The organism is Rhodococcus sp. 114MFTsu3.1 (assembly GCF_000383555.1).
GTDB lineage: Bacteria > Actinomycetota > Actinomycetes > Mycobacteriales > Mycobacteriaceae > Rhodococcoides > Rhodococcoides fascians_E.
This window is the reverse complement of sequence record NZ_KB911548.1, coordinates 170,617-226,788: the sequence shown is the minus strand read 5'-3', so window position 1 is coordinate 226,788 and position 56,172 is coordinate 170,617. Positions and strand designations below refer to the sequence as shown.

59 protein-coding genes (2 of these 59 cut by a window edge) are annotated in these 56,172 nt (G+C 65.2%); 30 read left to right on the top strand and 29 right to left on the bottom strand.

Translation table 11 applies throughout. The features are described from left to right. Positions 1 to 935, top strand: the 3' portion of a protein-coding gene (locus H292_RS0111365; protein WP_020111512.1) for a sensor histidine kinase. The gene continues 106 nt to the left of window position 1, outside the view; only the last 935 of its 1,041 coding nucleotides appear in the window; its start codon lies beyond the left edge, outside the window; its stop codon occupies positions 933 to 935. After that, positions 932 to 1,573 (top strand): response regulator transcription factor, encoded by a 642-nt coding sequence (locus tag H292_RS0111360; RefSeq protein WP_019664358.1) that lies wholly within the window; start codon positions 932 to 934, stop codon positions 1,571 to 1,573. Before H292_RS0111365 ends, H292_RS0111360 begins: the two co-directional genes overlap by 4 nt. A gap of 4 nt (positions 1,574 to 1,577) precedes the next feature. On the opposite strand, the gene H292_RS0111355 is transcribed toward H292_RS0111360, so the two are convergent. Then, positions 1,578 to 2,777: a GNAT family N-acetyltransferase gene (locus H292_RS0111355; protein WP_020111511.1), complete on the bottom strand. Its 1,200-nt coding sequence runs from the start codon at positions 2,775 to 2,777 to the stop codon at positions 1,578 to 1,580. Positions 2,778 to 2,834: 57 nt separating this feature from the next. Between H292_RS0111355 and H292_RS0111350 the strand changes: the two genes are divergently transcribed. Beyond that, positions 2,835 to 3,644, top strand: coding sequence for a TrmH family RNA methyltransferase (locus H292_RS0111350; protein ID WP_020111510.1), 810 nt, complete (start codon positions 2,835 to 2,837; stop codon positions 3,642 to 3,644). After that, on the top strand, positions 3,641 to 3,931 hold the full coding sequence (locus tag H292_RS0111345) for a DUF2537 domain-containing protein (RefSeq protein WP_020111509.1): 291 nt from the start codon (positions 3,641 to 3,643) through the stop codon (positions 3,929 to 3,931). The genes H292_RS0111350 and H292_RS0111345 overlap by 4 nt, the downstream gene beginning before the upstream one ends. Here the strand turns inward: H292_RS0111345 and H292_RS0111340 are convergent. The 5 genes from H292_RS0111340 to H292_RS0111320 form a co-directional block, all read right to left on the bottom strand. Beyond that, the gene (locus H292_RS0111340) at positions 3,888 to 4,622 is read right to left on the bottom strand and encodes a DUF6928 family protein (RefSeq protein ID WP_019664362.1); all 735 of its coding nucleotides are present in this window, start codon (positions 4,620 to 4,622) and stop codon (positions 3,888 to 3,890) included. The two genes, H292_RS0111345 and H292_RS0111340, sit on opposite strands and share 44 nt — an antisense overlap. A 34-nt stretch (positions 4,623 to 4,656) precedes the next feature. Then, entirely contained in the window at positions 4,657 to 5,499 is an 843-nt protein-coding gene (gene sepH, locus H292_RS0111335; RefSeq protein WP_027498763.1) for a septation protein SepH, read from the bottom strand. Between the two features lie 100 nt (positions 5,500 to 5,599). Next, positions 5,600 to 6,268 carry a rhomboid-like protein gene (locus tag H292_RS0111330; RefSeq protein WP_020111507.1) on the bottom strand — a complete coding sequence of 223 codons (669 nt, stop codon included), beginning with the start codon at positions 6,266 to 6,268 and terminating at the stop codon, positions 5,600 to 5,602. A 93-nt stretch (positions 6,269 to 6,361) separates the two neighbouring features. Beyond that, complete coding sequence (serC, locus tag H292_RS0111325; protein ID WP_019664365.1) at positions 6,362 to 7,483, bottom strand: phosphoserine transaminase; 1,122 nt, start codon at positions 7,481 to 7,483, stop codon at positions 6,362 to 6,364. 276 nt (positions 7,484 to 7,759) lie between these two features. Then, a complete protein-coding gene (locus H292_RS0111320) occupies positions 7,760 to 8,878 on the bottom strand; it encodes a citrate synthase 2 (RefSeq protein WP_019664367.1) in 1,119 nt (372 codons plus the stop codon). Positions 8,879 to 9,017: 139 nt separating this feature from the next. Between H292_RS0111320 and pdxH the strand changes: the two genes are divergently transcribed. From pdxH to H292_RS0111295, 5 genes are all read left to right on the top strand, one after another. Continuing rightward, positions 9,018 to 9,635 carry a pyridoxamine 5'-phosphate oxidase gene (gene pdxH, locus H292_RS0111315; protein WP_020111506.1) on the top strand — a complete coding sequence of 206 codons (618 nt, stop codon included), beginning with the start codon at positions 9,018 to 9,020 and terminating at the stop codon, positions 9,633 to 9,635. Next, positions 9,632 to 10,921: an MFS transporter gene (locus H292_RS0111310; RefSeq protein WP_020111505.1), complete on the top strand. Its 1,290-nt coding sequence runs from the start codon at positions 9,632 to 9,634 to the stop codon at positions 10,919 to 10,921. The genes pdxH and H292_RS0111310 overlap by 4 nt, the downstream gene beginning before the upstream one ends. Positions 10,922 to 10,940: 19 nt before the next feature. Further along, positions 10,941 to 11,867 (top strand): aldose 1-epimerase family protein, encoded by a 927-nt coding sequence (locus H292_RS0111305; protein ID WP_020111504.1) that lies wholly within the window; start codon positions 10,941 to 10,943, stop codon positions 11,865 to 11,867. Further along, positions 11,864 to 12,802, top strand: a complete 939-nt coding sequence (locus H292_RS0111300; RefSeq protein ID WP_020111503.1) for a carbohydrate kinase family protein — start codon at positions 11,864 to 11,866, stop codon at positions 12,800 to 12,802. The genes H292_RS0111305 and H292_RS0111300 overlap by 4 nt, the downstream gene beginning before the upstream one ends. Before the next feature lie 71 nt (positions 12,803 to 12,873). After that, positions 12,874 to 14,172, top strand: coding sequence for a citrate synthase (locus H292_RS0111295; RefSeq protein ID WP_026347662.1), 1,299 nt, complete (start codon positions 12,874 to 12,876; stop codon positions 14,170 to 14,172). 73 nt (positions 14,173 to 14,245) lie between these two features. Here the strand turns inward: H292_RS0111295 and H292_RS0111290 are convergent, their stop codons facing one another. Next, complete coding sequence (locus H292_RS0111290; protein ID WP_019664373.1) at positions 14,246 to 14,653, bottom strand: RidA family protein; 408 nt, start codon at positions 14,651 to 14,653, stop codon at positions 14,246 to 14,248. Positions 14,654 to 14,709: 56 nt separating this feature from the next. Between H292_RS0111290 and H292_RS0111285 the strand changes: the two genes are divergently transcribed. After that, on the top strand, positions 14,710 to 15,318 hold the full coding sequence (locus H292_RS0111285; protein ID WP_020111502.1) for a TetR/AcrR family transcriptional regulator: 609 nt from the start codon (positions 14,710 to 14,712) through the stop codon (positions 15,316 to 15,318). 4 nt (positions 15,319 to 15,322) lie between these two features. Here H292_RS0111285 and H292_RS0111280 read toward each other — a convergent pair whose 3' ends face one another. Continuing rightward, positions 15,323 to 16,117: a carbon-nitrogen hydrolase family protein gene (locus tag H292_RS0111280; protein WP_026347663.1), complete on the bottom strand. Its 795-nt coding sequence runs from the start codon at positions 16,115 to 16,117 to the stop codon at positions 15,323 to 15,325. A gap of 67 nt (positions 16,118 to 16,184) precedes the next feature. On the opposite strand from H292_RS0111280, the gene H292_RS0111275 reads away from it, so the two are divergent. Further along, positions 16,185 to 16,826, top strand: a complete 642-nt coding sequence (locus tag H292_RS0111275; protein WP_019664376.1) for a GntR family transcriptional regulator — start codon at positions 16,185 to 16,187, stop codon at positions 16,824 to 16,826. On the opposite strand, the gene H292_RS0111270 is transcribed toward H292_RS0111275, so the two are convergent. After that, the gene (locus H292_RS0111270; RefSeq protein WP_019664377.1) at positions 16,798 to 18,132 is read right to left on the bottom strand and encodes an MFS transporter; all 1,335 of its coding nucleotides are present in this window, start codon (positions 18,130 to 18,132) and stop codon (positions 16,798 to 16,800) included. The genes H292_RS0111275 and H292_RS0111270 overlap by 29 nt on opposite strands. Positions 18,133 to 18,261: 129 nt before the next feature. Here H292_RS0111270 and H292_RS0111265 point away from each other — a divergent pair, with 129 nt between their 5' ends. From H292_RS0111265 to H292_RS0111250, 4 genes are all read left to right on the top strand, one after another. After that, positions 18,262 to 18,936 carry a DUF2848 domain-containing protein gene (locus tag H292_RS0111265; protein WP_019664378.1) on the top strand — a complete coding sequence of 225 codons (675 nt, stop codon included), beginning with the start codon at positions 18,262 to 18,264 and terminating at the stop codon, positions 18,934 to 18,936. Positions 18,937 to 18,960: 24 nt separating this feature from the next. Next, a complete protein-coding gene (locus tag H292_RS0111260) occupies positions 18,961 to 19,320 on the top strand; it encodes an FKBP-type peptidyl-prolyl cis-trans isomerase (protein WP_026347664.1) in 360 nt (119 codons plus the stop codon). A gap of 62 nt (positions 19,321 to 19,382) precedes the next feature. After that, positions 19,383 to 20,066 carry a response regulator transcription factor gene (locus H292_RS0111255; protein WP_020111501.1) on the top strand — a complete coding sequence of 228 codons (684 nt, stop codon included), beginning with the start codon at positions 19,383 to 19,385 and terminating at the stop codon, positions 20,064 to 20,066. Between the two features lie 33 nt (positions 20,067 to 20,099). Beyond that, positions 20,100 to 21,464, top strand: a complete 1,365-nt coding sequence (locus H292_RS0111250; RefSeq protein ID WP_231383824.1) for a HAMP domain-containing sensor histidine kinase — start codon at positions 20,100 to 20,102, stop codon at positions 21,462 to 21,464. Position 21,465: 1 nt separating this feature from the next. Here H292_RS0111250 and H292_RS0111245 read toward each other — a convergent pair whose 3' ends face one another. Further along, a complete protein-coding gene (locus H292_RS0111245) occupies positions 21,466 to 22,410 on the bottom strand; it encodes a TAXI family TRAP transporter solute-binding subunit (RefSeq protein ID WP_020111499.1) in 945 nt (314 codons plus the stop codon). 93 nt (positions 22,411 to 22,503) lie between these two features. Here H292_RS0111245 and dctA point away from each other — a divergent pair, with 93 nt between their 5' ends. Next, a complete protein-coding gene (dctA, locus tag H292_RS0111240) occupies positions 22,504 to 23,883 on the top strand; it encodes a C4-dicarboxylate transporter DctA (RefSeq protein ID WP_019664383.1) in 1,380 nt (459 codons plus the stop codon). Here the strand turns inward: dctA and H292_RS0111235 are convergent. The 3 genes from H292_RS0111235 to H292_RS0111225 are packed head-to-tail and all read right to left on the bottom strand — an operon-like array spanning position 23,880 to position 26,107. Further along, positions 23,880 to 25,160: a sensor histidine kinase gene (locus H292_RS0111235; RefSeq protein WP_019664384.1), complete on the bottom strand. Its 1,281-nt coding sequence runs from the start codon at positions 25,158 to 25,160 to the stop codon at positions 23,880 to 23,882. The two genes, dctA and H292_RS0111235, sit on opposite strands and share 4 nt — an antisense overlap. Positions 25,161 to 25,180: 20 nt before the next feature. Next, positions 25,181 to 25,882 (bottom strand): response regulator transcription factor, encoded by a 702-nt coding sequence (locus tag H292_RS0111230; protein WP_019664385.1) that lies wholly within the window; start codon positions 25,880 to 25,882, stop codon positions 25,181 to 25,183. A 12-nt stretch (positions 25,883 to 25,894) separates the two neighbouring features. Beyond that, positions 25,895 to 26,107 carry a hypothetical protein gene (locus H292_RS0111225; protein WP_019664386.1) on the bottom strand — a complete coding sequence of 71 codons (213 nt, stop codon included), beginning with the start codon at positions 26,105 to 26,107 and terminating at the stop codon, positions 25,895 to 25,897. 101 nt (positions 26,108 to 26,208) lie between these two features. Between H292_RS0111225 and H292_RS0111220 the strand changes: the two genes are divergently transcribed. Continuing rightward, positions 26,209 to 27,540: a cryptochrome/photolyase family protein gene (locus tag H292_RS0111220; protein ID WP_020111498.1), complete on the top strand. Its 1,332-nt coding sequence runs from the start codon at positions 26,209 to 26,211 to the stop codon at positions 27,538 to 27,540. Positions 27,541 to 27,543: 3 nt separating this feature from the next. Here H292_RS0111220 and H292_RS0111215 read toward each other — a convergent pair whose 3' ends face one another. After that, the gene (locus H292_RS0111215) at positions 27,544 to 28,446 is read right to left on the bottom strand and encodes a DMT family transporter (RefSeq protein ID WP_020111497.1); all 903 of its coding nucleotides are present in this window, start codon (positions 28,444 to 28,446) and stop codon (positions 27,544 to 27,546) included. Between the two features lie 71 nt (positions 28,447 to 28,517). Then, a complete protein-coding gene (locus tag H292_RS0111210; protein ID WP_020111496.1) occupies positions 28,518 to 30,365 on the bottom strand; it encodes a propionyl-CoA synthetase in 1,848 nt (615 codons plus the stop codon). A 122-nt stretch (positions 30,366 to 30,487) separates the two neighbouring features. Between H292_RS0111210 and H292_RS0111205 the strand changes: the two genes are divergently transcribed. Both H292_RS0111205 and H292_RS28125 read left to right on the top strand, forming a co-directional pair. Then, positions 30,488 to 31,348, top strand: a complete 861-nt coding sequence (locus H292_RS0111205; protein ID WP_020111495.1) for a DUF559 domain-containing protein — start codon at positions 30,488 to 30,490, stop codon at positions 31,346 to 31,348. Between the two features lie 185 nt (positions 31,349 to 31,533). After that, positions 31,534 to 31,923 (top strand): hypothetical protein, encoded by a 390-nt coding sequence (locus tag H292_RS28125; protein WP_141216208.1) that lies wholly within the window; start codon positions 31,534 to 31,536, stop codon positions 31,921 to 31,923. Here H292_RS28125 and H292_RS0111195 read toward each other — a convergent pair. The 6 genes from H292_RS0111195 to H292_RS0111170 are packed head-to-tail and all read right to left on the bottom strand — an operon-like array spanning position 31,873 to position 38,013. Then, positions 31,873 to 33,375 carry a carboxyl transferase domain-containing protein gene (locus tag H292_RS0111195; RefSeq protein ID WP_020111493.1) on the bottom strand — a complete coding sequence of 501 codons (1,503 nt, stop codon included), beginning with the start codon at positions 33,373 to 33,375 and terminating at the stop codon, positions 31,873 to 31,875. The two genes, H292_RS28125 and H292_RS0111195, sit on opposite strands and share 51 nt — an antisense overlap. A gap of 47 nt (positions 33,376 to 33,422) precedes the next feature. Beyond that, a complete protein-coding gene (locus H292_RS0111190) occupies positions 33,423 to 34,619 on the bottom strand; it encodes an ABC transporter permease (protein ID WP_020111492.1) in 1,197 nt (398 codons plus the stop codon). Then, a complete protein-coding gene (locus H292_RS0111185) occupies positions 34,616 to 35,506 on the bottom strand; it encodes an ABC transporter ATP-binding protein (RefSeq protein ID WP_020111491.1) in 891 nt (296 codons plus the stop codon). Before H292_RS0111185 ends, H292_RS0111190 begins: the two co-directional genes overlap by 4 nt. 21 nt (positions 35,507 to 35,527) lie before the next feature. Next, positions 35,528 to 36,061: a hypothetical protein gene (locus H292_RS0111180; protein WP_020111490.1), complete on the bottom strand. Its 534-nt coding sequence runs from the start codon at positions 36,059 to 36,061 to the stop codon at positions 35,528 to 35,530. Further along, positions 36,058 to 36,330 carry a helix-turn-helix transcriptional regulator gene (locus H292_RS0111175; RefSeq protein WP_019664396.1) on the bottom strand — a complete coding sequence of 91 codons (273 nt, stop codon included), beginning with the start codon at positions 36,328 to 36,330 and terminating at the stop codon, positions 36,058 to 36,060. The genes H292_RS0111180 and H292_RS0111175 overlap by 4 nt, the downstream gene beginning before the upstream one ends. 48 nt (positions 36,331 to 36,378) lie before the next feature. Continuing rightward, positions 36,379 to 38,013 carry an ABC-F family ATP-binding cassette domain-containing protein gene (locus tag H292_RS0111170; RefSeq protein ID WP_020111489.1) on the bottom strand — a complete coding sequence of 545 codons (1,635 nt, stop codon included), beginning with the start codon at positions 38,011 to 38,013 and terminating at the stop codon, positions 36,379 to 36,381. Positions 38,014 to 38,069: 56 nt separating this feature from the next. Here H292_RS0111170 and H292_RS0111165 point away from each other — a divergent pair, with 56 nt between their 5' ends. Together H292_RS0111165 and H292_RS0111160 are read left to right on the top strand one after the other, a co-directional pair. Next, on the top strand, positions 38,070 to 38,918 hold the full coding sequence (locus H292_RS0111165; protein WP_019664398.1) for an aldo/keto reductase: 849 nt from the start codon (positions 38,070 to 38,072) through the stop codon (positions 38,916 to 38,918). A gap of 78 nt (positions 38,919 to 38,996) precedes the next feature. Continuing rightward, positions 38,997 to 39,836, top strand: a complete 840-nt coding sequence (locus H292_RS0111160; protein WP_019664399.1) for a uroporphyrinogen-III synthase — start codon at positions 38,997 to 38,999, stop codon at positions 39,834 to 39,836. Here H292_RS0111160 and H292_RS0111155 read toward each other — a convergent pair. After that, positions 39,833 to 40,681, bottom strand: coding sequence for an SDR family NAD(P)-dependent oxidoreductase (locus H292_RS0111155; protein WP_196806166.1), 849 nt, complete (start codon positions 40,679 to 40,681; stop codon positions 39,833 to 39,835). The genes H292_RS0111160 and H292_RS0111155 overlap by 4 nt on opposite strands. Before the next feature lie 23 nt (positions 40,682 to 40,704). Between H292_RS0111155 and H292_RS0111150 the strand changes: the two genes are divergently transcribed. After that, the gene (locus H292_RS0111150) at positions 40,705 to 41,316 is read left to right on the top strand and encodes a TetR/AcrR family transcriptional regulator (protein WP_020111487.1); all 612 of its coding nucleotides are present in this window, start codon (positions 40,705 to 40,707) and stop codon (positions 41,314 to 41,316) included. An 18-nt stretch (positions 41,317 to 41,334) separates the two neighbouring features. Here H292_RS0111150 and H292_RS0111145 read toward each other — a convergent pair whose 3' ends face one another. From H292_RS0111145 to H292_RS0111125, 5 genes are all read right to left on the bottom strand, one after another. Further along, positions 41,335 to 42,252 (bottom strand): vWA domain-containing protein, encoded by a 918-nt coding sequence (locus H292_RS0111145; RefSeq protein ID WP_020111486.1) that lies wholly within the window; start codon positions 42,250 to 42,252, stop codon positions 41,335 to 41,337. A 63-nt stretch (positions 42,253 to 42,315) separates the two neighbouring features. Next, entirely contained in the window at positions 42,316 to 43,251 is a 936-nt protein-coding gene (locus H292_RS0111140; RefSeq protein WP_020111485.1) for an AAA family ATPase, read from the bottom strand. After that, positions 43,248 to 44,084, bottom strand: coding sequence for a mycofactocin-coupled SDR family oxidoreductase (locus tag H292_RS0111135; protein WP_020111484.1), 837 nt, complete (start codon positions 44,082 to 44,084; stop codon positions 43,248 to 43,250). Before H292_RS0111135 ends, H292_RS0111140 begins: the two co-directional genes overlap by 4 nt. Then, positions 44,081 to 44,911 carry a mycofactocin-coupled SDR family oxidoreductase gene (locus tag H292_RS0111130; protein ID WP_020111483.1) on the bottom strand — a complete coding sequence of 277 codons (831 nt, stop codon included), beginning with the start codon at positions 44,909 to 44,911 and terminating at the stop codon, positions 44,081 to 44,083. The genes H292_RS0111135 and H292_RS0111130 overlap by 4 nt, the downstream gene beginning before the upstream one ends. 277 nt (positions 44,912 to 45,188) lie before the next feature. Continuing rightward, positions 45,189 to 46,268: an NAD(P)-binding domain-containing protein gene (locus H292_RS0111125; protein ID WP_020111482.1), complete on the bottom strand. Its 1,080-nt coding sequence runs from the start codon at positions 46,266 to 46,268 to the stop codon at positions 45,189 to 45,191. Between the two features lie 56 nt (positions 46,269 to 46,324). Between H292_RS0111125 and H292_RS0111120 the strand changes: the two genes are divergently transcribed. The 4 genes from H292_RS0111120 (at position 46,325) to H292_RS0111105 (ending at position 49,922) form a co-directional block, all read left to right on the top strand. Next, positions 46,325 to 47,056: an enoyl-CoA hydratase gene (locus H292_RS0111120; RefSeq protein WP_020111481.1), complete on the top strand. Its 732-nt coding sequence runs from the start codon at positions 46,325 to 46,327 to the stop codon at positions 47,054 to 47,056. Between the two features lie 7 nt (positions 47,057 to 47,063). Next, positions 47,064 to 48,395 (top strand): ammonium transporter, encoded by a 1,332-nt coding sequence (locus H292_RS0111115; protein ID WP_020111480.1) that lies wholly within the window; start codon positions 47,064 to 47,066, stop codon positions 48,393 to 48,395. Positions 48,396 to 48,580: 185 nt separating this feature from the next. Next, complete coding sequence (locus H292_RS0111110; protein WP_020111479.1) at positions 48,581 to 49,249, top strand: hypothetical protein; 669 nt, start codon at positions 48,581 to 48,583, stop codon at positions 49,247 to 49,249. Between the two features lie 46 nt (positions 49,250 to 49,295). Next, on the top strand, positions 49,296 to 49,922 hold the full coding sequence (locus H292_RS0111105) for an FHA domain-containing protein (protein WP_019664410.1): 627 nt from the start codon (positions 49,296 to 49,298) through the stop codon (positions 49,920 to 49,922). Here H292_RS0111105 and H292_RS0111100 read toward each other — a convergent pair. Continuing rightward, the gene (locus tag H292_RS0111100) at positions 49,905 to 50,852 is read right to left on the bottom strand and encodes an alpha/beta fold hydrolase (RefSeq protein WP_020111478.1); all 948 of its coding nucleotides are present in this window, start codon (positions 50,850 to 50,852) and stop codon (positions 49,905 to 49,907) included. The genes H292_RS0111105 and H292_RS0111100 overlap by 18 nt on opposite strands. Positions 50,853 to 51,086: 234 nt before the next feature. On the opposite strand from H292_RS0111100, the gene shbA reads away from it, so the two are divergent. The 4 genes from shbA to H292_RS0111080 all read left to right on the top strand — a co-directional run bounded on the left by shbA (position 51,087) and on the right by H292_RS0111080 (position 55,669). Next, positions 51,087 to 51,659, top strand: a complete 573-nt coding sequence (shbA, locus tag H292_RS0111095) for an RNA polymerase sigma factor ShbA (RefSeq protein WP_020111477.1) — start codon at positions 51,087 to 51,089, stop codon at positions 51,657 to 51,659. 28 nt (positions 51,660 to 51,687) lie between these two features. After that, positions 51,688 to 52,644, top strand: a complete 957-nt coding sequence (locus H292_RS0111090; protein ID WP_230594186.1) for a hypothetical protein — start codon at positions 51,688 to 51,690, stop codon at positions 52,642 to 52,644. Beyond that, complete coding sequence (locus H292_RS0111085; protein WP_020111475.1) at positions 52,641 to 53,942, top strand: methyltransferase family protein; 1,302 nt, start codon at positions 52,641 to 52,643, stop codon at positions 53,940 to 53,942. The genes H292_RS0111090 and H292_RS0111085 overlap by 4 nt, the downstream gene beginning before the upstream one ends. 77 nt (positions 53,943 to 54,019) lie before the next feature. Beyond that, entirely contained in the window at positions 54,020 to 55,669 is a 1,650-nt protein-coding gene (locus H292_RS0111080; protein WP_019664415.1) for a purine-cytosine permease family protein, read from the top strand. Between the two features lie 4 nt (positions 55,670 to 55,673). Here H292_RS0111080 and H292_RS0111075 read toward each other — a convergent pair whose 3' ends face one another. Then, positions 55,674 to 56,172 carry the 3' portion of a crotonase/enoyl-CoA hydratase family protein gene (locus H292_RS0111075; protein WP_020111474.1) on the bottom strand. It continues 302 nt past the right edge of the window, so only the last 499 of its 801 coding nucleotides appear in the window; the start codon falls outside the window, past its right edge — the gene reads right to left on this strand; the stop codon is at positions 55,674 to 55,676.

Genomic DNA, 56,172 nt, shown 5'->3' with positions numbered 1-56,172 from the left:
TCAACAGCGTCGTCATGTCGGTGCGGACGGCGCCGGAGAAATGGGTGCCGGCACGGGTGGGCAACGGCTTGATCGGTGTCGGAATCGTCGCCTCCGCGGCCCTGCTTCCGTTCGCGACCGATTCCATCGCCTCGGTGTTCCCGTTCTTCGTCGCGGGCAGTATCGGGTACCGCTTCCGTCCGTCGGTGTCGTTACCGCTCGCGGCATCGGTGAGCGTCGCGTGTGCGGTGTCGCTCGCGATCGCCGACGCCTGCGGCATCGACACCTGGCCGCCCATTGCCGGATTGGTCGTCGGCATGCCGGCGCTTCTCGGTTATTCGCGACGTAACCGGGTGGCGGCACTGGAGGCACAGATTCGTGAACGAGCGCTCGCCGAACGGGCCCGGATCGCGCGCGACATCCACGATGTTCTCGCGCATTCGTTGTCCGGGGTGACCATGCAGCTCGAGGTCGCCGACGCGTTGCTCGACGGCAATCGGATCGAGTCCGCCCGCGAATCGATCAGACGGGCGCAGTCGCTGTCGCGAGAAGGCCTCGTGGAGGCACGTCGCGCGGTACAGGCACTGCGCGACGACGCCCTGCCGCTGGTGCCGACGCTGCGTGATCTCGTCGGCGATCAGGCGAGGTTCGAGGTGCACGGATCACCGCGAGAACCGTCGGTCGAGGGCTCGCAGTTCCTGATTCGTTCCGTTCAGGAAGCGATGACCAACGCGCATCGGCACGCACCTCACGCACCCGTCGACGTCGCACTGACGTTCCACCCTAAGAGCATCGAACTGACCGTCGACAATCAGGCGTCCGAGTCGCCGAGCGCGGTCGTCGGCAGCGGGATGGGTCTGGTCGGAATGCGTGAACGAGCTGCCCTCGTCGGGGGTACGGCGACGGCAGGGCCGACCGATCAGGGGTGGCGCGTACACGTCACACTCGACGCATGAGCGTGCGCGTGGTGATCGCCGACGACCAGACGTCGGTGCGAGAAGCCCTGGCGACGATGCTCGATCTCGTCGAGGACATTTCCGTCGTCGCGACAGCGTCCGACGGCGAGGGGGCGATCGCGGAGGTGGACCGCGTCGATCCCGACGTCGTCCTGATGGACCTTCGCATGCCGGGGATCGGTGGGGTGGAGGCGACCGCGCAGCTGCATCGACGACACCCGGACCTGCCCGTCGTGGTGCTGACGACCTTCGCGGACGACGACTCCATCCTCGGCGCGCTCGGCGCAGGGGCCGTCGGATATCTGACCAAGGATGCCGGACGACACGAAATCGCTGCGGCGCTCCGCGCGGCGGTGGCAGGTCAGTCGGTACTCGACCGTGCGGTGCAGGCGCGCCTGCTGGCCGTCGCCCGACCTGCGGCGCCGACGGCTCCTCCGGTGGAGCTGACCCCGCGCGAAACCGAAGTGCTCCGTCACATCGCGGAAGGGCTCACCAACCGCGAGATCGCTTCGGCGTTGTTCGTCAGCGAAGCGACCGTCAAGACACACATCAATAACCTGTTCGCCAAGGCCGGGCTGCGGGACCGGGCGCAGGCCGTGCACTACGCCTTCACCAACGGCGTGGTCGGCCGGCCGTAGATTTCTAGAAGGCCCAGCCCATGACCGAGGCGCGGTCGGTGGAGAAGGCGAGGTCCACGGTGTGCAGCGCTTCCGGGTCACGTGCCCACAGCCTCGACGCCGCCGCGAACCTGGTGGCGCTGTGAGTGCCGAAATACATCGCCGAGAGCACGTCGAGCTTCATCGTCGCGTCCGGTGCTGCTTCGGTACGCGTCACCGACGCACGTCCCTCGGAGATGGTCACGTCGAAGGTGCCGCCCGCGTTCAGGAACGGATCTTCGATCTCGAGGACGAACTGCGCGTCGACTCCGTAGGTGCGGGCCTCCAACGCTGCCTCGACGTCCATGATCCGGCACCACAGTGCGTCGTGGTGGGCGGTGATCTTCGGTAGACGATTGCTGGTGAGCAGGAACGGCAACGCTTCGTCGGGAGCCTGGTTCACTTCGATGGTGTCGACGAGGTCGACCCCGGCGAGTACCTGCCACAGCTCCGCGTACGCCCGGTCCGTGACGGCGATGAATTCCTGGACGACGATCTTGGACTCGGTGGGGCTGCGCCGGTAGGCGACGTAACCGTCGGCGTGCGCGATGAAGAACAGTTCGGTGAGTCCGTGCCTCCGGTTCTCGCGGTCCGCGAAGAAGCGCTCCCAGCGAATGGGCGGTTTGGGCTGGGCCCCGGCCGTCCTACGCTGCCACCGGTGATAGATGTCCGGGAGAAGGGTCGATGCCTCGGCCGACTCGATCAGGCGAACCCCGGTGACGGGAGGGACGTCCTTGTGGAACTGCGCGAACCGGCGATCGAGCACCACAGAATGTTCCTCGGTGGCAGGTCCGTAACCGAACCGGCCGTAGATGGTGGCTTCGCTCGCGGTGAGAAGCGACAGCGGCGCACCAGCCTTCTCGAGTTTCTCGTGTTGCCGGGTGAACATGCGTCGCAGGATTCCGCGCCTGCGGTGCGTCGGCGCGACCGACACCCACGACACACCCGACGCCTCCACCTGCGTGCCGCCGGGGACCGTCACCGACATCGGGAAGTGCATCGCGACTCCGACGGGCGCATCCCCGTCCCACGCCATGACGACGTGTTCGGAGCTGGTCAGTATCTGTGTCTCCGCCAGGTCCTCGGAATTCTGGTGCTCTCCGAACGCGTGCGCGTCGAGCAGCGCGACGGCATCCCAGTCGTCGTCGGTGGCGGTACGGATCGTGATCGTGTCGTCGGTAGTCATCGCTCCTCAGCTTGGCATAGACGGGGACGCTTTTCATACGGGTGGGAAGATGGACACGTGGTACACGTAATCGACATCGAAAACTCCGCGGACCCGCGGCTCGACGACTTTCGCGATCTCAACTCGTCCGACCGTCGACCCGATCTGCCCGACGGCAAAGGCCTGGTGATCGCGGAAGGTGTGCTCGTGGCCGAGCGTCTGCTCACCTCGAGGTTCGCGCCCATCAGCCTTCTCGGTGTCGACCGCCGCCTGAAAGAGCTGGGCGACCGACTCAACGGCGTCGACGTGCCGTTCTATCGGGCGACCGCGGACGTGATGGCCGAGGCCGTCGGTTTCCACCTGAACCGTGGCGTTCTCGCCGCCGCGCACCGCCCGCCGGAACTGGAGCTCGCGGACGTACTCGACGGCGCCAGAACTGTCGTCGTGTTGGAGGGCGTCAACGATCACGAGAACCTGGGGTCGATGTTTCGCAACGCGGCCGGACTCGGTGCCGACGCCGTGCTGTTCGGTGCCGCGTGTGCGGACCCGCTCTACCGTCGCGCGGTGCGAGTGTCGATGGGGCACGTTCTTCGAGTGCCGTTCGCCCGCGTACCGGAGTGGCCTCGAGGTCTGAAGATACTCCGGGACAGAGGTTTTCAGACCATCTCGCTGACGCCCAACCCGTCGGCGATTCCTCTGGCGGAGGCGATGACCGGGGAGAAGGTGGCCCTGCTGCTGGGCGCCGAAGGGCCAGGACTGACCGAACACGCGATGCGCGCCACCGACGTCAGGGCCCGGATCCCGATGGCGCCCGGTACCGATTCGCTCAACGTCGCCACGGCTGCCGCGATGGCGTTCTACGAACGTGTTCGGCTGCAGCCGTCGTGACCGACAGGGCCGTGGCACGCGACCGTGACGTGTTGTTCACCGGCATCCCGGTGGCAGTGTTCGTGGCCGTACTCGTCGGCGCTGCCCTGACGGCGTTCGGACGAGAACTCGCCCACATCAACGTGTTCCTCGCGATCGGGATCAACCTGATCGTCGTCGGCGGTGCGGCTCCGACCGTACTGCGGTGGCGGTCGACGCGGGTGTGGCGATGGCCGGTGTACGGCGTGTGCGTCGGCGGGGTGCTCAGCTTTGTGGCTCTGGGGATTTCCGTCGCAGCCAACGCATGAACTTGCGATCGGTCGGCGCGGACACCGGTGCGGGAGCTTCGGCGGCCGGTTCCTCGCCGGGTGTGTAGAGCGCAAAACCGGACGCGGGAACGGACATCGGATCGAACTCGTCGCCGCGCGGCGCTCCCGTGTAGCGGAACCCGAGCCATTCTGCGTTCGCTGCTTCCGCGAATTCCTGCGGATGGAACGGAAGCGATTGTGGGTCCGGTAGCACCCCGGGCGGATAGATCAACGGGCGTTCGCCTGCCCAGAACGGTCGCTCCCACACCAGCGGCAGGCCGAGGTCCTCGTAGATGTAGATCGGGGTCGCACTGAACGAGCGGCGAAGGGTTCCGCGTTCCCAGTAGGCGAACGCACCCCATGCGTTCTCCGGGTCGGTTGCAACGAAGTACGTGTGCTCCGAGGCGAGAGGCCGTACCCAGGACTCCGGGATCAACGACGGTTTGGCGATCGAGAGGTTCAGCGAACACACGACGGTGGTGCCCGGGTAACAACCGACGACGATCGCGTCGGGTCCGACTCCGGCGGACTGCGGCAAGGGGGTCGGTGCTGTCGGCAGCGCGGTGAGGTCGGGGATCAACCGGCCGACGAGGGCCGCGGCCGCAGCGTGATCGGACGCCGACGTCTCGCGTAACAAGGACGCCGGGTCAGGTGCGTCGGTGTACCAGATGGTCGATACTTTGACCCCCACTCCCGGCACCCTTCTCGACTGTCAGCGGTTCATGTCAGCTGTGCCCGCTGCTGCGGACACCCAGCAAAACATCTTCCCACGACGGCATGGCAGGTTTGCCCCTCTTGTCCTTTTTGGGTGCCGGAAGTGCATCATGTTTGGGCTCGTTCACAACGACCTCCGCCGGTTCGTCGTCGGCGGCTTCGTCGAGTTCACTGTCCGCGGTGGTGCCGTAGTACTCGTCGAACGTCTGCTGCGACTCTTCCTGCGGGGCAACTTCGAGGGCTCGGACCGGCGCGAGACCGCGGAGCTGACGCCCGAAGTCCGGATCGACCAGCTCGGCCGCTGCGTCGTCCAGAGCGGTGATGGTGCCGCCGTGTCCGTCGGGCAGAAACTGCCAGTGCGCTTTGTTGGTGGTGCGGCCGGCCTGCCATTTCAGCTGCGCGACCCACTTGTTGTCCTCGTCCCGCCACGCATCCCACGTGGCCTCGTCGAGGTGGTGGCCGCGTGCGCGGAAGGCCAGTGCGACGACCTCCGCGAGGGTCTGGACCGCGGGGCCGTCGTGACGAAGTGGGTGACCGGATTGCGCCATCGTCGCGGCCTGCGAGCGTTCGAGCAGAACGGGATGGGCGAAGACCTCGACACGGCTCAGTGCCATTCCGGAGTCGCTTGCCACCTGTTCGACGGTGGCACCCGCTCGAATTCGGGCCTGAATCTCCTTGGGGCGAAGCAAACTGTCCATTTCGATCTCAATCTGTCCTAGTCGAGCGATGTCGCCGCGAGAGGCCGCGCGGAGTTTGTCGTCGGCCGGAAGCCGGAATTTGTCGCCGGTTTTGGGATCTGCGCAGATCACGTACTGCCCATCGGGTTCGAGACCGACCACGCGTAGATCCCGCACCTTGACCTCCTCATCGCGCCGACTCGCGATATCGTCCTCGTCGACAGTAATCCACTCGTGACGTCGAGCGTGTCTGCGACACGCACCCGCCGCGTTCTTGTCAAAGACTAGTCATTGCGCTAGTCGGGTGCACGGATTCCGTTGCCGCGTCGGCAATGTACCTGTCGCGGAGAGCTTTTGCGTCGTGATGCAGGAAGTATCCGCCCAACGTCAGTCCGATGCAGAGAGCCGTGGCGTGGCCGAATGCGGTGAACGACGGATCGGCGATCGCCGAGGCTCCGACCAGAGCCAGCCAGCCGCCCGCCCACAGCACGCGCCACGGTCCGCGTAGGTAGCGGATCAGCGATCCCGCAACGGCCGCGGCGGCATAGCTGACGCCGACGTCGACGGCTACGGCGAGTGAATCCTCCAGCCAGTCGGCGTGGATTCCGACGAACAGTCCGGCGGCGACGAGCACCGTCGCGCCGACGTGACCGGCGGCGAAAGCCAGCAGGAAGCGCGTCGACCCCGAGATCCACTCGGCGACCGCGAAGAGAAGGGCAACGGCGCCGAGCCACACCCAGTTCGGTTCACCGTCGGTCAGGAATGCGCTTGCGACGAGCGTGCCGACGTGACCGTCGCCGAGATTGTGCAGGTTGGTGCTGGCGCGAAGGAGTACGTGCCATTGTGCGTGGGGGCCGAGGTGTCCGACGAGTATCGCGGCAGTCGCGGCGAGGACCGAGTAGGCGATCGTGACTTTCAGTCGCAGAAGGACCGCCGGCCAACGCACAGGGCGCTCCCTTCGAGATAGTTGCAGATGCCAACTAGTTTAGCCCTCGAAGGGAACGCCCGTGCTGTGAGCTTGCTGCCAACCAGGTGCTGGTCAGCCGAGAGCCGACACGACCCAGTCGATGCTCTTCGTCAATGCGGTGACGTCGTCCGGCTCGATCGCCGGGAACATACCGACGCGCAACTGGTTGCGTCCGAGCTTGCGGTACGGCTCGGTGTCCACGACACCGTTGGCGCGCAGGACCTTCGCGACCTGGGCGGCGTCGACCTTCTCGTCGAAGTCGATGGTGCCGACGACCTGGCTGCGGTGCGCGGGATCCGTCACGAACGGGGTGGCGAACTCGCTCTTCTCGGCCCAGTCGTACAGACGCGAGCTCGAGTCCGCGGTGCGCTTGGTCGCCCAGTCCAGGCCGCCCTTGGCGTTCAACCACTCGATCTGGTTGGCGAACAGCAACAGCGTGGCCACCGCCGGGGTGTTGTACGTCTGGTCCTTGCTGCTGTTGTCGATCGCGATCGGCAGCGACAGGAAGTCGGGAACCCAGCGGCCCGACGCCTGGATCTCGCTGACGCGCTCGAGCGCTGCGGGGCTGAACAGGCCGACCCACAGGCCACCGTCGGCGGCGAAGTTCTTCTGCGGGGCGAAGTAGTAGACGTCGGAGTCGGCGACGTTCACCGGGAGGCCTCCCGCGCCACTCGTCGCGTCGATGGCGATGAGCGCGTTCTCGGAGCCGGCCGGGCGGCTGACCGGAATGGCCACACCCGTCGACGTCTCGTTGTGCGCCCAGCCGATCAGGTCGACGGACGGATCAGACGTCGGCTCCGGAGCGCTACCGGGCTCTGCCTTCACGACGATCGGGTCGCCGATGAACGGGTTGTTCTTTGCGACCGAGGCGAACTTGGAGCTGAACTCACCGTTGGTCAGGTGCAGCGACTTCTCGCGGATCAGACCGAAAGCCGCGGCGTCCCAGAATGCGGTGGTTCCACCGTTACCGAGCACCACCTCGTACCCCTCGGGAAGGCTGAAGAGATCCTTCAGGCCACCACGCACCCGTGCAACGACGTCCTTGACGGGCTTCTGACGGTGGCTCGTACCGAACACGGACGCACCGACATCCACCAGAGACTGCAGCTGCTCGGGGCGAACCTTGGACGGTCCGCAGCCGAAACGTCCGTCGGCGGGCAGAAGATCAGCGGGAATGATCGGCAATTCGGCCATTGAGCAGCGCATCCTAAGCATCGAGGGAACTGGCACGTACAGGCTAGTCCAAGAGGGTCGATCACAGGTCGCCGGTCTCCACGCGCACGTTGCCCTGGACGCGAGGGTTGCAACCTGCGCATGGGGCTGGAACCTGCGCGTTCACGGTCCGGTGGAGACCGAATGTGCCGTTCGGTCACCTGGGCGCGCCTGCGCGGGTTGCAGCGACTGCGTGTGTTGAAGACGCGCTCCCACTGAAACCCGCGCGTCGACCGACCGCCGGACGCTGCGCCGGTGTCAGACGATCTGTCCCCAGCCGTCGACGGATTCGGGGGTGCGTGGTGCGGGGCCGGTGTAGATGGCGGCGGGGCGGACGAGTTTGCCGAGGCGTTTCTGTTCGAGGATGTGGGCGCACCATCCGGCGGTGCGGCCGCAGGTGAACATGGCGGGCATCATCTGAGCGGGTACTTCGGCGAAGTCGAGGATGACCGCGGCCCAGAATTCGACGTTGGTTTCGATGGGACGGTCGGGGCGGCGTTCGCGGAGTTCGGCCAGAGCTGCTTGTTCCAGTGCGGCGGCGACTTCGTAGCGCGGGGCGTTCAGGCGCTTGGCGGTTGCGCGCAGGACGCGGGCGCGAGGGTCTTCGGCGCGGTAGACGCGGTGCCCGAAGCCCATGAGCTTTTCCTTGCGGTCGAGGATGCCTTTGACGAGGGCGCGGGCGTCGTCGTTCTTCTCGACTTCCTCGATCATCGGGAGGACGCGGGCGGGTGCGCCGCCGTGCAGTGGGCCGGACATGGCGCCGATGGCTCCGGAGAGTGCGGCGGCGACGTCGGCGCCGGTGGAGGCGATGACGCGGGCGGTGAAGGTGGAGGCGTTGAGGCCGTGTTCGGCGGCCGAGACCCAGTAGGCGTCGATGGCTTCGGTGTGCGCGGGGTCGGGGTCGCCTTTCCAGCGGGTCATGAAGCGTGCGGTGACGGTTTCGCACTGGTCGATCTTCTTCTGCGGCACGGCCGGCTGGTAGATGCCGCGTGCGGACTGTGCGACGTAGGACAGTGCCATGACCGAGGCGCGGGCGAGTTGGTCGCGGGCGGTGGCGTCGTCGATGTCGAGCAGGGGTTGATAGCCCCAGATGGGGGCGAGCATCGCCAGGCCTGCTTGGACGTCTACGCGGACGTCGCCGGTGTGGATGGGGAGCGGGAACGGCTCGGCCGGTGGGAGTCCTGGTCCGAAGCGGCCGTCGACGAGCAGTGCCCAGACGTTGCCGAAGGTGACGTGTTTGGCGACGAGGTCTTCGATGTCGACGCCGCGGTAGCGCAGCGCGCCGCCGTCCTTGTCCGGCTCGGCGATGTCGGTGGTGAACGCGACGACGCCTTCGAGACCACTGACGAAATCTTCGGGAACCTGTTGTACAGCCATGACCGTAGGACTCTCCTTGTAGCCTCGCGACTCGCGTTCGAGCTTGCCTGGTCAGAACTGTAGCGCTTCGTACCCGGGAGTAACGTGGCGGTTCGTGCACCGAGACAGGCAACCGAGCGACACCTCCCCTCTGGCCGATATGCGGGTCGACTACAAGCAGGACGCCGACGTGGATGCGGAGCGGCTGCTCGGCGGTTGGCTACCGGTGGCGCAGCAGTGGCTCGCCGACGCTGTCGAGGCGAAGATCGCCGAGCCCAACGCGATGGTTCTCGCGACCGTCGATGCCGACGGACGGCCGTCGACCAGGACGGTGTTGTGCAAGGGTCTGGACGCCGACGGTGTGGTGTTCTACACGAACTACGGATCCGACAAGGCGACCCACCTCGCTCACACCCCGTATGCGTCGGTGACGTTCCCGTGGATCGGTATCGAGCGTCAGCTCACCTTCCGAGGGTCCGTCCGAAAGGTGTCCGCGGAGGACACTGCGGCGTATTTCGCGTCGCGGCCTCGCGGGTCGCAGCTGGGGGCGTGGGCGTCGCAGCAGTCGCAGCCGATCGATTCCCGTGAGGCGCTCGAGGCTGCTCTGGCTGAGGTTGCTCGCAGGTTCGACGGTGTGGATGTGCCGGTTCCGCCCGGTTGGGGTGGGTTCCGGCTGAGCCCGGAGACCGTGGAGTTCTGGCAGGGCCGAACCAATCGGTTGCACAACAGAATTCGGTTGACGACGTCGACTCGGCTGGTGGAGCGCCTGCAGCCGTGAATGCTCTTCGCGGTGTCCTGGCCGACACCACTCCGCTGAAGACTCCTGCCTATCGGCGCTTGTGGCTCGCCAACATCATCACCGTCATCGGTGCGCAGTTGTCGATCGTCGCTGTGCCGCAACAGGTATTCCAGATCACGCTCAGCTCGGCGTACGTCGGGTTGACGGGCGTGTTCGCGTTGGTTCCGCTGATCGTGTTCGGGCTGTGGGGCGGTGCGCTCGCCGACGTGATGGATCGTCGAACGTTGTTGATGTGCACCACGTTCGGTCTGATCGGTACGTCCGCGCTGTTCTGGCTGCAGGCGTTCCTCGATCTGAACAACGTATGGGTGGTTCTGGTTCTGCTGGCCGTCCAACAGGCGTTCTTCGCGGTCAACCAACCGACGCGTAGTGCACTGTTGCCGCGCATCCTGCCACCCGGACAGCTCCCGGCCGCGAATTCGCTGAACATGACGGTGATGAATTTCGGCGCCATCGCAGGACCGTTGAGCGCCGGAATCCTGATCTACTATATCGGCTTGGAGACGCTGTATCTGATCGACACGGTGTTCCTGTTCGCGACGCTGTGGGCGGTGATCAAGCTCCCCGCGATCCCTCCGGCGTCGGCGGGTCAGCGTGCCGGTCTGCGTTCGGTGTTCGACGGTTTCGCCTACCTGGCGACGCAGAAGGTGCTGCTCGCGTCGTTCGTGGTCGACATCATCGCGATGGTGTTCGGTATGCCCCGTGCCCTTTTTCCGCAGATCGCGCACGAAAGTTTCGGTGATCCGGCCTCGGGTGGGCCGGTTCTCGGCATGCTGTTCGCGGCGATGTCGGCGGGCGCGGTGGTGGGCGGTGTGTTCTCGGGATGGCTTCCGCGTGTGAAACGGCAAGGCATGGCTGTGATCGTCGCGATCATGGTGTGGGGTGCGGCGATGATCGGGTTCGGTGTCGCGGTCGGCCTGGCGTCCGACGGTGCGACGACGGTGGCGTTGTGGTTCGCGCTTGCGTTCCTCGCTCTGGGCGGCGGCGCCGACATGATCTCGGCTGCATTCCGGTCGACGATGTTGCAGACGGTCGCGACGGACGAGATGAGAGGTCGGCTGCAGGGAGTGTTCATCGTCGTGGTTGCCGGTGGCCCCAGGATCGGTGACGTCCTGCACGGCGCTGCGGCGGCGTCGGTGGGTACCGCGGCGGCGGCAGCGGGCGGCGGAGTGCTCGTCGTGATCGGTGTATCGCTTGCCGCGCTGGCTCTTCCGGCATTCATTCGGTACCGGGTCAGGAGCGTAGCCCGCGGAATGACCGAATAAGCCTGTCAGGTAGTGGACAATGGCAGCCATGGCTGACGCATATTCGATCTCGAGCGGGAGGTACCGGGCGGAGATCGCCGCGGCAGGCGCCGGTCTGAGGCTGCTCGAGTTCGACGGATCGCCGCTGACCGAGACGTGGGAAGTGGGCACCACACCACCGCTCTCGGCGGGATTGGTGCTCGCTCCGTGGCCCAACCGTGTCGCCGACGGTGCATTCACTTTCGGTGGTAGCGACCACCAGTTGGAGATCACCGAACCGTCTCGCAACAATGCAAGCCACGGTTTCGTGCGCAGGGTCGACTGGACTCTCGTGGACAGATCGGAGTCTCGCGTCGAGCAGTCGGTGGACATCGGGCAGCACCCGGGTTGGCCGTACAGCGTGGAGGTGACGGTCGTGCACGAACTGTCGAACAGCGGGCTCGTCGTGACCGCGTCGGCGACCAACACCGGTGAGTCCGACGCTCCCTACGGCATGGGTTTTCACACGTTCGTGCGCGTCGGCGATGTTCCGCTCGACGACTGCACGTTGGAGTTCTCCGCCGGCACTCGGCTGCAACTCGACCCTGTTCGCAACCTGCCCAACGGTCCGTCGGTTCCGACCGCGGGTTCGGAGTTCGATTTCACGGCGCCGCGGCTCATGAAGGACGTCTGGCTGGACACTCCGTTCAGCGCCGAAGTACCCGACGCCGACGGCAAGGCCTGGCACGTTCTCCGCGGGCCGGACGGCACGGGTACCGGACTGTGGACGGACCGCGAGTTCGATTGGGTGCAGGTGTTCACCGCCGACCCCGGACATGATCAGGCGTACCCGGACCGTGGGCGCGCGGTGGCCGTGGAACCGATGACGTGCCCGCCCGACGCGTTCAATTCCGGCGTCGACGTGATCGTGTTGACGCCGGGGCAAACCTGGACCGGCTCATGGGGAATGGAGTTTCTGACGCGATGACGATTCTGGTGTGCGGCGAGTCTCTCGTCGATCTGGTCCCGGTGCACGAAGGCCCGTTGCTCTCTCCGAAGCTCGGGGGTGGCCCGTTCAACGTCGCGGTGTCGCTCGGTCGTCTGGGCACGAACGTGTCGTTCCTGTCGAGGGTGTCCACGGACGCGTTCGGGGAGCAGATCCTCGGCAGCCTGCGTGATGCAGGCGTCGACACCACGTGGGTGCAGCGCGGCGCCGAGCCGACCACGTTGGCGATGACCACCCTGGCGGACGACGGTAGCGCTCAGTACTCGTTCTACGCAGACGGTACGGCCGATCGGCTCGTCGGTGACCCGGGCGAGTTGCCGGACGAGATCACGACTCTGTCCTTCGGCACGCTGTCGCTTCTGTACGAGCCGGGCGCGTCGATGTACGCAGCCCTGCTGCACCGTGCGCACGCGGCGGGGAAGCTGACGATGCTGGACCCCAACATCCGTCCGGCTGCCATCGACAGCACCAGTGGAGACATCACGGCCGACGGTTTTCGTACCCGATTCAAGTCGTGGTTGCCGTCGGTGGACATCTTGAAGGTCAGCGAGGACGACGCGCACTGGTTGGGACTCGGACCCGAGGGGACGACGGTCGACGACTGGCTCGCGGCAGGCGTCGCAGCCATCGTGATGACGCGCGGAGGCGACGGTATCTCGGTGTTCACTTCGGCGGGCGAATTCTCGGTTCCCGGGGTGCCCGTCGACGTCGTCGACACCATCGGTGCAGGTGACACCGTGCACGGAGCTTTACTCGCGTATTTGACAAACGAGACCATTGTCACAACGCGTGACCTGAATGACATGGGCGCGGGAGACTGGAAGGCAGCACTGAGGTTCGCCGCGCGAGCAGCCGCCATCACGGTTTCTCGCCCGGGTGCCGACCCTCCGTGGGCGTCCGAGGCGCCGAGAGACTAGTTTCTCTATCGACTGCAGTAAGTGTCCGATTTAAGTACGTGTCCGTTACATGAGTTCGAGAGGGACCATTCGTGCCCGCTGAGAATGACGCAAAAGCCACCCTCGTTTACCCCGGTGGCGAACACAGCATGTCCATTGCCAAGGCAACCGAAGGCAATGACGGCATCGAGCTGGGTAAGTTGCTGGCCGAGACCGGCTACACGACGCTCGACGGCGGATTCGTCAACACCGCGTCGACGAAGTCTGCGATCACCTACATCGACGGTGCTGCAGGGATCCTGCGCTACCGCGGTTACCCGATCGAACAGCTGGCCGGCAAGTCGAGCTTCATCGAGGTCAGTTACCTGCTGATCTACGGTGAGCTCCCCACGGAGGACCAGCTCGAGAAGTTCACCGACAAGATCCGCAGGCACACACTGCTGCACGAGGACCTCAAGCGATTCTTCGACGGTTTCCCGCGCAACGCTCACCCGATGCCGGTGCTGTCCAGTGCGGTCAACGCGTTGTCCGCGTACTACCAGGATTCGTTGGATCCGAACAACCCCGAGCAGGTCGAACTCTCGACCATCCGCTTGCTCGCGAAGCTGCCGACCATCGCGGCTTATGCGTACAAGAAGTCCGTCGGTCAGCCGTTCCTGTACCCGGACAACTCGAAGAGCCTGGTCGAGAACTTCCTGACCATGACGTTCGGATTCCCGGCGGAGCCCTACGAGGTGGACCCGGAGATCGTGAAGGCTCTGGACATGCTCCTGATTCTGCACGCGGACCACGAGCAGAACTGCTCGACGTCGACGGTTCGTCTGGTCGGATCCTCGGACGCGAACCTCTTCACGTCCATCTCGGGTGGCATCAATGCTCTGTGGGGACCGCTGCACGGCGGCGCCAACCAGGCCGTCCTCGAGATGCTGGACAAGATCAAGGCGGAGGGCGGCGACGCCACCGACTTCCTGCGTCGGGTGAAGAACAAGGAAGACGGCGTGAAGCTCATGGGCTTCGGGCACCGCGTCTACAAGAACTTCGATCCGCGCGCCACGCTGGTCAAGGAGACCGCGCACAACATCCTCGGCAAGCTGGGCAACGGTGACGAGCTCCTCGACATTGCGCTCAAGCTCGAGGAGACGGCGCTCACCGACGACTACTTCGTCGAGCGCAAGCTGTACCCGAACGTGGACTTCTACACCGGGCTGATCTACCGAGCGATGGGCTTCCCGCCGCACATGTTCACGGTGCTGTTCGCCATGGGACGTCTCCCGGGCTGGATCGCGCACTGGCGTGAGATGCACGAGGATCCGACCACGAAGATCGGTCGGCCGCGTCAGATCTACACCGGTTACACCGAGCGTGACTACAAGGACGTGTCCTCGCGCTAGTCGTCACCGAGCGAAGAGCCGCCTGAACCTGTCACGGGGTCCAGGCGGCTTTCGTCGTTTCGGGGTGCACGTGTCAGTCGAGCACGGCCGTGGCCTCGACCTCGACCATGATGTCCGGTTCGCCGAGCGCGACGACTCCGATGAGCGTGATGGGTTTGACGGGGTCGATGCCGAGCTTCGCTGCGGCCCGCCCGACGCCTTCTCCGAGCAACGGCATCTTCTCGGCCGTCCAGTCGACGACGTAGACCGTCAGCTTCGCGACATCGTCGAACGTCCCGCCGACGGCGTTCAGCGCGGTGGCGACGTTGAGGTAGGCCTGTTCGACCTGCGCCGCGAAGTCGTTCTCCCCGACGCGGTTGCCGTCGGCGTCGCGGGCGACCTGGCCGGAAAGGAACACGAGCTTCGATCCTTCGGCGACCGAGAGTTGGCGGTAGACATCGGGTTTGGGCAGACCGTCGGGGTTGTGCAGGGTGATGGTCATATCTGGCTCCTTCGTCGGGGTTCCGAAAATATAACACTGTTATGTATTGTTGGGGAATGGTCAGAACCAAAGATCCTCGGATCAGGTCGATGCTCATCGAACGAGCCGCGCGAATGTTGGGGGACAGGCAGCCCGTGACGCTGCGTGCGCTCGTCAAGGACACCGAGGTCTCGACCATGGCCGTGTACACCTACTTCGACGGCCTCGACGGTCTGTGGATGGCCGTGCGGCAGGAAGGTTTCAAGAGGTTGGCCGCCATGTCGGAGGCCGCGGAGGTCACGGCGGATCCGGTCCGTGACCTGGCGTCGCTCGGATCGGTGTACACACGTAACGCGTTGGAGAATCCGGATCTGTATCGAGTGATGTTCGACGCGACGGTCGATCTGGAGGATCCGGGCGGCGCTGATGCGGTTCTGCAGCATCTGGTGCTGGGGATCGACCGTGCAAAGGATGCCGGACGATTCCGGGCGGATGTGGATTCGGTGGATCTCGCGCTTCAGGCTTGGATCGTCGGGCATGGGCTGGTCTCGCTCGTCGTGACCGGGCCGCTCGACGAGGCTGCGTTGGCCTACGGGGCGTCGATGCTCACGGCGGTGTACGTCGCCGCCGGCGACGACGAAGCCCGCTGCCGTGAATCCGTGGCAGCGGGCTGGGAGTTCGGGTGACCCGTCAGAACTGTCGGCGGTTCTTCAGGACCGGTAGGTTCTGGCGCACCGACTCGACCTGTGTGGTGTCGATGTCCACGGTCAGCATGCCGGGAGTCGTGTCGAGTTGACCCAGTACCTCGCCGGTGGGGGAGCTGACGATGGAGTGGCCGACGCCCAGGGGCGCGGTTCCGTTCGACTGCTCGGGTTGTGCTTGGTCGCAGGCGGCGATGAACGCCGTGGAGTCGAGGGCGCGGGCTCGGGCGAGCAGCGACCACTGTTCGGCCTTGCCCGGACCGGAGCCCCACGACGCGGCGACGACGACCAGTTGAGCGCCGAGGTCGCCGAGCTTCTGGAACAACGCGGGGAAGCGTATGTCGTAGCACGTCGCGAAGCCGATGCGTACACCGTCGATGTCGAGGACGAGCGGTTCGGAACCCGGTGCGACCGTGTCGGATTCGGCGAAACCGAAGGCGTCGAAGAGGTGGATCTTGTCGTAGCTCGCGTCGACGCCGTCGCCGGTGACCAGGAGGGTGTTGGCGACACGGTCGTCGTCGGCGGGGGTGAACATTCCCGCGACGATCGTGATTCCGACGCTGGACGCGATCGCACGGACGCCGTCGGCCCACGGGCCGTCGAGGGGTTCTGCGACGCCGCGAATCGGTCCGCCGAAGCACCGCATCATCGCTTCCGGGAAGACGACGACGGAGGATCCGGCTTCTTTGGCTGCGCGGGCGTGGGTGTCGATGATTCGCAGATTGTCCGATGGTTCAGTTCCACTGGTGACCTGGGCAAGGCTGATTCGGAGGCTGGTGCTCATCTGCTGATCTCCTGTTTCGTGGGCGCTGTGCATGGTTTCGCAGCGCGTCGAGAGGTATACATATCGTATGCAATCGGTGTCGGGTAGGGACAAGGCGTACTCGTTCGTTCGTGACCAAGTGCTCACGTCACCTGCGGCCACCGGAACATTTCTGAACGAGCAGGACCTGGCGACTCGAATCGGGGTGTCTCGCACGCCGGTTCGTGAAGCCCTGTTGATGTTGCAGGCGGAGGGTCTTGTCGAGATGGTACCCAAGCGGGGTGCTCACGTTCCCGCGATGTCCGGCCGCCAGATCGGTGAGTTGATGGAGTTGCGAGGCGTGCTGGAGCGTCACGCGGGCTCGGTGGCCGTCGGAACCGGCACCCCGCCGGTGGCCCTGATGCGCGACGCCCTCGGTGCTCAGGAGGTGCTCGCCGAGGTTCGAACCGATGATGCTGCAAAGGAATTCATCGACCTCGACGGCAGGTTCCATCAAATTCTGATCGATTCCGCCGGCAGTGAACTGCTGTCGCGGACGTACGCAGGCCTGCGGGCCCGTCAGCTGCGCGTCGGATTGACCGCGTTGTTCGCGGCGTCCGATCGCCAGCGCAACGTGTGCACCGAGCACGAGGCCATCGTCGTCGCTCTCGAGAGCGGCGACGAGGACCTCGTGCATCGGGCGATCGACGATCATCTGGAAGTCACACTGCAGATCCTGTTGAGGGCGTAGTCGCGCGAATGACCTCGTACTCCTCTTCCTCGGCCCGGTCGGGGTTGCGTCCGAGCGCGAGGCCGAGGACGGTCAGGGCGCCGACGACGGCGACGTAGGCGACGATCAGCGTCCAGGTGTCGGTCTTGTCCAGCAGGAAGACGAAGATCAGCGGTGCCATGGCTCCACCGACGACTCCTGCGAGGGTGTAGGCGAGCGAGCTGCCGGTCGATCGCAGGCGCACGGTGAACTGCTCGGTGACGAAGGCTGCCTGCGGTCCGTACATGAACGAGTGGAACGCCAGTCCGACGACGACGCCGAGGATCAGCAGCGGCAGCGAGCTTCCGCCGATGATCAGGAAGAACACTGCGCTCCAGGCGACTCCACCGACGGCGGCGACGCCGTAGACGAGGCGGCGGTTGATGCGGTCGGACAGGGCGCCGGCGAGCGGGATCAGGCCGAGCTGGAATGCGGAGCCGATGAGAATGGCGATCAGAACTTCGCTGCGTTCGAAGCCGAGCTTCTGTGTGCCGTACGTGATGGAGAAGACGGTGAACAGTGCGTAGATGACGTCGGGGGCGATGCGGGACAGAATCGCGGCGATAAGAGGGCGACGCTGAAACTTGAAGACCTCGCTGATCGGCGCTTCGGAGCGATCTCCGCTTTCCTGGAGTGCCTTGAACACCGGAGTGTCCTCCAGCTTCAGGCGAATCCACAGTCCGAAGCCGACGAGTACTGCGGAGAGCAGGAACGCGACGCGCCAGCCCCAGGATTCGAACTGCTCCTCGGTCAGGGCGAGGGTGAGTGCGGCGAGAGCACCGTTGGCGAGGAGGTTTCCGGCTGGGGGACCGATCTGTGCGGCCGACGACCAGAAGCCGCGCTGACGGGGGTTGCCGTATTCGCTCGACAGAAGTACCGCGCCGCCCCATTCGCCGCCGACGGCCACGCCCTGGGCGAAGCGCATCGTGACCAGCAGGATCGGGGCGACGATGCCGATGGTGTCGTAACCCGGGATCAAACCGATGAGGAATGTGGTGACGCCGATCAGCAGCAGCGTGATGACCAACAACTGCTTGCGGCCGATGACGTCGCCGAGGCGTCCGAAGACGAATCCGCCGACGGGGCGTGCCACGTATCCGACCGCGTAGGTCGAGAAGGCCAGCAGGGTGCCGGTCAGTGGATCGCTGTCGGGAAAGAAGACGATCGGGAAGATCAGGGCGGCCGCCGCGGAGTAGACGGCAAAGTCGTACCACTCCAATGCGGTGCCCGTCAGGCTGGCCGCAAATGCCTTGACCAGGCCTTTCTTTTCGACTGTCTGCGCAGTCATGGCAACTCCTTCGTCTGTGCCTTGGATCACTGTATCCGTTGTACTGATTCCATACTTGCTGTATACAAGACGTATGCGCAAGCTTTTCGGCGTATTCGAAACAATCAATTAACGAGAGAGGCATTCACGATGCTGACGTTCACGCTTCCGGACGGAACCACCGAGACCGTCGAACCGCTGAATCTGCTCAACGCCGGCTACGCGGGCCGCAACCAGGAAGAAGTTGCTCATCACATCGCCGAGCTGGCCGAACTCGGTGTTCCGGCACCGACCGTCACGCCCGCGATGTACCCCATCTCGCCGTACCTGGCTCAGCAGACGAACGCCGTGCACGTGCAGCACGGGCGCACCTCCGGTGAAGCCGAGTGGGCGCTCGTCGTTCTCGGCGATACCGACGACGACGTGCTGCTCACCGTCGCGTGTGATCACACCGACCGCGACCTCGAGGTCCACAGCGTCGCGTGGAGCAAGAACGCATCACCCGACGTGCTCGGTTCCGGTGCGTGGCGTCTGTCCGACGTCGCGGACCGCATCGACGACATCACGCTGAAGGCATGGGTCGGCGAGACCCCGATTCAGACGGGGTCGCTGGCCGATCTCCTCGCTCCGAAGTACTGGCTCGACGTGCTCCGTGAGCGCGGGCTGTTCAAGCGCGGAACCATCCTGATCTCGGGCACGATCTCGATGCATCCCGGCGTCGACCAGTTCGCCGACGCGTGGAAGGTCGAGATGTCCGACGCCGCCACCGGAAACGTGCTGACCTGCGAATACGACGTCATTCGCATGGCTGACCCGATCGGCTGACCAGCGCGACGTAGGGTGGAGTGCGTGACGAAGCCAATTATCGAGTTCCAGGCAGGCCCTCCACCCATCGATCTAGTGCTGGTGGACTTGGTCGAGGGAGACGGTGACGAAGCCTCACCCGGCGATACCGTCGAGGTGCACTACGTCGGGGTCGAGTTCGACTCGGGCGAGGAGTTCGACTCCTCGTGGAACCGCGGGGAGTCCATCAAGTTCCCGCTCCAGAACCTGATTCAGGGCTGGCAGGACGGCATCCCCGGGATGAAGGTGGGCGGACGCCGTCAGCTCACCATTCCGCCGGAGCTCGCCTACGGCCCGGCCGGACACGGTCATCGCCTGTCCGGAAAGACCCTCGTGTTCGTGATCGACCTGCTCGGCGTCAACTGACGTAGACCGGTCGTCGACCAAGTGCCCACAGTTCGAAGTCTCCCGAAGTAGACTTTTCGGACATGTGGGCATTGGTCGTCGAAAACGACGATCGCGTGGCCCGTGCTCTGCGTCGGTCCTTGCATGCCGAGGGTTTCGACGTCGAACGGGTCGGCGCGGTCGCGGCAGCCCGCCGAGCGATGGCCCGGCAGGACTTCGCCATTGCTCTCGTCGATCTCGGTCTCGACGACGGAGACGGTGTGGACGTGATCCGAGCGCTGCGGGACCATCCGTCCACCGGGGTCATCGCCGTCACAGCGCGTGGGGCCACGAACGACCGCGTCCGCGGACTTCGTGCCGGCGCGGACGACTATCTGGTCAAGCCCTTCGGGATCGCCGAGCTCATGGCGCGTATCGACGCCGTGATGCGCAGGCTCAGGCTCTCGTCCGTACCTCTGGAATCGCAGGGTCGTATCGGGCACGGGGAGCTGTGCATCGATCGCGACCGTCACGAAGTTCTGCTGGCAGGCATGGTTCTTCCGTTGACCCGCAAGGAGTTCGACGTGCTCGTGCTCCTCGCTCAGAACGTGGACGTCGTGGTCGAGCGCGACCGCATCCTGGATCACGTGTGGCAGTCCGCCCGCGAAGGAAACACCAGGACCCTCGACACCCACATGGCGTCGCTTCGCACCAAACTCGGCGCCGCAGCGTCGATCACGACGGTCCGAGGCGTCGGATATCGGCTCGAATCGGCGTCCGAGAGCTGACGGACAGCCGTGCGCAGACGGATCGTTCTCAGCATGGTCCCGGTGATCGCCCTTCTCGTTCTCGGCGTGGGTATCCCGTACGCGATTCTGGTGTCCGAGCGCGCAACCCAGCGTGTGTTCATCGACCGGACCGGTGACGCAGTGCGATTCGCCTCCGAGGTGGACGCGGCGATCGAATCCGGGGAATCGACCGGGCTGGGAGAGGAACTGGCGTCGTACTCGGCGTTGTACGACTCAGCGGTGTGGGTGCTCGCTCTGGACGGGGCGACCGTGTACGACCCCGGCGTTCCGCTTCCCGACGACGAGGAACTGGCCGGTGCCGTCAGGCGTGCGTTCGCGGGCGGCCGGGTGTCCGAGGCGCCGACTGTCTACCCGTGGACCGCCGCTCCCGTGCGGGTGGTCGAACCGGTCGGCCGGGACTCCCAGGTGACCGCCGTCGTCGTCATCGAGGCTCCGACGGACACGTTGCGCGCCGGGAGCCTGTCCCAATGGGCTGTCGGTATCGGAGTGTTGGTGGTCGCCGTCGCCGGGTTGCTCGCCGGGTTGTGGCCGCTGACATCGTGGATTCTTCGGCCCGTCCGCGATCTGGAGCGCAGCACTGCCGGTATCGGCGCAGGCGATTTTACGACCCGCGCGGACGTCGATCGAGGCCCGCAGGAGCTACGCGAACTGTCGGAATCGTTCAACACGATGGCCGACACCGTCGAGCGGTCGATGCAGCGTCAGCGCGCGTTCGTCACCGACGCCGCCCACCAGCTCCGAAATCCGTTGGCCAGCTTGCGTTTGTCGGTCGAGAATCTACGACCCTGGCTGCGCGACGGTGACGCCCGCGAGGCCCACGAGGATGCCGTTGCCGAGACGGTGGAACTGGGTGCGACGTTCGAAGCGATGCTCGGCGCCGTCTCCGCGGAGCGGGACGACGGTGAACGTGACGGTGACCTGTGCTCGGTCGTCGGCGTGTTCGATGCCGCGCGGCCGCGGTGGCAGGCGTGCGCGGAGAGCGCCGGGGTTCGGTTGGTGATCGAGGGACCGGCTCCGGGGTGTCGCACCGTCCGCCAACCCTCCGGTGGCCTCGTCGCGGTGCTCGACGAACTGGTGTCCAACGCCGCCCGGCTGTCCGGCGGCACGACGGTGACGGTCCGGATGCGCACCGAATCCGAGGGTCGCTGGGCGTTGTTCGAGGTGGAGGACGATGGTCGCGGGTTGTCGGAATCGGAGACGACTGCGGCGACGGGGAGATTCTGGCGCGCGCCACGGCATCAGAACGTGGCCGGGACAGGGTTGGGTCTTGCCATCGTGAGTGATGTGGTGGCCGATGTGGGAGGAACGTTCGAGTTACGGGGTGCTTCCGGTGGCGGAATCGTGGCGACTGTTCGATTGCCCTGTGCGTCAGCGTGAGTCAGGGTTTCTGTTCGCGGAACCAGTCCGCTGCACCGGGATGCAGTGGAACGGGTGTGGTGGCGGCCCCGGTTCGCGGGTTGATCTGATCTGCTTCCGGGCGGTTCATCGACAGCGCCCGGGCATTCTCGAACGTGCTCGCCGTCAGGAAACGAGCCAAGTCGCGTGGAAACTCGTTGCGCACCAGCACGAACGTGGGAACGGCGAGGGTGCGACTCGACGCGATGTCCGGATACACCGTCCGTGAGATCACGACGCCGACGTACTCTCCGGGATAGGCGGCCCGTACGGCCTCGGTGTCGACGGCGAGATCGACGAATTCGACGGCTCGGCCCACCGCCGAGGCGTCTCTGACCAGCGAGTCGAGGGCCGGTGTCGGCATCGCGGTCAACGAGAAGACTGCATTCAGTTCGCCGGAGAGCAGTGCCCGGGCCGCGTCGTCCTGGCCGTAGGACAGTGGAGTGACGGCGAGCCCGGCCGAGTCGAGGAGTCGAAGCGCGGTGAAGCGGGTTCCCGATCCGGGGAGGCCGACCGCGACCCGCATGCCCGGTAGATCCTGCAGTGTTCGTACCGGCCCGTCGGCCATGACCGCGAGGTGCAGCACCGAATCGAACACCCGGAACAGTGCGGAGAAGTCCGAGACGAACGGTTTCGCGACGTCGGCGTTCACGAAACCCAGGTCGACGGACCCGGCCGTGAGCAGTGCCGCGTTGTCGACGGCCGCGTCGGTTTCGACGATGTCGACGACGTGGCGGGCGAGGGCGTCGTTCCAGCGCTCGGCCAGCGCGGTCCCCGTCTCACGGTAGGTCGCACCCGCCGGTCCCGTCGCGAACGTCAAATTGTCGACGGAGGGAACGGGCCGACTGGAACACGCAGGCAGCAGGGCTGCGAGACTCACGGCCGACACCCCGGCGAGCAGGGTCCGTCGATCGATCCTTCCGCTCACTCGTCTCCTATGTCCGAAATGTGAATGTCAGATCGACCTCAAATCTACGCAACTTTGTTGGTGTGACGGGCGCCACTGCGGAACATTGGCGGCATGGCTTCCACCACCGAGACGGGTGACACCGTCAAGCGCAAGCGTTTCTACCACCAGCTGTACTTCTGGGTTCTCGTCGGAATCAGCGTCGGGATCATCATCGGCCTCACCGCTCCCGGCGTGGCGTCGGAGATGAAGTGGATGGCCGATCTGTTCATCAAACTCGTCAAGGTGGTCATCGCGCCGACGATCTTCGCGACGATCGTCGTCGGCATCGCGGGGATGGGGAACCTGGCCAAAGCGGGTGGTCTCGCCTTCAAGACCGTCATGTACTTCAACGTCACCACCGTGTTCGCGCTGGCGATCGGCCTCGTCGTCGTCAACGTCCTCGGGCCGGGGCGTGGATTGAACTACGACGTCGCTTCCTTCGACTCGTCGGCGGCCGCGGGCACCATCGAGTCGGCCGGCGAAGCGAGCGGAACGGGACTGACCGGGTTCATCCTGAATCTGGTACCCGACTCGTTCGCGAGTGCATTCGTCGACGGAATGTTGCTGCAGGTACTGCTGCTGGCGATCCTCGTGGCCGTAGCGGTGACGATGCTCGGCACGCGGGCGGCACCGGTCGTCAGCGCCCTGGACACGTTCGCCAAGATCATGTTCGGCGTCATCAAGCTCGTGATGTGGGTTGCGCCGCTGGGTGCGATGGGCGGAATCGCGTTCACGATCGGCGAGCACGGCAGCGCGATCCTCGGTTCACTCGCGACGTTCATGGGTTCCTTCTGGCTCACGTGCATCCTGTTCCTGCTGTTCGTCCTCGGCCCCATCTGCAGACTCGCCGGGTTCAGCATCTTCAAGTACCTGCGGTACATCAAGGACGAACTGCTGATCGTGCTGGGCACGTCGTCGTCGGAGACGGTCCTTCCGCGGATGATGGCGAAGATGGAAGCGGCAGGCACACCGAAGCACGTGGTGGGCATGACCATTCCCACCGGCTACTCGTTCAACCTCGACGGCACCGCCATCTACATGTCGATGGGCGCGATCTTCATCGCCCAAGCCTTCGGTATCGACGTCCCCATCTGGACTCAGATCGGTCTGCTCGTGTTCATGCTGATCTCGTCGAACGGTGCTGCAGGCGTGTCGGGCGCGGGCCTGGTCACCCTTGCCGCGTCGTTGACGGCATTCGACTCGGTGATCCCGGTTGCGGGTATCGCGTTGATCGTCGGAATCGACCGCTTCATGTCCGAGGGCCGTGCGCTGACCAACCTGTCCGGCAACGGACTCGGAACGCTCGTCATCGCGAGGTGGACGGGCGAGCTCGATCGAGAACGCCTCGCCTACGTGCTGGACAACCCGAAGACCGTCGACGTCGACGACCTGTTGGATCCCGACGAGCCGGCCGACAAGGAGCTGGCGTCCTCGGGTGCAGCAGGTCGCTAGTGTCCGCGTGCGAGGTCCAGTACCAGTCTGGCCCCACCGAGCGGACTGTCGGTGAAACGAGCTCGGCCACCGTGCAGTTCGGCCTGCTGCGCCACCAGGGCGAGGCCGAGGCCAGATCCACCCTTCGTCGCCGACGCCCCACGGTAGAAGCGCTCGAAGACGGAATCCCGCTCGGCGGGCGGGATTCCGGATCCGTTGTCGTCGAGGACGATCTGCACCGTGGACTCCGTCTCGGTCAGCGTGATCGCGACGTCGGTGGCCGACCCGTGGCGAACGGCGTTGATGATGGCGTTGTCCAGGGCGAGGCGGAGTCCGGCGGGCAGAGCGTCGACGACGAGCGACGGGGCCGATTCGACGCGGACCGTCAGACCCGGGTTCTGCCGCATCGCGTCCTGAGCGGCCACGTCGCAGATCTCGACGATGTCGACCGGGACGCGATCCTTGTCGCTGGACAGTTCACCGGACGCGAGTTTCTCGAGAGCCGTCAGAGTTGCTTCGACGCGGCCCTGCGTCCGCTGCAGATCCTCCAGGATCTCGAGTCGCTGCGGCGGCTCGAGGTCGAGGGTGCGCAGCACTTCGATGTCGGTGCGCATCGCCGTCAGCGGCGTCCGAAGTTCGTGCGCGGACACCGCCGCGAAATCCCGAGCGGTGCCGAGTGCTTCGGTGGTACGTGCCTGCGCGTCGCCGAGTCGTTCGAGCATGCCTGCGATGGCCACGGCCAACTCGTCGGACTCCTTCACCCCGGTCGAGGTGTCCGGCGACCTCGGGGGCTGCGCACTGACCTGCCGAGTCAGTGTCACGAGCGGTTTCACCGCGCGGCCGCCGAAGATCCAGCCGAGGCCCGTCGACGCGGCGATGGCGGCCAATCCGCCGAAGATGACCCACCGCTGTTGATCGTCGGTGATCTCCTGCGCCTCGGCGGCGGGAACGCCGATGGAGATGATGATGTTTGTCGCCGACACAGCCTCCGAGGTGTAGACGCGGAAACGGTCTCCTCCCACGTCGACGGTCTCCGAACCCTCGTCGAGCTTCGGCAGCTGCGTCGGAGTCGACGCGATGACGGTGTCCCCGGTTCGGATCGTCACCGCGAACGCCCCTGAGCTGCCCAGCTGGTCGAGGAACAGTTCGAGGCTCGACGCACTGGGAATCAGAACCTGGGACGCCGTCGTCAACCGGTCGTCGAGGTTGCTCACGTTGTTGCGGGAGATGACCACGGAGGCGACGGTCGCGAGCGTCGCGACGACGATCGTCGCACCCAGTGCGGTCGCGACGGCCACTCGGGCGCGAAGAGAGAACCTCACGAGCTCGGCCGCAGCACGAAACCGACACCGCGCACGGTGTGCAGGACACGGGATTGACCGTCGACCTCGATCTTGCGCCGGAGATAACCGACGAACACGTCGACGACATTGGTGTCGGCCACGAAGTCGTACCCCCACACCAGCTCCAGCAGCCGCTCACGCGTCAGGACGACGCCTGCGTTCCTGGCGAGGACTGCGAGCAGTTCGAATTCCCGTTTGGTCAGATCCAGTTCGCGCATCCCGACGTGGGCGCGATGGCCCGGGATGTCGACGCTCAGCCCGCCGACGGTGATGGCGGAGCTGGATTCGGGTGGCGCAGGTGCCGTCGCGCGTCTGCGGAGCATCGCGCGGATCCGAGCGACCAGCTCGGCCAGGACGAACGGTTTGGTCAGGTAGTCGTCGGCGCCGGATTCCAGGCCGGAGATGCGATCGTCGACCGAGCTCCGAGCACTCAACACACAGATGGGTACGTCGTTGCCCATCGCGCGGAGGGCTTTGACGACGCTGGCGCCGTCGAGGACCGGCATGTTGATGTCCAGGACCACCACGTCGGGCGATCGCTGGGAGACCGCGGTGAGCGCTTCGGCGCCGTCGACCGCGGTGATGACGGTGAATCCGGACAGGCGGAGTCCGCGTTGAAGCGAGGCGAGCACGTCCGCGTCGTCGTCGACTACGAGTACGGTGGCTGATTCGGGCACAGCTCTATCGTGCTATGCCGCCCAGCTCCGGACGGTCATCTCGCGCTCCTCGGGCGATTTGGCGAAGAATTCCTCGAGCGCACTGCGGCGTTCGCGATCGGCATCGAGCGTCCACGCCAGTTCAGGTGCATTGGCGTAGAGCTTGGCGTAGTAGGCGTCGAACGTGCACGTCGTGTCGATCAGCGACGCCGCTCCCGGAAAGATGGGGGTTGCTGTGTTTCTCATGTTTCCCAAGGTAGAAGGCTACTTTGGGGACTCGGTGAGGCAAATGTGGGAGAACTGTGAGAAATGGATTGTCGAACAGTCCCGCGGGTATGAATACACGCATGACTGTGGTGTGGTTTCGACGTGACCTGCGAACCGGTGATCTTCCGACGCTGACGGCTGCGGCCGATTCCGACGGGCCCGTGATCGGATTGTTCGTTCTCGACGACGTGCTGCTGAAGGCGTCGGGCGGGCCGCGTCGGGACTTTCTCTTCCGTTCGCTCGAGGCACTCGACGAGCAGTTGGACGGTCGACTGCTGGTCGTGAAGGGTGATCCGGAAACCGTGGTACCCAAGGTCGCGAAGGCCGTCGACGCCGAGGAGGTCCACATCAGCGCGGATTACGGGCCGTACGGGCGGTCCAGGGACGAGCGCGTCGGTGAACACGTGTCGTTGGTGTCGACGGGATCGCCCTACGCCATCGCCCCCGGCCGCGTCACCAAGAACGACGGCGAGCCCTACCGCGTGTTCACGCCGTACTTCCGGCAGTGGATGGAACACGGATGGCGAGGCCCGGCGGACACGTCGGCGAAAACCGTGTCGTGGCTCGACCCGTCGGATGTGAAGGGGCTTCCCCGACGCGTGAAGATCCCCACCGACAAGGACGCGTCCGACGCGCCTGCAGGGGAGAAGGCTGCGTCCGACGCCTGGGCCGAGTTTCTGGAGCGAGTCTCGGACTACGACGACGAGCGCAACCGGCCGGACCTGGACTCGACCTCGCGTATGTCTGTCCACCTGAAGTACGGCACCATCCATCCGCGGACGATGCTGGCGGACCTCGGAAAACTGCGCAGCGAGGGGTCCGCGTCGTACCGTCGCCAGATCGCCTGGCGAGACTTCTACGCGGACATTCTGTTTCAGCGCCCGGACAGCGCGCGGGAGAACTACGACAAGAAGTTCGACAAGATCGAGCTGGACACCAGCAAGCACGCCCAGGAGCTGTTCGACGCGTGGAAGGACGGCAAGACCGGCTTCCCCATCGTCGACGCTGGTATGCGACAGCTGAATTCCGAGAACTGGATGCACAACCGGGTCCGCATGATCGTGGCGTCGTTCCTCGTCAAGGATCTGCATCTGCCGTGGTGGTGGGGAGCGCGATACTTCCTGGACCGATTGGTCGACGGCGATCTGGCCAGCAACCAACACGGCTGGCAGTGGACGGCAGGCACGGGAACCGATGCGTCCCCGTACTTCCGCGTGTTCAACCCGATCACCCAGGGCGAGAAGTTCGACCCCACCGGTGATTACGTACGCCGCTGGGTTCCCGAGCTGCGCGGGGAAGAAGGCAAGGCCGTGCACACCTTGAAGTTCGGACGCCCCAAGGATTACCCCGACGCCATCGTCGACCACAAGCACGAGCGAGAGGTCGCGATAGCCCGGTTCAAGGCGCTGTGACGCTCACCGTCGGCGAGAGAGCCCGACGCCGACGAGGCAGACGACGCCGCCCAGCACTGCGAGGATGTGCGGAACTTCGTTCAGCAGGGCCCAGCTCAGCGCAACGGTGATGGGTGGGACGGCGTACGTGGTGATGCCGAGCCTGCCTGCATCCATTCGGGTGAGCGCGTAGGCCCACGTGGAGAACGCTAGCGCTGTCGGAACGAGGCCGAGGTAGAGCAGGCCTCCGGTTGCCTGGGCGGATGCGTCGGCCAAGTCGTCGAGCAGGGCCGGGGCGAACGGGAGAGTGCACAGGGCGCCGATCGCGCAGGCCATCCACGTGACCTGGAGGCCGGGCACACTGCGCAGCACCGGTTTCTGGCAGAGCACACCGACTGCGTAGGTCACCGCGGAGACGAGGCACAGTGCGATGCCGAGGGCATCCGCGTCGGTTCTGACGGTGCCGGTGGTGGTCACGGCAGTGACGACACCCACGAGCACGGCCCCGCAGAACGCGATGGCCGCGCCGATCACGAGCCACCGCGGAAAGCCCTCGCCGAGGAGGAGTCCGGCGAACAGGGCAACGAGAATCGGGCCGATCTGAATGATCATCGACGTGGTGCCTGCATCGACGCGTTGTTCGGCGGCGTTGAGGGCCACGTTGTAGATCGCGAACCAGAACACCCCGACGCTGAGGATCTGGATCCACTGAGTGCGGGTAGGTCTGACCCAGGTGCGTTTCGCCAGGAGAATCAGCCCGAGCGCGCCCGTGCCGATCAGCAACCTGCCGAGCGCCAGCGGACCCGCTCCGAACGACGTACCGACTCCCCGAATCGCGACGAACGCCGACGCCCAGGACACCACGGTGACCGTCACCGCTCCGAGCGCAAGCCAATCCGTCTTCTTCGTCACTGCGACATCGGTCATGGCATGAGATTACGACGAGCGGACCGCCTGGGGCGCGCGGATTTCGGACAACCTTGCTCGTTTTCCTGCCCTCACCTACGGAGTAGCTTCTCCAGCGCATCCAGAACCGCTGGATCCTCGATTGTCGACGGCACCCCGTACTCCTCACCTGCAACGATCTGCCGCATGGTCTTGCGCAGGATTTTCCCGGACCTCGTCTTGGGAAGCGCACCGACGATCGTCACGTCCCGGAATGTCGCGAGTGCGCCGATCTGGTCACGCACCATCGCGACCAGTTCCGTGCGCAACCGATCCTCCTCGATGGTTTCGCCCGCCTTGAGGACCACGTACCCGCTCGGCCGCTGGCCCTTGAGGTCGTCGTGAATTCCGATCACCGCGCATTCGGCCACTGCGGGGTGGCTCGCGACGACGGCTTCCATCGATCCTGTCGACAATCGATGTCCCGCAACGTTGATGACGTCGTCGCTGCGACCGAGGACGTACACGTACCCGTCGGCGTCGATGTAACCGGAATCGCCGGTCAGGTAGTAGCCGGGGAACGTGTCGAGGTACGAGCGCTGGAAGCGGTCCTCGTCGTTCCACAATCCCACCAGGGTGCCGGGAGGCAGCGGGAGCTTCACGACGATGTTGCCCTCGGTACCGGCGTCTACTTCGGCGCCGGCAGCGTCCACGATCGTCACCTCGAAACCCGGTACCGCGACGGTCGGCGAACCGGATTTGATCGGAAGCGGCTCCAGCCCGCGGAGATTCGCCGCGATAGCCCAGCCGGTCTCGGTCTGCCACCAGTGGTCGACGACGGGCCGGTCCAGGGTTCGGCTGATCCACTCGTAGGTATCGGGATCCAGTCGCTCGCCCGCGACGAACAGTGTCTCCAAGCTCGAGACGTCGTACTTCTTCAGTTTCTCGGCGTGCGGATCCACCTTGCGAATGGCGCGTAACGCCGTCGGGGCGGTGAACAATGCTCGCACACCGTGACTTTCGATGACCCGCCAGAAGGCCCCGGCGTCGGGAGTGCCGACGGGTTTGCCTTCGTAGAGAATTGTTGTCGCACCTGCCAGCAGTGGGCCGTAGACGATGTAGGAATGCCCGACGACCCAGCCGACGTCGGACGCCGTCCACATGACCTGACCCGGACCGACGTCGTAGATGTTGTGCATCGACCATCGCAGTGCGACGGCATGGCCACCGTTGTCGCGTACGACGCCTTTGGGTTTTCCGGTGGTCCCCGAGGTGTAGAGGATGTAGAGCGGATCCGTAGCCTTCACCGGAACTGGTTGCGCCGGTGACGCTTCGGCCATCTCGGCATCCCAGTCCAGCCATCCGTGATCGCTCGGAATCCCGTCGCGGCTCTTGACGATCACCGTCGGCGACGAGGACAGAGCGAGCGCCTTCTCGACGATCGGGAGGTACTCCACGACCCGTCCCGGCTCGAAACCGCCACTCGCCGTCACCACCAGCACCGGTTCGGCGTCGTCGATCCGCGCCGCGAGCTCCTTCGCCGCGAATCCGCCGAACACCACCGAATGCACCGCACCGATTCGCGCACACGCCAGCATCGCCACGGCTGCCTCGGGAATCATGGGCAGGTACAGAATGACGCGGTCACCCTTCCCCACACCGTTGCGCACGAGAACTCCCGCGAACAGCGCCACCTCGTTCAGCAGCTCGGCATAGGTGTACCGGCGCTGCGTACCGGTCATCGCCGAGTCGTAGATCAGCGCGGTACGGTCCCCGTCGCCCGCATCCACATGCCGATCGAGCGCATTGACACACGTATTGAGCACTCCGTCGGGGAACCAGCGGCCATCGAACGCCGTCGTCGGAGCACTGACCCAATCGATCCCCTCGGCCGCGTCCAGCCAGAAACCCTCACGATCGGACCTGGCTCTGTCGAATGCTTCTCGATACTCGCCGCTCATGGCCCGAGCCTAGTGCCACGAATTGCCCGATACTTTTCGAATCGGCGGGATCCCGAGTAATTGCACAGTATCGGGCAATCCATCGCATCGGATCTGTCGGAGGTATGCGCCATCATGCGCGCATGGGGGTACTCACCACGAAAGCGCAGCTGATCGCGCAGGGACTCAGCGTCAGCACCATCTCCCGTCGGAGCCGAAGCGGCCGGCTCACTCGGCTGCTGCCGGGCGTGTACGCGACGGAGAAACCGGGCTACATGGACCTGTGTCGCGCCGTCGCTCTGTGGAAACCGGACGCGGTGTTCAGCCATTCGACCGCGGGTTGGCTGTGGGGCCTGGTAGAGGCGGAACCGCGCTCGGTCGAGGCGACCGTCGCACCCAACGCGCAGGTCCGGTCACCCGATTGGGTCGTGCTACGCCGACGTGCACTTCCTGACGTGCAAAAACTACGGGGGCTGCACGTCGTGTCGATCGAGCAGGCGTTCGTCGACCTCGCGGCAACGATGCCGACGGCCGAACTCGAGAAGTTCTTCGACGACGCCGTCGGCACGCACATTCCTGCGCGCCGGCTGGCGGCGTTCTGCGATACCGCCAAGGGGATGGACGGAATGCAGGCCTTACGCACACAACTCCGACGGTGCTGCCCCGGCACGTTCTCGGAAGCGGAGCGCGTGGTGGCGCGCGCATTGACCGCACGCAATCTGTTCATGGACATCAACGCGAGAGTCGGACCGTACTACGGAGACCTCGTCGACTTTCGTGCGCGCGTCATCGTCGAGATCGACGGGCGCGAGTTCCACAGCACAGGTGCGGTGTTCACGAGCGATCGCCGACGCCAGAACGCGCTGGTCCTCGACGGGTGGCTGGTGCTGCGATACTCCGTGGCCACCGTCATGTCGGACCTGGATGCCGTGGTGGAGGAGATCGTGTCGGTGGTGAAGCGTCGCCGTCGGTCGATCGACGCCGACCGGACATCCCACGCGTAATCGGTGGCGGCATGAATTGCCCGATACTTCTCGATACGACGGAATCCTGCCGACTCGCGGAGTATCGGGCAATCCGTTGCAGCGGACGGCGTCGGTGGCAAGGCCGCGTAGACGTCGACCCCGTGGCCATAATGATTCCGTCAAGATCCTGGCGACGCGGTGGGGGCGGATGGAGACTCGCTGATGTGACTCTTTTCGAGATGCTGCCGTCTCTTCGTAATGCAGGCCGACCACGATTCGATTCGGAGTTGTGGCCGTCAGGCACGGGTTTTCGTGATGGGCGATTGATGGTCGACGGGGTGTTCGTCGACGATTTTGCTGATTGCGAGGGCACGCCGGCGCGGTTGGGTTGTGTGGTGGTGACGCGGGTGAGGTCGGTGATTGCCGGGATCGTGCGTGTCGATGCCGTGCTCGGGTGCGTGGAGGTCGCCGATATCGCGAACCGTCATTCGGTGGTGGGTCGGCAGTTCTTCGCGATGGGCGACGCCAAGGTGGAGCTTCCGTCGGATGTGCGGGCCGGTGACCTACTGGCCTTGATTCCCGAGGCCCAGGCGTCGGTACCGGGCGAGGCGTGAGGACACGCGGTCGTCGTCGGAGCTGATGTTGCGCAGTTCTCGTGCGATGGCTCCGGCGATGCGGATCGAGAAATCGACGGGTTCCTCTGCTGCATCGGGATGTTCGGGGACGATGGCGTCGACGATGCCGTCGCGGAGCAGGTCCACGGACCGAATGCCCTGTGCCTCGGCCATGTCCGACGCATGTGCTGTGTCGCGGTGAACGATGGCGCTGGCGCCTTCCGGAGGAAGCGGTGCGAGCCAGGCGTTCTGTGCGCACAAGGTGCGGTCGGCGGGCAGCAGGGCGAGGGCGCCGCCGCCTGTTCCCTGGCCGAGGAGAACCGACACCGTCGGGGTGTCGACGGTCACGAGATCGCTGATGCATCGGGCGATCTCGGGTGCGATCCCGCCTTCTTCCGCTTCCTTGGACAGTGCTGCGCCGAACGTGTCGATGACGAGGACCAGAGGAATGCGGAGCTCCTCGGCCAGTTTCATTCCACGCCGAGCCTGACGCAGCGCGCCTGGTCCCATCGTCGCGGTGATGCTGTGGCTGCTTCGGTCGTTGCCGAAGACCACACAGGAGATTCCTCGGAATTTGCACAACGACAACAGGATCGTCGTGTCCGACTCGCCTTGGCCGGTGCCGCTGAGCGGAACCTGTTCGCTGGCTGCATGTTCGAGGAGTTCCCGCACGCCCGGCCGATCGGGGCGACGTGAGGATTCCACGGAATGCCACGCGGAACGATCAGGGATGTCGCCGACGGTGGGAGCCGGGTCGAGGTGGTGGGCTGTCTCGCCGTCGTGGCTGACGACGCGGAGCGCGCGGACCATGAGGTGTCGGAGGCTGTCCACGGGAACCACACCGTCGATGACGCCATGGTGGTAGAGGTTCTCGGCGGTCTGTACGCCTTCGGGAAAGGGCTTGTCGTACAAAGCTTGATAGACGCGCGGGCCGAGAAATCCGATGAGCGCACCGGGCTCGGCGAACGTGACGTGAGCGAGTGATCCCCAGGATGCGAAGACGCCCCCGGTCGTCGGATTGCGGAGATACACCAGGTACGGCAGGCCGGCTTGTTTGTGCAAGGTCACCGCACCCGCGATCTTCACCATCTGTACGAACGCGAGGGTGCCCTCCTGCATGCGAGTCCCACCCGACGTGGGCGACGCGATCAGCGGGAGGTTCTCCGCGGTGGCGCGCTCGATGGCAGTGGCGATTCGTTCGGCGGCCGCCACGCCGATCGACCCGGCCAGGAAAGCGAACTCGCACGCAATGATGGCCACCGGCCTGCCGTCGACCAGTCCCTGTCCGGTGAGAACGGACTCGTCGACGCCGCTCTTGTCTCGGGCTTTCGCCAAGTCGGCGGCATACTTCGGGCCGGGGGAGACGTCGATCGGCGCACGATCCCACGACACGAACGATCCGCCGTCGAGAACTGCATCGAGTATCTCGGCGGCGGACGTCCGTGTTGTCATGAATCAGAGCCTAATCGGGTCGTTCCTGCAGGCTCCACTCCCGGATCCTAACGGGCGAATGCTTCCTTCCACGTGACGGTCTTGCCGATGCGCAGAATGGACCGCTGGTAGATCTTGGCGGCGACGACGGCGAGTGCCGCGGTGGTGGCCGCCATGATGAGGGCGGTTCCGATGATCTGGTAGACCGGCGCGACGCCTGCTGCGATACGGAGCGGCATCATGACGGCGGAGAACGGCGGAATCCAGCTGAGAACGTTGCTGAGTGTGCTCTCCGGGTCGCCGACCGAGTAGAACGCCGCGAAGAACATTGCCATGATCAGCAACAGGAGCGGCATCGTCGTCGAATTGACGTCTTCTTGCCTGGAGACCATCGATCCACCGGCTGCGTACAGGACCGCGAAGAAGGCGAAGCCGAGCACGAACCAGCCGAGGGTGCCGGCGAAGACGCTGATCGCGGTTCCGGTGATGGTGAGTGTGCCCGTTGCAAGTCCGGCGCCCACACCTGCCGCACCGTAGAGGGCGAGTTGCAGGATTCCGACGGCTCCGATGCCGAGGATCTTGCCCCACAGCAACTGAAGCGGCCTGACGGTGGAGAGCAGCAGTTCGACGACGCGCGAGGACTTCTCTTCGACGACGCCCATGGCAACGTACATTCCGAAGCCGATGATCTGGGCGTACAGGATGAACACGGCAGCCAGAGACAGCGCAACTCGTTGTCCTGCTTCGGGATCCGGCGGGTCGATAGCTTCGACCGTGACCGTTGCGTTCGCGACGGCGGTTGCGACGGCGTCCCGGTCGACGCCTTGCTGCGCCAGCGCGGCGTCGGTGGCCTGCGATTGGACACTGCCTTCGACGACGGCTCGCAGTGCTCCGGTGAGCTCGGAATCGGTGATCGCGGTGTAGGCGCCGGATCCCGCCGGTACGAGAGCTACTGCGACGTCGCCGGATTCGACGTCCGATCGAGCTGCGTCGGCGTCGGCGATCTCGCGGATGTCGACGGGGCTGCCGACGGCGTCTCCGGTGGCGGTGATGACGGCCGCGATCTGTTGGTCGCCGACGATGCCGACGACGTCGCGGTCTTCGTCGTCTCCGCCCGCGAAGATGGAGTACGCGATGATGCCGCCGATGATGACGGCGAGAATGATGACGTTGGAGATGACGAAGCTTTTCTTCATCACCTGAACGGTGAACTCGCGCTTGGCGATCAGGCCGATTGCCCGGCTCGAAGATACTTGGGTGCTCATGCCACTGCCTCTCGGAACAGGTCGCTCAACGACGGTTTGTGGAAGGAGAATTCGTGTACGGGTCCGGTGGCGAGGGCGGCACGAAGGATGGCCTGGTCGTCGGTTCCCGGTGCGATCGAGAGGAGCGTCCGGCCGGCGCTGTGACTGACGGCACGGGCGCCTTCGATGCCGTCGGCCCAGCCGGGCTGGGCGTTCGGTGCGTGTACTTCGAGTTGCGCATCACCTGATCCGCGGAGTTCGTCGACGGTGCCGACGGCTTTCATGGATCCGGCGGCGATGATGCCGACTCGGTCGCACAGTCGTTGCACGAGATCCAACTGGTGGCTGGAGAAGATCACCGGGACTCCGGACGACGCTTTCTCGCGGAGTACGTCGCTCATGACGTCGACGGCAACCGGGTCGAGACCGGAGAACGGCTCGTCCAGTACCAGAACCGCGGGGTCGTGCACGAGTGCCGCGGCGAGCTGAACGCGCTGCTGGTTGCCCAGGCTGAGTGCGTCGACGGTGTCGTTCAGTCGTTCCGAGATACCGAGTCGTTCGGTCCACGTGCCTACGGCCGACTTGGCGTCCGACGGTGAAAGGCCGTGCAGTTCGGCCAGATACGCGAGCTGCGGGCCGACCTTCATCTTGGGATAGAGGCCGCGTTCCTCCGGCATGTAGCCGATGGTGCGGCGGACATCGAGGTCGACGGGTTTGCCGCCGAGCAGGACCTGCCCGGAGTCGGCGGACAGTACGCCGAGGGTGATGCGCATGGTGGTGGTCTTGCCTGCGCCGTTGCTGCCGACGAAGCCGAAGAGTTCACCGGGGTGTACGTCGAACTTCAGGGAGTCGAGGGCGATCTTGTCGCCGTATCTCTTGGAGATGTTGTCGATCGTAAGGGTGCTCATGGTGCCCTTTCTTCTCGTTTCTCAGAGGTCTTCCGGGTCGGGGTCGGGAGTGATCCAGGCGAGAATCATTGCCGGGGAGCAGATTCCGGCCATGAGGCTGACGAGAGTCCACAACGCGCCTGCGTAGGCAAGTCGCTCGTTCTCGTATCCGGTGGCGAGGATGATCAGCGTGAACACCGAGACCATGACGAGGCCCTGGGTGACGGTCAAGCCGATCGACCGAGCCTCGTTGCGCTGCTGTACTTCCCATTCGTCGAGTGCGCCCACGGGTGCATCGCTGTGGCGGCCGGAGGCGGTTTGCAGCATCGTCCACAGCACGAGGAAGGCGACGGTGCCGGCGACCCACAGGATGGGTGCCCACTTCCAGAACAGCGATGCAACAGCGATGGCGAGAAGCGCGACGAGGGTGGAAATTACTGCAAACGCAAGGATTCGACGGCGCTTCTGGGTTCGCCACTTCGGCAGCATGTGCCGAGTCTTCGCGTCGTTCTCGAGAAACCTGCGTGTGCGGTAGTCCTGGTAGCGCGTCAGAATGTTCGAGTCGGGGGTGGTCACTTGTCGTTCTCCCTTCTGAACAGTTCGGCGGAGAGTGGACCGAGTTCCTTGCGTGAGAACACTGCTTCGACGGGAAGGTCGAATACTTCACAGATGCGCAGTGCCAGGTCGAGGCTCGGATAGTGGTCGCCCCGCTCGAGGGCGCCCACTGTCTGCGGGTTGACTTCGATGAGTTCGGCGAGTTGCGCGCGGCTCATCTTTCGTTCGGCCCGCAGAACTCCCACCCGGTTGAAGATCGGGAGCGTGTTCCCACGCTTGACGGGGCTCATGGAACAAAGTGTTGTATAAACCCAACGATCTGTCAACCATGGATAACGTCAGGCCTCGGTGAGTTGCCCCGACGTCATGGTCCACCGACGGGTCGCCCGGACGGTGCCCAGCATGCGGCGGTCGTGGGTGACCAGCAGGAGCGTGCCCTCGAAGTTCTCCATCGCCCGTTCCAACTGCTCGATGGCCGGAAGGTCCAAGTGGTTCGTCGGCTCGTCGAGCACCAGAAGGTTGACGCCGCGCGCCTGCAGCAGGGCCAAGGCCGCGCGGGTGCGTTCACCGGGGGACAGGGAGCCTGCAGGCCGGAGGGGATCGTCGCCGCGTAGGCCGAATTTCGCCAGGAGGGTCCGCACATCGGCGTCGGGCCAGTCGGGGACTGCTGCGCTCAGCGAGTCCGATACGGTCGCTGTCCCGGTGAACAGCCCACGAGCCTGATCGATTTCGCCGATCGCGACGCCGGAACCCAGGGACGCCGTCCCGTCGTCGGGAACGAGTTTTCCGAGCAGAACGGACAGCAATGTGGTCTTGCCCGAGCCGTTCTCGCCCGTGATCAAGACTCTGTCACCGAATTCGATCTGCGTGGTGACGGGTCCGAACGTGAAACCTGTCCGACGGACGACAGCACCGCTCAGCACCGACACGACGGTCCCGCTTCGGGGTGCAGCTGCGATCTCCATGCGCAGCTCCCACTCCTTGCGGGGCTCTTCGACCACCTCGAGCCGTTCGATGCGCCGCTGCGTCTGACGGGCTTTCGCGGCCTGCTTCTCGGTGGACTCCGCCCGAGTCTTGCGGCTGATCTTGTCGTTGTCGGTCGCCTTGCGGCGTGCATTGCGGACACCGGATTCCATCCAGTTGCGCTGCATCTGCGCACGAGATTCGAGCGAGGCCTTGGTGTCGGCGAATTCGTCGTACTTCTCCCGCGCGTGCTGACGGGCGATCTCTCGCTCGGCGAGGTAGGACTCGTAACCCCCGTCGTACACGTCGATGCGGTGTTGCGCGCGATCCAACTCGACGATGCCGGTGACCGTCCTGGCCAGGAACTCACGGTCGTGGCTGACGACGACGATCGCCGCTCGCGTTTCGACCACGAACCGTTCCAACTGCTCGAGGCCGGCCAGGTCGAGGTCGTTGGTCGGCTCGTCGAGCAGCAGAATGTCGTACCTGGCCAGCAGAATGGCGGCGAGCCCTGCCCGGGCAGCCTGGCCACCGGACAGCGACGTCATGAGCGCGCTTCCGTCTACGTCGAGACCGAGGTCGGCGAGCACCTTCGCCGTTCGCTCGGCGAGATCGGCGCCGCCGAGGGCAAGCCATCGCTCCAACGCGGGAGTGTAACGATCCTCACCGTCGTCGTCGCCGAGGGCTTCGGCTGCATCGTTCATCGCCTGCTCAGCGGCCGTGACGCCGGTTCGTCGTCCGACGAACTCCACGATGGTTTCATCGGCGATACGTTCGGGTTCCTGCGCGAGATATCCGACGGTGGCGTCGGGCGGGCTCGTGTAGATCTCCCCCTCGGAATCGGCGGTTCCGACGCCGGCCAGAAGCGTGAGCAACGTCGATTTACCTGCACCGTTGGCTCCGACGAGGCCGATGACATCGCTTTCGGTCACGGTGAGGTCGAGGCCGGAGAACAGCGTGCGGTCACCGTGAAAAGCAGCGAGGTCGTCGATACGGAGCGTGGCAGTCACCCGATCAGTATTCCCTGCCAGGGAACAGACTCGCACCGCCGACCGTTGGCATTCGTATGACGTTTTCACCGCAGACAAGCACTGTCCCGACGATCACCCTCAACGACGGACATGCGATTCCGCAGCTCGGCTTCGGCGTGTGGCAGGTCCCGGACGACGGCGCGCACGACGCGGTAGCCGAGGCTCTGAAGGTCGGTTACCGCAGCATCGACACCGCCAAGGTCTACGAGAACGAGACCGGTACCGGTAAGGCGATCGCGGAGTCCGGCATCGCCCGCGACGAGCTGTTCGTCACCACCAAGTTGTGGAACGACGACCAGGGTTACGACTCCACGCTGAAGGCCTTCGACGCCAGTCTGGAGCGCCTCGGCCTCGAGTACCTCGACCTGTACCTCATTCACTGGCAGCAGCTGGACCGCGACAAGTACATCGACACGTTCAAGGCGTTCCAGAAGCTGAAGGCCGACGGACGTGTCGGGTCCATCGGCGTCTCGAACTTCACGATCCCGACGCTGGAGAAGCTGGCCGACGCCGTGGGCGAGACGCCGTCGATCAACCAGATCGAGCTTCACCCGCGCCTCATCCAGGAGGAACTGCGGGCTTTCCACACCAAGCACGGCATCGCGACCGAGGCCTGGAGCCCGCTCGGCTCCGGCACGGTTCTCGAGGAGCCCGCCCTGAAGCCGATCGCCGACGCTCACAGCGTCACCCCGGCGCAGGTCATTCTGCGTTGGCACATCCAGCTCGGCAACGTCGTGATCCCCAAGTCGGTCACTCCCGAGCGCATCGCGAGCAACTTCGACGTGTTCGGCTTCGAGCTGTCGAACGACGAGATCCAGCAGATCAACGCACTCGACTCTGCTGACGGCCGTACCGGCCCGGATCCGGACAAGTTCTCGTCCTGATTTCTCTTCACTCACGCGCGGACGCAGACCCCAGGGTCTGCGTCCGCGCGTGTGTAGGTGGGCCGGCCCTCGGCGCTTATGCTGAGCGGCATGGCACCGCTGACGGGGAAAACGATCGCGCTGACGGCCGAGCGTCGGGCCGACGAGTTCGCGACTCTTCTCGAGCGCCGGGGCGCCCGTACCGTGCACGTTCCCGCGATTCACGTACTTCCCCTCGTCGACGATTCCAATCTGCGGGAGAAGACCGAAGGCATCATCGCGCATCCGCCGGAGCTGGTCGTGATCAGTACCGGTATCGGTTTCCGCGGTTGGCTCGACGCCGCGGAGACCTGGGATTCCCGTGATGCGCTGCTGAGCGCTCTGGGGAATTCCCGCATCATTGCGCGAGGACCCAAGGCGCGCGGCGCGATTCGCGGCGCCGGACTCCGCGAAGTCTGGTCCCCGGCCACCGAGGCGTCGCAGGAAGTAGCCGATCACCTCGAGTCCGAGGGGATCGCGGGCGTGGATGTCGCAGTGCAGCTTCACGGCACCATCACCGAATGGGAGCCGACGATTCATCTGAGCGAATCGCTCGAACAACTCGGCGCCTCCGTTCGCGCCATCGGTGTCTACCGCTGGATCCGGCCTGTGGATCAGCAGCCGTTGATCGATCTGCTGGCCACGATCTTGAACCACGAGGTCGACGCCGTCACCTTCACCAGCGCGCCTGCGGTGGCCTCGATGTTGTCGACAGCCAAGGACAACGGCATGCTCGACGAATTCCTCACTGCCCTTTCGGGTCCCGTCGCCGCCATCTGCGTCGGTCCGGTCACCTCGGCGCCGCTCGACGCTCTGGGTGTTCCGACGCGTATGCCCGACCGAGCGAGGTTGGGTTCGCTGGCCAAGTACGTGGTGGACGAGCTGGGCGAGAAGAGCTAGCGCAACGCGGGGCCGAGCAGCATGCCGCCGTCGACGGCGAGGTCGGAGCCGGTGGCGAACGACGCCCTCGGTGAGGTGAGATACAGGAGTGCCTCGGTGATGTCCTCGGGACGTCCGAGTCGCGGAATCGCAAAGGGCTCAGGCGAATAGAAGTCCGTTATGGGTCGCTCTCCCGGTGCGGTGGGATGCGTGACGAACGGGGTTTCGATCACGCCAGGACTGACCGAATTGACTCTGATGTTGTCTCGCCCCAACTCGAGGGCCGCAGATTTCGTCAAACCCAAGAGAGCCCACTTGCCGGCGACGTACGGTGCGTACATCGCAGTTCCTCCGTGCGCCATCGTCGATGCGATGTTGACGATGACTCCGCCGCCCCCACGTCTCATCGAGGGTGTCACCGCCTTGATCCCCAGAAATTGACCGGTGAGGTTCACGTCGAGGATTCGGTTCCATGCGGCGGGGTCGGTGTCCTCGATGGTTGCCGCCGGGTTCTGGATACCCGCGTTGTTGACAAGAATCGACACAGGTCCGAACCGGGACTCCGCGACGTCGATTGCCGACGCCCACTCCTGTGGGCGAGTGACGTCCAAGCGAACGGCGACGGCCCGCTCACCGAGTTCCTCGGCCACGTCGTCGACGGCGTCCGACCGTCCTGCCGCCACCACGTTCGCACCGGCTGCGTGATACGCCCGCGCGTGGCTCTGTCCCTGTCCGCCTGCTCCTCCTGTGATCAACACTGTGATGCCGTCGAATTCACCCATGAATGCCTCCTGCTCGAAGTGGTGAGTCGATTGACTCACCATGCGAACGTAGATCAGAGAGGTGAGGTGAGTCAAGCGACTCACCTCACCTCGTGCAGAATGCAGAGATGCCAACACGACCGTCGGATTATCACCGCGGAATCGCCGAGGAAAAGCGAGCTGCCATCGTTCGAGCGGCCACCGACCTGTTCCTGAAATCCGGCTACGATCGGACTTCGCTGGCGAAAATCGCGGACGCTTCCGGCGTTTCGAAAGCCACCTTGTTCAAACAGTTTCCGACCAAGGCGACGTTGTTCGAAGCAATCGTGCGCGAATCGTGGACACCGGGAGGCAGCGAAGACCTGCCCAGTGACGTCGATCTGGTCGGGCTCGGACGCCGATACGTCGAACTTCTCGGTCGACCCGAAATGGTGGCCCTGTTCAGGATCGTCATAGCGGAGGTGCCGCGATTTCCGGAGCTCGGACGCACGCAGTTCGACCTCGGAAAGATGCCGTACTTCGATTCGGTCAGAGCGTGGTTCGACACCACGAACGAGTCCGGACGGTTCGTCGTCGAGGACGCCGAGCTCGCAGCTACCCAGTTTCTCGGAATGATCTCGAACTTCGTGTTCTGGCCGAAGTTGCTGCTCGTGGACTGGTCGCCGAGTGCGGAACAGTGTGATCGTGCGGTCCTGGAGGCCGTGGCAACCATGGAGGCGCGGTATCGGGCGGTTCGATGAGTCCGGCGGTACGCGGGGTCAGCCGTCGAAGAACGCCGTCAGGGCAGGTCCGACGTCGCGGTAGGTGCGCACTGTTCGAATGCGGCCGTGACCGAGGCGCGCGAGATCACGTCCCAGATCGACGTCGTGTTCACCGGAGGCGTCGAGCAGGACGTCGAGCCGGGGAATCGATGCGGCGACGTAGCGGGGGTCGGGTCCGGCGTTGTGTACGCAGTCCGAGAGCAGCAGCACACGCTTGTCGGGCGACGAGACCGTACGCAGAAGTCCCGCCGCAGTCTCGAGCGCGAACTGCACGTTCGTCAGTCCACGAGCCGGGATGCTCAGCACGGTGTCGAGAATCCCGAGCGGGGTCGTCGGATCGCCGAACCGGGCGAGCACGGCGGCGTCGGACCAGAATGCGACGACAGCCAGATCGTCCGCGTTCAGCTCACCCGCCACCGCACCCACCGTCGCCGCCGCGGTACGTACCCGTTCCCCCTTCATCGATCCCGAGATGTCGACGACGAGAACGATCGACCTCTTGGTGTGCAGCCGCTCGCGTACGACGATGTCGTCGTCCTCGGGATACGGGTTGGCTGCGAGCACGTCGATCGTCCGGTCCATGTCGAGTTCGTCGGAGCCGTCGCGGTATCGCAGCGACGTCAGTTCGCCGATTCCACGGCGAGCGCGGACGTCGCGTCGGGGGCGGCGAACTGCCAGGCGTGCAGCGATCTTTCGGGCTCTGGCCCGCGTCGCGGCATCGATGGTGGTGTTCTCGCTTGCCTCGAACAGCGAGATGATCTCGGCGGACTCGTCGGTGAAACCGGGTGCCGACGGATTGTTCTCACCGGCAGCGTGTCCAGGCCGACCGCGGCCGTCGGCGACGAGAACGACTCCACCGGCGCCCGGGCGATACAGGGACGGTGATTCGGTGAGCTGTTTCGGTTTGCGGCGCAACGGCGTCAGTGCCGAGGTTTTCGAACTCGGTCGACGGACGGGTGAATCCGCCGGTACTGCTCTTCAACCCGGAGCGGCGGCAGCCGGCTGAAGCAGGAAGTGGTCTTCCCATATCCGGTACAGGATCGTTTCCGGCGTGGCGTCGGCGGTATCGTCGACGTGGATACGCCCGGACAGGGCGACGTAGACGGCGTCGAGCATCACCTGTCGGTAGTCGTCGGGTAAGTCGCGCGGGGGTTCGATGTCGGTGACGTCGGGGACCGTCACCTCGCGCAACGACGCCAGTTGCCAGGCCACGAGCGTCAGATCGATCGCTCCTCGGACGCTGCTGCCCTGGGTGATGTCCTCGTGTTCACGAGTCGCCCGGGTGATGGCGACGGCGTCGGCGATCAGTCTGAGAGAGTCGGATTCGGTTCTCAGGGCTACGATTCCGCGCTCGGCCTCGGCGTCCTGGTATCCGATGGCCAAGCGGCACAACCGGTCGTGCACGCTGGTGGAGAGTCGAGTGGTGCCGACGTTGTCGTACGGGTTCATCGACGCCACCACGCGGAACGACGGCAGAGCGGACACCGTTCCGACGCGGGGGATGGTGATTCTGCGTTCGGCCATGGCCGTCAGCAGAGTGTTGAGCGTGTCCTCGGGCGCACGATTGAATTCCTCGACGTACAGGAAACCGCCGGTGCGCATGGCCTCGACCAGCGGGCCCGGTACGAAGTTGTCCTCACTGTAATCCTCCCGGAGTACCCGAGATGGATTGTGATGCCCGACGATTCGAGCCGGCGTCAGGTCGGCGTTGCCTTCGACGAACAGCAGCGGGATGCCCCAGTCCGCCGTGATCGCACCGAGCAGTGTGGATTTGCTGGTGCCGGGCGGACCCTCGATCAGCAGATCTCGCCCGGCGGCCACGGCAGCCAGCAGCAGGTCGAGTTCACGATCCCGCCCGACGATGTGCGCCGCGATCCGGCGGCGCACATCGGTGATCGACGTCAGCAGCGTCATTTGATCGTGTATCCCGCATCGACGGGAATGGTTGCCCCCGTGATGTATCGGGCGGCATCCGAAACCAGGAAGGCGATGGCATTGGAGATGTCGATCGGTTCGACCCACGGGATGGGCAGTGTGTTGGTGGTCGCGAAGATCGGCTCGGCCTTCTCGCGGCTCGGGTTCGGGTCGTCGGGCGCGAACAGACCCCACGTCTTCGGGTTCTGAATCATCACGGTGTCCACACCGGTGGGATGAACGGTGTTGACGCGGATACTGTGCTGGCCGAACTCGTTCGCCAGCGTTCGCATGATGCCGACGACGCCGTGTTTGGTTGCGGTGTAGTGCACGGTGTTCGGGGTGCCCTTCAGACCTGCCGTCGAGCTGGTCAGGACGATCGATCCACCGCGTCCGCCGGCGACGATGTGGGGGAGCGCCGCCTTGCACGTGTTCCACACACCGGTGAGGTTGACGTCGATCATGGTGCGCCAGGCGTCGTCGGTGATGTCGAGCGCGGGTGAAATCTCGAAGACGCCGGCGTTGCCGAGGGCGATGTCGAGGCGTCCGAGCTCGGCAACCCCGTCGTCGACGGCCTCCTTCAGGCCCGCCGAGTCGCGGACGTCCACCTGGGTGGCGACGATGCGACGATCGAGTGCCTCCACCTGCTTCACGGTGTCATCCAGTTCGGCACGCGTTGCGGCAGGGTACATTTCGATGGTGTCGACGGGCCCGCAGATGTCGACGGCGATGATGTCCGCGCCTTCCTCGGCGAGCCGGAGTGCGTGGCTGCGGCCTTGGTTGCGGGCAGCTCCGGTGATGAAGGCGACCTTGCCTTCGAGTGTTCCGGTCATTTGATCACCGACCCGGCGTCGACGGGCAACTGGACTCCGGTGATGTAGCGAGCGTCGTTGGACACCAGGAAGGCGATGGCATTGGAGATGTCGACGGGTTCGACCCACTCGATCGGAAGTGCGTTGAGTGTCTTGAACGCGGCGCCTGCATCTTCCTTCGTGGGATTCGGGGTGTCCGGCAGGAAGAGGTTGTACGTCTCCGAGTTGTGGATCATGTCCGTGTTCACCGAGGTGGGGTGTACCGAGTTCACGCGAATGTCGAAGGGTGCCAGTTCGTTTGCGAATGTCTTGACCAGCCCGACTACCCCGTGTTTGGCAGCGACGTAGTGCGCCAGGTTGGCCAGGCCCTTGATCCCGGCGGTGGAGCTGGTCAACACGATCGCGCCCCCGTTCCCGCCGGCCTTGAGGTGCGGCACGGCGGCGCGGACGGTCTTGAACACGCCGGTGAGGTTGATCGCGATCATCTCGTCCCAGACGTCGTCCGTCAGGTCCTCGAGCGGTGCGAACGTGGCGATGCCTGCATTCGCGAGAACGATGTCGAGGCGACCGAGTTCGGCGACGCCGTCGTCGACGGCCTTGGTGACCTGGTCGGTGTCACGGACATCGGCTTTGGAGGCGACGATCCGTCGATCCAGAGCTTCGACCTGGCGGACCGTCTCGGCGAGGTCCTCCTCGGTGGCGAGCGGATACCCGACGGAGCCGACCTGCTCGCAGATGTCGATCGCGATGATGTCGGCACCTTCCTGGGCCAGTTTCAGCGCGTGGCTTCTGCCTTGGCCGCGTGCGGCTCCGGTGATGAATGCAACTTTCCCGTCGAGCTTTCCCATGTGCGAACTTCCTTGTTCGTGTGCGGTGAAAACCTGTGCGAGCGCGGAACGTTCACGCACCGAGGCGGTACGTTCCGCGGCAGGACGCCCAAGATGGAGGGCATGCAAAGAAACCTATCCGACACTCAGTGCAGAAGTGGGCGATTTGCTTGAATTTTCTACGTGTAACCGACGGTTTCGGGTAAGAACCGGATCCGGAACTTCACTACCGATCTCGAGTTCGCACTTGTTCAGATCGAATCGGCAGAATCACCTGCACAAGTGCGAACTCGGCGAGCTATCTGCTGCCGAGGGTGTCGAGGAGTTCGGTCACTGCGGCTCGGCCGGCGCGGTTGGCGCCGATGGTGCTGGCGGAGGGACCGTAGCCGAGGAGGTGGACGCGGTGGTCGGAGGCGACGCGGGTGGCGAGGCGTCCGTCCATGACTATGCCGCCGCCGTGGCCCCGGAGCCGCAGGGGTGCGAGGTGGTCGAGTGCACTGCGGAATCCGGTGGCCCAGAGGATGACGTCGGCGTCGAGGAAGGAACCGTCGGCCCAGCGCACTCCGCCCGGTTCGATGGTGCTGAACATCGGTAGCCGGTGCAGGGCGCCTCGGTCGCGTGCTGCCTTCAGTCGGTCGGTCAGCAGCAGCCCGGTGACGGAGACGACGGATCCCGGTGGCAGCCCGGCGCGGACGCGTTCTTCGACCATGGCGACGGCGGCGCGTCCGGCGTCGGGTCCGAAGTCGTTGTTGCGGAACTCGGGTTCGCGCCGTGTCACCCAGGTCGTGGAGGTGACGAGGGAGATCTCGTCGAGCAGTTGGACAGCGGAGATGCCGCCGCCGACGATCACGACGTGCTTGCCGGCGAACTCGTCGGCTGTGCGGTAGTCCTTGGTGTGGAGTTGGCGTCCGGTGAACGTCTCGGCGCCGGGGTACCTCGGGACGAACGGTTTTTCCCAGGTTCCGGTTGCGTTGATCAGCCCGCGAGCCGAGAGCACGATGTCCTCCGACTCGACTCGGAAACGGGGTTCGCGGTCGCAGACCACGGTGACGGTGATCGGTCGTCGAACCTGCAGGTCGAACTTCTTCTCGTAGACGTCGTAGTAGCGCGGGACGGCCTCGGCGGCGATCACTCCGTCCGGGTTCTGGTCGGTCAGCACCTCGGCGAACTCCATGCCCGGCAGGTCGTGGACTCGGTTGACGGTGCTGAGGGTCAGCGACGGCCACCGGTACTGCCACGCGCCTCCGGCGGCGGGAGACCTGTCGAGCATGACGAATCCTTCGCCGGCCACCAGCCCGGCTCGGCGGAGGTGGTAGCCCGCGGACAGGCCTGCCTGGCCGGCCCCGATGACGGCGACATCTGTTTCGATCACGTTCACCAGTACATCAGCCCGCAGTAGTCGCTCACATCTACCGATGGGTAACGTCTGATCTCATGATCGGACAGACTCGTGACGGAGATGTCGTCACCCTCGAGCTCCAGCGCCCCGAGCGCCGCAACGCTTTGAACACCCAGCTGTGCGTGGCACTGCGGGAGGGGATCGAGAAGGCCGTCGCCGACGATGCCCGCGTCATCGTCGTCACCGGCCAGGGAACCAGCTTCTGCGCGGGTGCGGACCTGGACGGCGACGACTTCGCCAAGGAGTTCCCCGAGGCTCTCGAATCGCTGCTCAGGGCGGTCGATGGTGCACCTGTTCCTGTCATCGCGGCGATCAACGGACCGGCCGTGGGTGCGGGAACGCAGCTCGCGATCGCGAGTGATCTGCGCGTGGTGGCGGACGGTGCGTTCTTCGAGATCCCGTCGACGAGGCTCGGCATCGCCGTCAACAACTGGACGATCAAGCGGCTGGCGTCCCTCGCCGGTGGCAGCGTCGCCCGGACGATCCTGATGGGCGGCGAGCGGCTCGACGCCGACCGCGCCTACACCAGCGGTCTCGCGAACAAGCGCGGCGACCTCGCGGTGGCGATGGAGTGGGCGTCGGCGATCACCGAACTCGCGCCGCTGGCGCTGAAGCACCTCAAACTCGTCTTCAACGACGACGGCACGCACGACGAGCCGACGCGGGAACAGTGGGACGCGTTCGGTGCCGCGTGGACGAGCGAGGACTTGAAGGAAGCGCGGCGCGCGCGCACCGAGAAGCGCAAGCCGAAGTTCCAGGGTCGTTGAGGGGCCGGTGACACTCGGCGCACCCGACACGGGTGACACTGCCTGGCTGCTCGTCTGCACCGCGATGGTGCTGCTGATGACGCCGGGGCTTGCGTTCTTCTACGGCGGCATGGTGCGCGCCAAGAGTGTGCTGAACATGATGATGATGAGCCTGTCGGCCATCGCCGTCGTGTGGTTGCTGTGGTTGTTGTTCGGGTTCGGAATGGTGTTCGGTGACGGTGTGCTGGGCGGCTGGATCGGTAATCCGCTACAGTTCGTCGGGCTCGGTGACCTGCTGGGCGGAACGTATTCCGGTGACGCCGTGTCGATTCCGCTCGTCGGGACCGTCCCCGGCTTGGTGTTCGCGGCGTTCCAGGCGGGGTTCGCAATGGTCACGGTCGCGCTCATCTCCGGCGCCGTCGCGGACAGAATGCGGTTCGTGCCATGGGTTCTGTTCGCAGGACTGTGGGCGACGCTCGTGTACTTCCCGGTGGCGCACTGGGTGTTCTCTCTCGACGGACTGGTCGCCGAGACCGGCGGGTGGATCTCGAATGCCCTGGGAGCGATCGACTTCGCGGGTGGCACCGCCGTCGAGATCAACGCGGGAATGGCGGGTCTGGTTCTCGCGCTCGTCGTCGGCAACCGTCGGGGATGGCCGCGAGAAGCGATGCGCCCACACAATCTTCCCGCCGTCATGCTCGGTGCGGGGTTGCTGTGGTTCGGGTGGTTCGGCTTCAACGCAGGCTCGGCGCTGGCAGCTGACGGTGTTGCCGCCGTCGCGTTGGTGAACACCCTCGGGGCAGGCGCGATGTCGATGGCGGCGTGGCTCGTCGTCGAGAAGATCCGCGACGGCAAGGCCACCTCCTTCGGCGCTGCCTCGGGGGTCGTCGCGGGACTCGTGGCGATCACGCCGTCCTGTACGGCGGTGACGCCGATCGGTGCCGCGGGCATCGGTATCGCAGCAGGAGCATTGTGTGCGCTGGCCATCGGCCTGAAGTACCGCTTCGGTTACGACGATTCGCTGGACGTCGTCGGTGTGCACCTCGTCGGCGGAATCGTCGGCACCCTGATGATCGGATTGCTGGCGAGCGCCGACATGCCGGCGGGCGTCGACGGCCTGTTCTACGGCGGCGGACTGCATCAGCTGTGGGTTCAGTTCGTTGCGGTCGTCGCCGTGATGGCCTACACCGGCGTCGTGACCGCCCTGATCGCACTCGGAATCAAAGCCGTCATGGGTGTGCGTGCGGACGCCCAACACGAAGCCGACGGGTTGGACGAACACGAGCACGCGGAGTCGGCGTACGACTTTGCCGTCGGTCACGGTGGGTCCAACGGGCCGGGCTTGTTCGGCAAGAAATAGGATGGCGATTACCGGATCTTGAATCTACGAAATCCGTTCTGTCCCTTTGGGGTAGAACTGATTCACTGTTAACGCTATGGACGTGCCCCGTCTCTCTGTCGTCCAGTATCCGGACTCGCTCCGCGCCGTAGCTTTGCGCCGCACCCAGAAGGGGTGTGTGAAGCAGACACCGGAAGACGGGGAACATGAAGATCGGTAGATTCGCAGCAACGTCGGCATTGGTCATCGCCGCAATGACGACCGCAATGGGGACGTCCTACGCGGACCCGGCGCCCGCTCCCGCGCCCGTGGGGTGGAACGTCACCGCACAGGGTGACCAGGTGCTCGTCGACACCTCCGCAGGCACACTGAGCAACGAGAACAATCATCTGGTCGTCCGCGACGCAGGCGGAGCCCTCGTCGATTCGGTTCCGCTGTCCATCGCGTTCGAGGGGCTCGCGCACCCCGTTGCCGCGGAGATCGACGGCAACCACGCAGTGCTCACCGCCGACGTGTCGCCCGCGGCCGCGACGCCGGTGTCGACGCAGATTCCCGGCCTGCAGCAGGTCGACCTTCCCGCTGCAGTCGCAGGCGTCAAGGACAACCTGAGCCTGTCGGCATCCGTCGGCGGATTCCTGGGTGCAGCAACGGGACTCGTCGGTGGCTGCGTGCTCGGCGCAGTCGCGGTCGGCGTCGTGTCCGCACCCGCAGCTCTGCTCTTCGGCGCAGGACCACTCGCGGGCTGCATCGGCGGCGCACTGCTGCTCGGTTCCACGGCATCGCTCGCCGGAACGGCCATCGGCGGTCTGTCCGCACTCGCCAGCAATGCGGGACCGTTCATCACCCTGCTGAACGCACCGCCCGTCAAGAAGTAGCTTCTGCGTCTTGCTCCGGCCTGCCGGGCCGGAGCAGGATGTAGCGGTGAATCCTGGGGAGCAGGACGGTGCGCGCCTTCGATACGACGCCGACGACGGAACACGTCGGGACGTCGCGCTGTCGCCGGAGCTCGGCAGGCTGACGCTCGGGCGGTCCGTACAGGCGGACGTGTCCTTCCCCGACGACCACGAGGTCTCGCGCCTGCACGCGACGGTCGAATGGATGGGCGGCCACTGGACCATCGTCGACGACGGGCTCTCCCGCAACGGCACCTTCGTCGGCGGAGACCGGCTGACCGGGCGGCGCCGGCTGCGGCACGGCGACACCATCCGCATCGGCACGTCGCTGCTGACCTTCCACGACTTCTCCGGCGTCGGCGACGAGGCCACGCGCATCGCATCCGACATGCCGAGTACGCGGTCACTCACCGAGACGCAGCGAGCTGTCCTCGTCGCACTGTGCAGGCCGTACAAGCACAACGCGACCTTCGCCAACCCGTCGTCCAATCAGCAGATCGCGTCGGAGATCTTCCTCAGCGTCGACGCCGTCAAGACGCATCTGCGGGTGCTGTTCGCCAAGTTCGGAGTCGAGGACCTTCCGCAGAATCAGAAGCGTGTCAGGCTGGCCGAACGCGCCATGCACAGCGGGGTCATCTCACAACGCGACCTCTAGGACGCGCCTCGCCCCATCGTGACGCGAGGCGGGGTCGGCTTGGGCGACGAGCGTGGCCACCGCGTCGGCGACCTCACCGGCACGTTCCAGGATGACCATGTGCCCGGCCTTCTCCACGGTCACCATCCGCGCCGCGGGCAGGAAGTCGGCGATGACGCGGGAGTGGCGTATCGGCGTCATCAGATCGTCGGAGCCGCACAGGACCAGCGTCGGGACCACGGCGAGAGCCGGCAGGTTCTCCGATTCGTCGAATTCGTGCAGCGATCCGAGGAATCCCGCCATGGTCACCACCGAGGTGTCGTTCAACATCGCCGACGCCAAGGCGACCACCCGCGGGCTGACGCGTCGCGATCCGCAGCCCGCCGCCCGCACGATGGGCGCGCAGATTCCCCTGCTCAGGCGCTTCGACGCGGCCATGACGCTCGGGGCGCGTCGGACAGCGGTGCGGAACATCGACACGACGGGGTGAGCGAGACAGGCGCCGAGTCCTTCCTCGGCGATGCCGTTCGCGGCGGACGCGATCAATCCGACGCCGACGAGGCGGCTGCCCAGCTCGCCGAGGTGCTGGCGAGCGTAGGACATGGCGGTCATCCCGCCCATCGAGTGCCCGATCACGACGTATCGGCCGGTGGGGACCAATGCCCTGACCACGGCACCGAGGTCGCGTCCGAGCTGCTCGATCGTGTACGTCGACGCGTCGGCGGTCGCCGACGAGCCGTGTCCGCGGTGGTCGTAGAACACCATCCGCACCTCGTCGCCCCAGGCCTGCCGCAGCTGGTCCCGGACGTCGAACCAGGATTCCTTCGCCAGGCAGTGGCCGTGCACGAACACCACGGTGAGCGGCGCATCGCGGCGACCGGTCTCGAACACCGAGAGCGCAGTGCCGTCGTCGGTCACGACGGTGCTTCGTCCGTAGGTTCGCTCGCTCATGCTGATCTCCGTTTCCGGCCGCTGTGTAGGGCTATTCGCCGACGCGTGACTTGCTGTTACGCCCTGATTCATCGTGCGTTTCTTCGCGCGGCAACACAGGAACCCGAAGAGGTGAGCGTCGGGCACCGCAGGGGTGGGCTCACCTCACCCTGGGGTGGGTATCGACCAAGCCGCATCCGCCGCAGGATCGAACTACACACAAGGTGCTTCGGTGAGTCAGGGAGGACTTCGGCGATGACGAACGACATCGTGGACATGCTCGACAGGCGGGTTCCGCTTGCAGTCGGCGGCGATCGACGAGCTCTCGAGGACGTCATTGCGCTGGTCAGGCCCAGGCTCGCTCGTTACTGTGCAACACGTTTGGGCAATCTGGACGTGGCGGCAGACGACGTGGTGCAGGATGTGTGTCTGGCGTTGGTGACGGCTATTCCCAAGTACCGAGACATGGGTAAGCCGTTCATGGCCTTCGTCTACGGCATCGCTGCGCACAAGTTGGCCGATGCCGGTCGCAAAGCCACTCTCCGGCGGTCGTATTCGCTGGAATCGGTGGTGGACGAGCCGTCCACCGACGACACACCGGAAGAGCATGCCATCGAGGGCGAATTCCGAAGCGAAGCAATGGCGTTGATGGCAACCCTGCCTCCTCGCCACCGCAAGATCATCCTGATGCGGGTGGTGTGGGGCATGACCGCACCGCAAACCGGTCGAGCGCTCGGGATGAGCGCCGGTGCAGTACGTGTCGCCCAGCATCGAGCGATGAACCAACTGCGAGCGGAAATGGCGAACTTCGTACTGCTCAGTGCGTGAAGGTCCGCACTGTGGTTGCCTACTGGGCATGACACAGGGGGACGAAGTACGGAAGCGTCGACCGACATCGGCGCAATACGTGGTTGCAGGCAGCGTCGTCGCCTTCGCGGTGGCGGTGTTTCTGCGGTACGTGCTGACGGAGGCGGGGGCCGCGCAGACCGCTGCGTTCTACGTCGGCATTCCTGCGGTGGTGGCGGTGATCGTAGTGCTGTCCGCTCCGAGTCGAAGCGCCGTCGGTATCACGATGAAAGTCATCACCGTCCTGCTTCTGATGTCGATGATGCTGCTGGGCGAGGGCTTCATCTGTGTCATCTTCGCGGCCCCGATCTTCTACCTGATCGGCGGACTCGTCGCCATCGTCGTGGAGAAGATCACCAAGTCGGGACCGGGAGACGACAGGATGCATGCGGTGGCCGTCCCGGCGCTCGTCCTCGTCGCCGTCGCGGCATCGGAAGGCATCGTGCCCGCGACGACGCTCGACGGTGCGACCACCGTGTCCGCATCCAGGACGCTGAACGCCGACGTGGACGACGTCGTCGCGGCGTGGGAACGACCACTGGACTTCGGTGGAACACCCCTCCCCGGAGTTCTGTCCTGGGGTTTTCCGGAGCCGCTCGCCGACAGCGGTGGATCGCTCGAGGTGGGCGCACGTCGAACCGTCACGTTCGCCGGAGCGCACCATCGGCCCCTGCTGGTGTCCGAACACCACTGGGGAGAGCGCACGACCGAGTTGACCTTCGAGGTCGTCTCGCGCACAAGCGATTCCGCGCGCCTTGCGGTCGTCGGCGACACCACGCCCATCTCGTCGTGGCTGACGTGGAACGTCGCGGACATCTCCTGGAGCGCAGTGGATTCGACACACACTGCGGTGGATCTCGAGCTGTCGTACACCCGTGAGCTGGCGCCCGCGTGGTACTTCGGTCCCCTCGAGGACCACGTCACCGAACGCGCCGCGGGATGGCTGTTGGACAGCCTGGACCGGTGAACATCGACACCGGTCTCTCGGTGGCGGTGCTGCGTTCCTGCGCGGTACTGGTGCCGGTGCTGCTGGTCGGTGCGTTCTGGGTGGCCTCGTCCGCGCGGGTTCGAGGCGCCGCGTTTCTTGCGATGCTCTGGAATTTCCTGGCTTTACTGCTGGTGAATGTCGTTGCTGTGCAGAACGGTTGGTGGAGCTTCGGCACCACGGGAACCATGTGGTCGTCGGTGCCCGTCGACGTCGTGCTCGGATGGTCCGCGCTGTGGGGTGCACTACCGATACTGCTGGCCCGGTGGGTGAACGTGTCGGTCACCGTGTGCGTCCTGATCGCGGCGGACGTGCTCGCCATGGGTAGCCTGCGGCCGCTGGTGACGCTCGAACGCGCGTGGTGGTGGGGAGAACTGCTGGCCGTGGCTGCCGCACTGCTGCCAGGAGTGCTGCTCGGCACGCTGACGTCGAACCAGCGGGCGCTCAGGACCCGCGCGAGCATGCAGGTCGTGCTGTTCGGCGCGGTCCTCGTGTTCGGCCTCCCCACCGTCTCCTTCGAGCTCGCGAACGTCCTCCTGGCGTCCGATTCCGGATGGTCGACGGTCGGGAACCGGCTCGCGGCCGGCGGCGGTGGCGTCGTGGATTCCCTGTTGCTCCAACTTGCCCTCGTCGTCGTCGTGATCGCCCTGCGGGCTGTCGCCGATTTCGCGGTGATCGGCGGCGGCACACCGTTCCCGTGGGATCCACCGATTCGGTTGGTCACCACCGGGCCGTACGCATACGTCGCCAATCCCATGCAGGCGTCCGCCGTCGTGCTCCTGCTGATTCTCGCGGGTCTGTTCCGCGAGCCGTTTCTCGCCGGCGCGGCGTTGCTCGCGGGCGCATTCGGTGCCGGGCTCGCGACATGGCACGAGAAAGCAGACCTGGTGACGAGGTTCGGGCCTGGCTGGGACGACTACCGCCAGTCGACGAGGGACTGGATTCCCCGGTGGACACCCGCTCTGATTCCGTCGGCGACGCTCTACGCGTCGGTCACGTGCGACCCGTGCTCGACCGTCGGACCGTGGTTCGCTCGTCGACGCCCGGTGTCGCTCGAGACCGCGGCCGCCGAGGACCATCCCGAGAGCTTGACTCGTGTGCGTTACGAAGGAGCGGTGACGCTGACCGGGACCAGAGCGATCGCGGCAGCGCTCGAACACGTCTCGTTGGGATGGGCCGTGCTGGGCTGGATCCTGCGTGCGCCGATCCTCGGGTGGTTCCTGCAGATACTCGTCGACGCAGCCGGGGGAGCCCCACGCACCGTCAGAGTGCCCGATTAGTCAGGTTTGCGGCTCTGCGTAACAGCATCTGTACTTCGCGTGACGTGGGCGACACGTAGCGCTTCTACCTTCCTTGCATGACCGCTGTGCAGCCTGCGCCGACAGATTCGGCACTGAAGGAAACGCTGGAGGACTACACGCTGCGCTTCGCGCCGCGTAGCTACCGCAAGTGGGGCACAGGCGTCGTCGCCACGTCCGCACTGGGCGGCATCGCGTACCTCGCCGACTTTGCGATCGGCGCCAACATCGGCATCTCCTACGGCACCGGAAACGCGCTGTGGGGAATTCTCGTCTTCGCCGTCGTCATCTTCCTCACCGGTCTACCGCTGGCCTACTACGCCGCCCGGTACAACATCGACCTCGACCTCATCACGCGCGGAAGCGGATTCGGGTACTACGGATCCGTCGTCACCAACGTCATCTTCGCGACGTTCACCTTCATCTTCTTCGCCCTCGAAGGTTCCATCATGGCGCAGGGCCTCGAGCTCGGGCTCGGCGTCCCGCTGCCGATCGGGTATGCGGTATCGACTCTGATGGTCATTCCGCTCGTCATCTACGGCATGAAAGCGCTGGCCAAGCTGCAGGTGTGGACGACGCCGCTGTGGCTCGTCCTGATGGTCTTTCCGTTCATCTACCTCGTTGCTGCACATCCCGATTCGGTCGGAACGTTCTTCGCCTACGGCGGCGCCGACGGTGCCGAGGGCAAGGGCGTCAATTTCGGCTCGGTCATGCTGGCGGCCGGTGTCTGTCTGTCGCTGATCGCGCAGATCGCCGAGCAGATCGACTACCTGCGGTTCATGCCGCCCAAGACTCCGGAAAACCAGCGCCGCTGGTGGACTGCAGTACTGCTCGCCGGGCCCGGCTGGGTCATCTTCGGTGCACTCAAGCAGGTCGTCGGACTCTTCCTGGCGGTGTACCTGATCGCCAACGTCGCCGACGGAGCCGCCATCGCCAACGAACCCGTGCACCAGTTCCTGGAGATCTACGAGAACATGATGCCGGGCTGGCTTGCCATGACTCTCGCGGTCATCCTCGTCGTCATCAGTCAGATCAAGATCAACGTGACCAACGCGTACTCGGGCTCGCTCGCGTGGACCAATGCGTACACACGCGTCACCAAGACCTACCCGGGACGCATGGTGTTCGTGCTGTTCAACCTCGCCATCGCGTTGATCCTGATGGAAGCCGACATGTTCAGCTTCCTCAACGACATCCTCGGCTTCTACGCCAACTGCGGCATCGCCTGGATCGCGGTGGTGGCGTCGGACATCGTCTTCAACAAGTACATCCTGAAGTTGTCGCCCAAGGTCCCGGAGTTCCGTCGCGGCATGCTCTACAACGTCAACCCCGTCGGCTTCGTCTCCATGCTGCTCGCTGCCGGCCTGTCGATTCTGACGTTCTTCGGCGGCCTCGGTGGCGCATTGGAGCCGTATTCGCCGATCGTCGCACTGATCATCGCCATCGTCATGCCGCCTGTGCTGGCTGTCGCGACGAAGGGGAAGTACTACCTTCGCCGTACCGACGACGGAATCGATCTGCCGATGTTCGACGAGCACGGAAACCCTTCGGACGCAACGCTTCTGTGCCACGTGTCCGGCATGGAATTCGAGCGACCGGACATGATCGCCTCCAACGTTCCCGGTCCCGACGGCGAGAAGCAGTACATCAGTTCGCTCTCGCTCAGTACCGACAAGACGGGTGAACACATTCTGCCGGAACAGAAGTGAGGGTCTACCGGCCGGAGAACCTCGGATCGCGACGGCTCAGCATGGCGTCGACTGCTTCGGCGTGGTCGGCCGTGGTGTGCGCGACGGCCTGATACGCGGCGGACAGCTCCAACAAGGATTCCAGGCTCTGGTGCTGACCTTCGCGCAGTAACTTCTTGGTCATGCGCAGTACCTGAGGGGGATTGGCGGCGACACGGTCTGCCAGAGCGTGGGCGGCGCCGAGCAGGTCACCGGGCTCGACGACCTGCGACACCAATCCCCACCCGAGTGCAGTTGCCGCGTCGATCGCCTCACCGGTGAACGCCATCTCGCTGGCGCGCGCCATACCGATCGCTCGGGGAAGAAGCCAGGCCCCGCCGTCGCCGGGGATGATGCCCACTTTGACGAAGCTCTCGGCGAACGTGGCCGTCGTCGACGCGATGCGGAGATCGCACATCAACGCCAGATCGCAACCGGCACCGATCGCGGCACCGTTGACCGCGGCGATCGTCGGGATTTCGCAG

Coding starts and splice junctions, on each gene's coding strand:
- pdxH (WP_020111506.1), top strand. CDS start 9,018: ATGCGGGTCGACTACAAGCAGGACGCCGACGTGGATGCGGAGCGGCTG.
- H292_RS0111210 (WP_020111496.1), bottom strand. CDS start 30,365: ATGAGCGGCGAGTATCGAGAAGCATTCGACAGAGCCAGGTCCGATCGT.
- H292_RS0111090 (WP_230594186.1), top strand. CDS start 51,688: ATGACACAGGGGGACGAAGTACGGAAGCGTCGACCGACATCGGCGCAA.
- H292_RS0111175 (WP_019664396.1), bottom strand. CDS start 36,330: ATGAGCCCCGTCAAGCGTGGGAACACGCTCCCGATCTTCAACCGGGTG.
- H292_RS0111160 (WP_019664399.1), top strand. CDS start 38,997: ATGCTGAGCGGCATGGCACCGCTGACGGGGAAAACGATCGCGCTGACG.
- H292_RS0111195 (WP_020111493.1), bottom strand. CDS start 33,375: ATGACAACACGGACGTCCGCCGCCGAGATACTCGATGCAGTTCTCGAC.
- shbA (WP_020111477.1), top strand. CDS start 51,087: ATGACGAACGACATCGTGGACATGCTCGACAGGCGGGTTCCGCTTGCA.
- H292_RS0111110 (WP_020111479.1), top strand. CDS start 48,581: ATGAAGATCGGTAGATTCGCAGCAACGTCGGCATTGGTCATCGCCGCA.
- H292_RS0111080 (WP_019664415.1), top strand. CDS start 54,020: ATGACCGCTGTGCAGCCTGCGCCGACAGATTCGGCACTGAAGGAAACG.
- H292_RS0111320 (WP_019664367.1), bottom strand. CDS start 8,878: ATGGCTGTACAACAGGTTCCCGAAGATTTCGTCAGTGGTCTCGAAGGC.
- H292_RS0111355 (WP_020111511.1), bottom strand. CDS start 2,777: ATGACTACCGACGACACGATCACGATCCGTACCGCCACCGACGACGAC.
- H292_RS0111205 (WP_020111495.1), top strand. CDS start 30,488: ATGGGGGTACTCACCACGAAAGCGCAGCTGATCGCGCAGGGACTCAGC.
- serC (WP_019664365.1), bottom strand. CDS start 7,483: ATGGCCGAATTGCCGATCATTCCCGCTGATCTTCTGCCCGCCGACGGA.
- H292_RS0111300 (WP_020111503.1), top strand. CDS start 11,864: ATGACGATTCTGGTGTGCGGCGAGTCTCTCGTCGATCTGGTCCCGGTG.
- H292_RS0111225 (WP_019664386.1), bottom strand. CDS start 26,107: ATGAGAAACACAGCAACCCCCATCTTTCCGGGAGCGGCGTCGCTGATC.
- H292_RS0111140 (WP_020111485.1), bottom strand. CDS start 43,251: ATGACGCTGCTGACGTCGATCACCGATGTGCGCCGCCGGATCGCGGCG.
- H292_RS0111255 (WP_020111501.1), top strand. CDS start 19,383: ATGTGGGCATTGGTCGTCGAAAACGACGATCGCGTGGCCCGTGCTCTG.
- H292_RS0111305 (WP_020111504.1), top strand. CDS start 10,941: ATGGCAGCCATGGCTGACGCATATTCGATCTCGAGCGGGAGGTACCGG.
- H292_RS0111135 (WP_020111484.1), bottom strand. CDS start 44,084: ATGACCGGAACACTCGAAGGCAAGGTCGCCTTCATCACCGGAGCTGCC.
- H292_RS0111275 (WP_019664376.1), top strand. CDS start 16,185: ATGCAATCGGTGTCGGGTAGGGACAAGGCGTACTCGTTCGTTCGTGAC.
- H292_RS0111290 (WP_019664373.1), bottom strand. CDS start 14,653: ATGACCATCACCCTGCACAACCCCGACGGTCTGCCCAAACCCGATGTC.
- H292_RS0111215 (WP_020111497.1), bottom strand. CDS start 28,446: ATGACCGATGTCGCAGTGACGAAGAAGACGGATTGGCTTGCGCTCGGA.
- H292_RS0111185 (WP_020111491.1), bottom strand. CDS start 35,506: ATGAGCACCCTTACGATCGACAACATCTCCAAGAGATACGGCGACAAG.
- H292_RS0111270 (WP_019664377.1), bottom strand. CDS start 18,132: ATGACTGCGCAGACAGTCGAAAAGAAAGGCCTGGTCAAGGCATTTGCG.
- H292_RS0111165 (WP_019664398.1), top strand. CDS start 38,070: ATGACGTTTTCACCGCAGACAAGCACTGTCCCGACGATCACCCTCAAC.
- H292_RS0111130 (WP_020111483.1), bottom strand. CDS start 44,911: ATGGGAAAGCTCGACGGGAAAGTTGCATTCATCACCGGAGCCGCACGC.
- dctA (WP_019664383.1), top strand. CDS start 22,504: ATGGCTTCCACCACCGAGACGGGTGACACCGTCAAGCGCAAGCGTTTC.
- H292_RS0111190 (WP_020111492.1), bottom strand. CDS start 34,619: ATGAGCACCCAAGTATCTTCGAGCCGGGCAATCGGCCTGATCGCCAAG.
- H292_RS0111100 (WP_020111478.1), bottom strand. CDS start 50,852: ATGAGCGAGCGAACCTACGGACGAAGCACCGTCGTGACCGACGACGGC.
- H292_RS0111285 (WP_020111502.1), top strand. CDS start 14,710: ATGGTCAGAACCAAAGATCCTCGGATCAGGTCGATGCTCATCGAACGA.
- H292_RS0111250 (WP_231383824.1), top strand. CDS start 20,100: ATGGTCCCGGTGATCGCCCTTCTCGTTCTCGGCGTGGGTATCCCGTAC.
- H292_RS0111360 (WP_019664358.1), top strand. CDS start 932: ATGAGCGTGCGCGTGGTGATCGCCGACGACCAGACGTCGGTGCGAGAA.
- H292_RS0111150 (WP_020111487.1), top strand. CDS start 40,705: ATGCCAACACGACCGTCGGATTATCACCGCGGAATCGCCGAGGAAAAG.
- H292_RS0111280 (WP_026347663.1), bottom strand. CDS start 16,117: ATGAGCACCAGCCTCCGAATCAGCCTTGCCCAGGTCACCAGTGGAACT.
- H292_RS0111120 (WP_020111481.1), top strand. CDS start 46,325: ATGATCGGACAGACTCGTGACGGAGATGTCGTCACCCTCGAGCTCCAG.
- H292_RS0111265 (WP_019664378.1), top strand. CDS start 18,262: ATGCTGACGTTCACGCTTCCGGACGGAACCACCGAGACCGTCGAACCG.
- H292_RS0111220 (WP_020111498.1), top strand. CDS start 26,209: ATGACTGTGGTGTGGTTTCGACGTGACCTGCGAACCGGTGATCTTCCG.